The organism is Patescibacteria group bacterium (assembly GCA_041645165.1).
Lineage (GTDB): Bacteria > Patescibacteriota > Patescibacteriia > 2-02-FULL-49-11 > 2-02-FULL-49-11 > 2-02-FULL-49-11.
On the sequence record JBAZQN010000015.1, the window covers coordinates 1 to 40,621 of the forward strand.

Below are 40,621 nucleotides of genomic sequence, written 5' to 3' on the forward strand. Positions count from 1 at the left end.
CGAGGAGATGAAAAAAGCAAAGGCCGCCTTATTTGAGAAATTGAGAAAAAACTTTTAACGCGCTATTGAAAATCACAGTCCCTGGTGACTATTGATTTGGGGCTCATTCCTTGACTGGAAAATACTGTTATTTCCCCCACAGCGCTTCCCCACCTTGTCCCCACCTATAAATAATTGTTATATGGCTAAATTGCTAAACTGTTATCAGCGTGCCACGAACAATAAGTAATGAACAATTTACCCTTTTCACTTCGGACACATTACACACTATAAGGGCCTCCACCCCAGCTTTTCTAATTCCTCCCGCGCTACCTCCCGGTCATCCCATGGCTTATCAACCCCATGGTCCATGGCCATCATGCGTTCATGCCCCTTGCCTGCAAGAAGCACAATATCATCCGAGGTGGCGCGCTCAAGGGCAGTTTGAATCGCAATGCGCCGATCAGGGATCAGCCAATAGCGCTCATTTTGCTTCCACCCCTTCATTGCCATCCCCTGCGCAATCATTTGTGATATCGCCTCCACAGATTCAGAACGGGGATCCTCTTCGGTAAGGTAGACGCGATCAGCGAATTGAGCCACCACCTCGCCCATAAGGGAGCGTTTCGATTTATCGCGTTCGCCCGCCGCGCCGAACACCACGGTGATCTTAGCCTTAGCGTGGCGCCTTAAAAGGGTCAATACCTCACGAAGCGCATTGGGCGTATGGGCGAAGTCGACAAAAACGGAAAACGGCTGGCCCTGCTCAATCCGCTCGAGCCTTCCTGAGAGCGGCTGGAATGTTTCTATGCCCTCATGAATTTTTTCCCATGGCACTTCGCACACATGGGCGAGCGCGGCGGCGCTGAGGATATTCCTGAGGTTATAGTCGCCAATAAGCCTCGTGCGCAACGTGTGGTGCCCGTACGCGGTGACCAAAGTAAAAGTGAGGTATTCAAGCGTTTCTTCTATGCGCTCTCCATGCACGTCGCCGCTCCCCAAGCCGTACGTAAATACTTTGAGCCCGTGAAACGCGCGCGCGAGGTGCGAGAGCGAAGAAAACGTCGCGTCTTCGCAGTTAAGCACCACGATACCGCTCCCCTTGTGCGCGCGTTTGCCGCGGGCAATGAGGGCAAACAACTTTGCCTTTGCGCTCATATACGCCATAAGGCTCTGATGATAATCAAGGTGCTCGTGGGTAATGTTCGTGATAATGCCAGCGGCAAGCGGCAGCTTGCCCACACGCTCCTGGTCCAGCGCGTGTGAGGTAAGCTCTACCACGACCAGTTCGCAATGCTCTTTGACCATGCGCCCAAGGAGCACATAAAAGGTGAAGGGGTCCACGGTCGTCGTATGGGCGCCGGTTTCTATAAAGGTATCGCCGATTTGCGCGCCCAGCGTGGAAATCCATCCGACCTTCTTGCCCGTGGTGCGCACTATATGGCCCACGAGATTAACCACCGTCGTCTTTCCGTCAGTGCCGGTGACTCCCACGATGATCAGTTTCTTCTGAGGAAACCCGTTCATTGCCTGCGCCATCCACGCCCGTCCGCGGCGATACCAGCGCACCACGCGCTTGGGTAATAATTTATGAAATAGTCGCATCATATTATTCAGAATTAATTTTATCCCATAACAAATCAAACATTCCTTGATAGAGTTCGCTAATCAACGGACTTTCAATATAAAGCCCGATGCCTTCTCTGCTTCCTGAAAAAATAAGCGTAGCGTTTCTCCAAAGAAGCATCGTCGCCTTCGGCTGATATTGTACTGGAAAAAATTTTGTCATGCGCTTCTCCTCACCATCGCGCTTTTTGAATTCAAGAGCAGTCGGCGTCCGCACCAGCAATGCTCGGGCGGAGATATTTTTTTTGATCCGCTCTGGAATATAACGCCGATAATCATACTCACGGCTAATGACCGCGTGCAAATCGTCAATGTTTCCAATATAGGCTATCTCGCTGTGGGGGATCTCTATTGTCCTTTCAAGAATCTCTATAAACCCCTCTTCTCCTTGCACTGTCCGAATAACAGGAAGAATAGTATGAGCACCACACAACTTCTTTAATGTCTCCAAGTGACCCTCAATCTGCCACTCGGCCTTTTTTGCTTTTCTCGTCTGCTCCCGCGCGTATTCAAGAATACGTTCAGGAGACGGGGGGACGAGTTTTTGTTTGTACTTCCCTCTCCCTGCTCCCCATTGCAGTAACCCTTTCTCAAGAAGGTCCTGCGTGATCTTATATGCCGTGGGCCGCTTGATTTCGCTGTGGTGAATCACTTCTGAAATGGTTGGCTCATTGAGCGTCAGAACTACGCTTAAAAATTGCTGCTCTCGTTCAGTCAAGCCAAGCTTCGACAATACGGTTGAGAGTGTTTTCTCCATAAGTTTTCTTATCATTCGTAGAAGAAAATATATGCGATAATCTTATGATATCTTATCGATATTTTCTTTCGAAAGTAAACACAGTCTATCGCTCTATTTTGATAACTTCTATTTTCAATAGACAAATTATACTCTTTTTTAGACAAAAATCAAATATCCACTAACCTTAAAACGTAAACACGCATCCACAATGTTTATGTGGAAAGTTGATTTAAATCCACCAATCACCATCGCAACCCTCTGGGATGTCTGTATTTATTACCTGTGGGACGACACTTTTGTGAAAGGAGTCGAAAAGGTATTCAATACACACGGAGTAAAAACAATTCTTGATACCGCTGGCGGAACCGGTTTCCCATCAATCGCTTTGCGAAAGAGAGGGTGGGATGTGAACTATGCCGACGGCAGTAGAACCATGTTTGAAAATTACAAAAAGCACCTTGCTGATGAAAAAGTCGACATGCTCTTTCAACTCGTAGAGTGGAAAAATCTTACCCACAAAATCCAAAAACAGTATGACGCGGTGATGTGTCGAGGCAACTCGCTCTCTTACGTTGATGCATGGAATGAGGATCTGATTGAACTTCATCCCGAACACATGAAACTCGCTCTTGAGAATTTTTACAAACTCATCAAACCAGGTGGCATTTTGTACATTGACACGGTTGAACGGAGCGAATTTGAAAAAACAAAATTTCCCATTGTGTGGAATTTTGGAGAAAGACACATCAATGGACACAAAGTAAAACTCGTTCGGTTTGTCTCTCATGATTATACCCGCGGCGTACGAATTTGGTCGCACAAACTCATTATTGATAATCGCTCGTATGAATTCAGCTGTACATCGTATCTCCTGACCCCCGAACAGCTTCGGAGTCTTCTCGGTGAGACTGGTTTTACAAATGTGAAAGAAACTTCAGTTTCTGGAGAAGAATGGTACACAGTTTTCGTTTGCAGAAAACCAAAATGAAAATTATAAATTCTTTACAAGGAGGAAATCATGAAAATCGCTCTTTTACAACCAAACGCCGATGAACGTTACGGCCATCGACAAGGGTATGGTTCGGAAAAACGCCCACCCGAAACAGGGTTGGCTATACTCAGTTCCTATCTGCGCGTTTCCGCGCCAAACCACGAGATGTTTTGCCTTAATCCGGACAGAAGCGACGAGGAAATTGCGCGCCAAGCGGCAGGGCTTGACCTTATCGGTCTTACCGATTGGTTCTCAAATCATCAGCGTGTAATTAACATTGCGAGACTGGTAAAAATTAACAACGAAAAAGCACGGGTGGTGATTGGCGGACCGAACACGCCGGGGATTGGCAAGTTGGTGCTGGAGAAATATCCGTTCATTGATTACGTGGTCATCAGGGACGGAGAGGATGCACTTCTTGGACTTGCAAATGAGGTGCCAACAATATTGATTCCAAATCTTTGGTACCGTCATAGCGACAAAATCCACTTCACCCAGTCAGCTTATGTCAATCTTGGTCGCCTGCCGCTTTGGGATTTTTTGAACTTTGAAAATCTCGATGAACGACTGGTTGAATATCGCGAGGAAATTGCGAAAAGCGGAGAGAAGGATTTCGATCCGTGGCTCGTCCCGCCGCTAACGATGTTCAGCTTCCGCGGTTGCATGAAAGCGATCAAGGAGGGAGTATGCAGTTATTGCACCTCCGCCGAGACAACCGGCAGAGCGTTGCCGCCCGATAAATTCTGGTCGCAATTAGAGCTTCTCAAAGAAAAGTACAACGCCGAATTTTTCTACATGGCGGACGACATTTTCCCCGTAACTTTGAGAAGAATGGAGCAGCTCGCCGAGGCAAAACCCGCGTATCTCGCAACGCCGATGATTAGGGCGTACGCATATATGCTTGATTTCATTAAATTCAACGAGAAGCAAATGGAGCGGATGACAACTGCTCTTCGCGCCATTGGAGTTTTCAATCTCTTTTTCGGCGTTGAGAGTTTCAGCCTTGAGCAAATCACGAGGGCAAATAAGAGGGTAGTAAGCATTGCCGAAAGTGAACGGGTCATCAAAGCTCTAGGAGCGAGTGACATAAAAACAACCATGGCTTACTTGCTCGGTCTGCCGGGAGAAACCAAAGAGAGCCTTGAACTAAACCTTCGTTCACTTGATACGCTGCTTGCTACTGGACATGTGGAGCGAATCTATTTGTCCGTAGTCATGGCTCTGCGTGGCACGTCGATGTTCGAGGAGCTTTGCCAAACTCAAGCCGTTGTTAAAGTATACGAGCAAGAAACCGGCAATGTTCTTGCCGAGGATGATTACCCGGATTACTCGTTGCTTCAGCGACTTGGAGTCGAGCACCTCTCGTGCTTGAAGCCCTCGCTTGTAAACGAGTGGCTGGAGAAAATGATTACTGCGTCCGAGCGGTATCTGCCGTCGCATCGCGTTGGCGGGTTCTTGCTCGAACCGATCTAGACCCTACCGTAGCACGTATTCGGATTCCACACTTGGAATACTGACTACGTGCTTTTTTCTTATTATTTCATAGGGAACTGCCCTCGAGAGGAATCGAACCTCTATTACAAGATCCGGAATCTTGTGTCCTATCCGTTGAACGACGAAGGCGTGCGTATCACATCTTAAGAATTGATTTCGCAGTCTGCGCGAGGGTGAGAAGTTTGTAAAGGAACTGCTTAACTACGACATCATACGTCCCCGCGCCTTCTTTCTCCTCTCCTCCAAATCCCATCTTAAATCTCGTAATCCCCGCCCAGGAATCAGGCTTTGTATCTTGTGTCTTGTATCTTGTGTCTTGCGGGGATATGCCCCACATATCATACCATTTCATCCCTTGAGCCTTTGCGAATTGTATCATCTTCCACTGTAATAGATGAGGGGCCATGAGATTACGATCCATGCTTGATGATCCACCATGAAGATAAGTTGCGGTATCGCCGCACGTTATCAGTATAGCCGCCGCGAGAGGCTTCCCTTGGTGCTTGGCAATAAATAAATGAGCCTGCGCTTCCCCGGGCGCATTGAGTTCTTGAAGCATCATCTCATAATATTTCCTTGGATGAATTCCAATTTTATCACGCTGTGCGGTATCCTGCATGAGCGCCCAAAAAATGCTGAAACCGTCTTTTGGGTTCACTTCATCTGCCGCGACTCCTTTCCGTACCGAGAGGTGAATATTATAACGCGTCTTCTCATGCATGTCATTGAGAAGTTCTTTCTCGCTTTTCGTTAAATCAATAAGCAAGGTAGCGCGCGGCGGCACTTGGCGTGTCAATATACAAGGTTCAATAATATTTAAACCACTCCGGTTTGGAAATTGTCCCGCTCCTCGAATGTTTTTTTCAAAGGTAAGCGGGATCGCGCCTGAGCGGGAGATATTGGAAATTGGAAATTCTCGTGTGGGTGTCCATCGCACAAATACCGCGCCTGTCCTCTTGCCTATATCCCGTAAAACCTGCTCATGCCTTGATACCGTACTGTCCTGCGGCAAGGCCCAGCCATTTATTTCGAGAAACTTGAGCGGTCCCGCAATTCTCTTCTCGACTGCAATCCCCTCGCTATCTCTCCTCTCCAATGCAGCCGTAAATGGCGTCACGCGCAAGGGAGAAACCACATATACGTTTTTCCCCGCAGCCTGTTGGAACCGCGCCCATCCGTTTGATTGTTCAAAATGCATGTATTATTAATGCTATCCTAATTTTATCCTAAACGAGGACTGAGTTGCTATCGTTGTTTCCCCAATCGCTTAAGCGCTTCTCTCACCCTTGCCTCACTCCCTTCGATCGTCCGCGGAAGCGCGCGTATTATCTCCACCACTTCGTTTTCCCGGTAACCAAGCCTTACCAAAGCCTCTATCGCATCCCCATCGCCCTCTGAAAATACACCGCGCGCTCCGCCAATAAATTCTCCAACTTTTTCACGCAACTCAACGATAATCCGTTCCGCGGTTTTCTTCCCGATCCCCGCCACCTTCTGCAACAATTTTGGATCTCCTTGCGCAATAGTGCGTTTCAGATCGTCAAGTTTTGCCACGGACAAACACCCCAAGGCAGAGCGCGGCCCAACGCCTGAGATGGTGAGCAACTGTTCAAAAAACAAAAGCTCTGCCAATTGTGGAAACCCGTAAAGCTCTATCGTGTCATTCCTCGTGTCGAGCTTCGTGTAACAATAGAGCTCAAGGAGTGCGCCAATTTTTAATCCTTCCAGCACAAATACCGGCACTGCGATACGGTACCCTACCTCCCCCGCGACGAGGAGCACTGACCGCGCATCATGCCATTTAACCGCGCCATTGATGTACGAAATCATGCTTATATTCTACAATACATCCAGGACTTTTGCTATCAATATTACATTTTTTGAGATGAGCATTTCTCAATGATATGTCATTCGCGATCAAATCATCATTTACGCCCACCGGAGACCAGCCTCAAGCGATTGAAAAACTCGTGGCAGGCATTCGTGCCGGGGTGCCCCATCAAACGCTCTTGGGAGTGACCGGCAGCGGCAAAACGTTTACGATGGCAAACGTCATCGCGGAGGTGAAACATCCGACGCTCGTCATTTCCCACAATAAAACGCTCGCCGCGCAACTGGCGGGCGAATTTGAAGAGTTCTTCCCCGACGCAGCCGTGCATTATTTCGTTTCCTACTATGACTACTATCAGCCCGAGGCATATGTGCCCACCACTGACACCTACATTGAAAAAGAAACAGACATTAATGAAGAGATAGACCGCCTCCGCCATGCCGCGACCCAGGCGCTCCTTTCCCGCAAAGACGTCATCATTGTCGCCTCTGTCTCCTGCATCTACGGATTGGGGTCGCCCGAGGAATACCAATTTATGAGTTTAGAACTCAAAACTTCCCGCCCTAGCGGGATCCCGCATACCTTAAATACTAATATTCAAGGTGCGGGACAAAACTCAAAACTGAATCGAATAGAAATATTACGGAAACTGGTAGATATGCGCTATGAGCGCAATGATATGGATCTGCAGCGCGGGCGCTTCCGCGTGCGCGGCAATATGATTGACATTTATCCGGTGTATTCGCTTGAAGATATTTGGCGCATAGAATTCAGCGGCAATGCGGTGCAGCGCATCAGCGCACTGGACCAGCTCACTGGCAAAACCGTGAATCGCGCGGACGCATTTACCTTGTTTCCTGCAACCCACTATATCGCGCCGCAGGAGAGGATCAATGAAATCCTCAAAACGATTGAGCAGGATCTTGACCGGGAAGTGCGCGCATTTCTAAAAGCCAACAAACCCTTAGAGGCCGAACGCCTCTCGCAGAGAGTGCACTTCGACCTCGAGATGATAAGGGCGACCGGCTATTGCAACGGCATTGAGAACTACTCGCGCTACTTTGATCAGCGAAAACCCGGCGAACCGCCCTCTACGCTCATTGATTTTTTCAGGTTTGCAGACAAGGACTTTCTTACCTTTATTGACGAGTCGCACATGACTTTGCCGCAATTGAGAGGTATGTACCATGGCGACAGGGCGCGAAAAGACACTCTCATAGAATATGGATTCCGCCTTACGGGGGCGCGCGATAACCGCCCCCTTACCTTTGATGAATTCAACACCCGCATCGGCCAAGTCATCTATGTGTCTGCCACACCGAATGAATATGAGTTATCGAGGTCCCGACACCCCCACCATAACCTCCCCCTTTCTAGGGGGAGGAGCGCCTCCTTAATGTCTTCCCCCCTAGTAAGGGGGGAATCGGAAGGGGGGCGTGTCGTCGAGCAATTAATCCGTCCCACAGGGTTGCTCGATCCTACGATTACCGTGAAACCGACGAAAAACCAAATTGATGATTTGCTCAATGAAATACATCACTGTATCGCAAAAAAACAGCGCGTGCTGGTGACCACACTCACCAAACGCATGGCGGAAGACCTCGCGGAATATCTTGAGGAATTGAAGGTGAAGGCCGCATACCTGCACTCTGATATAGAAACCTTTGAGAGGTTGGAGCTCCTCCGCGACCTGCGCCTCGGCGTCTACGACGTCCTGGTAGGCATAAATCTCCTACGGGAAGGATTAGATCTGCCGGAAGTCGCGCTCGTCGCTATCCTCGATGCGGACAAGGAGGGTTTCTTAAGGAGTGCAACCTCGCTCGTGCAAGTAATGGGCCGCGCAGCTCGCCACCTCGAAGGCCGCGTCATCATGTACGCCGACACCATCACCGGATCCATGAAACAGGCAATGGAAGAAACTAAGCGCCGGCGCGCGGTCCAAGAAGCGTATAATAAAAAACACGGCATTACGCCGGCGACCATCAAAAAAGCAATTAAGGAAGGAATACTCGCGCATCGCCAGTCAGAATCCTTCCAGCCGAAACTCCCCAACATTGCGGAAATCCCTTATGAAGAATTGCCCCACCTTATCAGGGATTTGGAGCGCCAGATGGATTTAGCGGCTAAAAATCTGGAATTCGAAAAAGCAGCGGCATTGAGAGACCAAATAAAAATAATGAAAGAAAAGATGAGGAAAAAAACAAGCCGCAGGGATCCTTTCAAAGCGATCCGCGCGGCTAAAGAAGAAGGGAATTAGGTTATGCATTAAACTGGCCCCTGGTACTCGCTGCAAACGTTTGATACTTATGCCCACGAGTACATTCGTGAATAATGTGAAACCCCCTCATAATGCACCCACAGCCACACCCTGGTTCTGGACATTCCTCACAATACTCACTCTCTTCCTTCTTCTTTTTTTCTTCTTCCTTGTCATCCACGCTAGCCAATTTTATCTCCTTTCGTTTAGTCTCATTTTTTCTCATATTACTCTCTCTCTCTCTGTATTTATCAACTCTCTACTCAACTATTATCAGCATGTCATGCTGAACTTGATTCAGCATCCAGAAAACAATGGATCATGATGTTGCTTCAAGAAAATGATGTAATATGACACCTACCGGCTTTTTATTGATCAACAAACCCCCCGGTCCCACTTCGCACGATGTGGTGGATATGGTGCGGCGCGTGGTGAAACCTCCCCAAACCCCTCCTTCTCAAGGAGGGGACACTGGTGTCTCCCCCATACGAAGGGGGAGTAAGAGGGGGTCTCAATTGCGGATCGGCCACGCAGGCACTCTTGATCCGTTCGCATCAGGATTGTTAATCGTGGGAGTGGGACGCGATGCAACGAGAAGACTTGACTCTTTTAAGGCGCTCCCTAAAACGTACCTTACCACCTTGCGATTGGGAGCCGCGTCTGATACCGATGACAGAACGGGGCATATTGAAGAAACTAGAATTAAGAATTTAGAATTAAGCTTGGAAAAAATTGAAAAAATATTAAATTCGTTTATAGGTGAAATTGACCAAGTGCCTCCCATGTACAGCGCAAAAAAGATTAATGGACAAAAACTCTATGAACTCGCGCGCCAAGGGCACACCGTTGAACGCAAGCCTGTCAAAGTGACTATCTACTCAATCGAGCTCAAAAACGCACAAACTGATGAACTGACAAACCGACAAACTGTTAAACTAAATATTACGTGCTCCACCGGCACCTACATACGCGCCCTTGCGCGCGACATCGGAGAGAAGCTCCAATGCGGAGCCTACTGCGATGCGCTCACACGGACGGCAATTGGACCGTTCGCGCTGCAAGATGCCCTGCCGCTCGATAAGCTCAATACCGATAATTGGCAATCTCTTTTACAGTCTTTCACGTATCTGGTATCACGTATTACGCATTACGAATCGCAACCGAAATACCTAATACCTACTACGAAATACGAGACAAGAGTGCTCGTCTTCGGCACCTTCGACCTCCTCCATCCCGGCCACCTCGACTTCTTCCGCCAGGCAAAAGAATTGGGCGACCATCTCATCGCCGGCATCGGACGAGATCAAGTGGTCGCCGCGCTCAAAGGAAAACTGCCCCGCCAGAATGAGCACGCGCGCCTTGCCGCGGTGCAGGAGTGCGGACTCGTGGACGAGGCGCACCTGTTGCCTGACAATCCCGAAGAGAGGTTTCAGTGGATTAAAAAAACAAACCCCACGGTCATTGCTTTGGGGTACGATCAAACCGCGTTCACGGATCACCTCGCGCAAGACCTCGCGCACCACGGCATTAATTGCCGTATTGCCCGCTTAAAGCCATTTCATCCCGAGCGCTATAAAAGCTCCAAAATGTAATATAATCATCCGCACCGTGTTCCTGGGTATCTCGATAATCAATCTTGCTTATTTTTATTCCTTCTGTTACCCTATACCATAGATTTGAATTTTGACATTTACTTTATGCACACTAAATCAGCAGCAAAACGATTACGGCAAACAAAAAAGCGGACCGCAAGGAACCGCATGTGGAAGCAGAAAGTGAAGACAATGCTGAAGTCCTCCCGCGCCCAGATAACCTCGAAGGACGCCCATACGAAAGAGACCATCACCCGCACCATTTCCACGATTGACCGCGCCATTCAGAAAGGGATACTGCATCGCAATACGGGCGCGCGGATGAAATCGCGGCTTCTCAAACTCCTGCGTGCCCCTGCGAAGAAAGAGGCTTGAGATCGGTCAATAACAGCTCCAAGGGCAATGTGGCGTCGCCGCTCTCTGTTTTTAATTTCACATCTACCGCAAGCAATGAGCGGTAGATTTTTTGTAATTCTTCCCAGGTATAGTAGCGCGTGCGGGGGACTGTCTTTTGCGCGACAAAAGGGTGAATGCCTAACGCCTGAGCGATGTCTGCGCCGCGCGACTCCTTCGCACTGTCCAAATAACTTTTCACCAGTGCAATGGTATGGAAGAGGCGCACCAGCATGCCGTGAACGGCAAGCGGCTCAACCCCGGAGACGATGAGCGAATAAAAAAGCGGGAGCGCGCGGTCAATGCTTCGCTCACCCACCGCATCCGTGAATGCAAACCCTGAAAGGTCTTCCTCAATATCTACCAATGCATACAAATCATTTTTAGTAATGGCACTGCCGCAGCGCAGCGCGGCAAGCTTCCCTATCTCCCGGTCAGCACGCCACAGGTCGCTCCCTACTGCCGCCGCGAGCGCCTCCGCAACAGACGCGTCACAGGCAGCGCCAGAAGTGTGCGCGCGGTTTCTGATCCACGCACTCACTTCCCGCTGCTCCATACGGGGAAAGGGGAATACATACTCTTGCGATGCAAGGGATTCAAAAAGAGCAGTGTTTGAATTTTGTTTCCGGGGCTCCTTTTTCTTCCCTCGCCCTGCGCTTCTGCGCACAAGACCTGCGTTCCCTACCATGCCAACATCTCCCTCCCAAAAAACAATGATGTTCGCGTCTTTCGCGCGGAGGCTTTCTTCTTCTTCAAGGAATGATTTCACGCTATCAGCCACACCTCCCAATCCGCTCCCTATAAGTTCCTCGACCACCACCATGCGCCGGGGGCTTAAAAACCCGCTTGAGCGCGCTTCACTCCTGAATCGCTCAAGCGTGAGCCCCTTGCCCTCAAGCCGCACCACATTATACCCTTGAGGATCGCGCTTTTTCTTAAATTCAGCGATAACCTCAGAGAGTTTCTCCCTGCTGCGAAAGGTGTCAGACCCATAAATAAAGATAATCATAGGAATTTTCGCTCTTCCAATATTCATTTGTAAATAACTCGGGGTGCTGGGAATTGTCTCCCTACGGGAGATCTCCCGAAGGGAGAAACCCAATCTATCCCGCACTTTTTCGGGCTGCCGAGATTCGAACTCGGACTAAATGCTCCCAAAGCACTCGTGCTACCATTACACTACAGCCCGATGAAAAAGTGCGGGACGTACCCACCTCTTCGGTGGGTCGCCGAAGAAGCGATTATCGGTATACTATTCCCCCGTTAAAGATCTCTTTCTATAAGCATAAACGTAAAAACGGATGTTGTCATCCGTACCGCAATCAATTATTGCTCATTCACATTTTGCCGAGGGTCAGAATCGCCCCGTCATTCGACGGGGCGCCCGACCGGATGGTCGGGCGAACTCTTATATATTATCTTCCGGATAACGCTCTTCCTGGGTAGCACCACATACTCGCATCTCACAAAGTGCTGGGAGCCAGAATCGAACTGACTACGCCTGCCTCTTCAGGGCAGCGCTCTACCAATGAGCTATCCCAGCACTTTGTGAACATATGTGTAGCTACCCGCCGAAAGCTTCTGACTCGCTTTCAGCCCACTGAGCTACCTCGGCAAGTTGTGAACGAATTGGTGGGCGCAGATGGACTCGAACCATCGACCTCGTCATTACCCCAGTAGTACCCCGCATTAGCAGGGACTACGGGGCAGGTCAGTGCCGTTACGGTACAGCGGTGGGCGCAGATGGACTCGAACCATCGACCTCGTCATTATCAGTGACGCGCTCTAACCGCCTGAGCTATGCGCCCCACCGCTGTACCTTATTCTCCAGCGCTCCCTGCCCGGTAGCGAACGAGTGAAACGAGTTCTGCTACTCGGGTAACCGCCTCAAGCTTGCGCCCTCTAGGCTATAAACCCCTCCCTAAGATACTTGAATTATTTCTTCATGACAAGTGGGAGGCATAGCGGAACGCTTGACGTGGAGAAAATAAATCAGTACTATTGCTGATGAGTCTCGTTTCGTTTATTTATTGTTTACCGTATTTATGGCTACACAAGCAACCACCTATAAACCTATCACGCCGGAACAGATTAAGCCCGGCATGACCATCCGCGTCCATCAGAAAATCCGCGACGTCACCTCTAAGGGCGAAGAGAAAGAACGGCTCCAGGTGTTCGAGGGAATCGTGCTTGCGTGCCGCGGGAACCGCGGCAATGACGGCACGTATACCGTGAGAAAGATTTCTGAAGGAGTGGGCGTAGAAAAAATATTTCCCTACCGCGCTCCGGCAGTCGCAAAAATAGAATTTGTCCGGCAAGCGGCGGTGCGCCGTGCGAAGCTTTATTATCTCCGCAACTACAACAAACGGCTCAAGGAAAATACCGCACTCGCCTAAAACAGCGAAGGGCTACAGACGATAATATTTTACGCGCGGACGTGGCGGAATTTGGTATACGCGCCAGCTTGAGGTGCTGGTGGGGGCAACCCCGTGGAGGTTCAAGTCCTCTCGTCCGCAAATGAATTAAGAATTCAAGGAGGACTTGAACGGGCGAGCACTTCTGCCGGTGGCAGGAGAGCGCAAGCCCCATGCCCGAAAGGGCAAGTCCACTTGGGCGCAAATTTATTATGGGGCGCTTAGCGCGACTGGTTTATTCACCCCGCACCTTTTGGACGCATAGCTCAGTTGGTTAGAGCGCTTCGTTTACACCGAAGAGGTCCAAGGTTCGAGTCCTTGTGCGTCCAAGAAAAGGTACGGGGCACGTCCAGCAGGTCGCCAGGTTCGCCCGATCATCCGATCTGGCGTCCGGTCGAATGACCGGACGATCCCCTCAGTGCCCATGATTTATTTTAAACACTCTTACAAATCAAGAGAAGAACTAAAAATCTTCATATAATAATGTCTTTATGAGAATCTTTATCGGCCTTCTTATGGTCGCGGGGGGAGCGGTCCTCACGCTTAAAGCGAACTGGATAGTATCCAACTTCGGCTATAGCGAATTCGCAGAATCCAACATCAAAATGTACGGCGGGTCGCGCCTCCTCTGGAAGCTCATAGGCATTATCGCTATTTTCATCGGATTTCTGGTCATCACCAACCTTTATGGAGACCTCATCCTGATGTTCTTTGGCTCCACCTTGGGAGGATTGAAGCAAACGCCGGGATATTAAACAATCCGGGGGCCGTTCGCATAGTGATAGTGCACCCGGTTTGTTCACCCCGCACCAAATTGAGGACGGGCTCGTAGTTCAAAGGTAGTCCTGCGCCTTCTGGTGGGGATATAGCTCAGTTGGTTAGAGCGTCGCATTTGCAATGCGAAGGTCGCCGGTTCGAATCCGGCTATCTCCAAGAGAAGGTGAGGGATGCACCCGAAAGGTGAGAGGTTCAATTAGTCCAAATTTAAAAGCGGGGCAGGACCGGGAGGCGCGGGTCCGTGGGGTCATTCGACCCCACGCCGTGTCGAATGAATACGGCGATGCTCGCACGGTCCACTATCCAGGCAACCCATCATGGGTTTATTTTTTTGAAAAATTTTTCTTTGTCACGCGCTCATGCGTGGCGAGAGTGTTTACATTTCACCCGCATCATTGTATAATTCATTTCAGAATGATGTGTGGATAACTTTTATTAAAAATTTTTGAGCGCAGAATTTTTTCTTTAAACACTTCCACACATTAATAGACGCGCTCTTTCCATTTTGAAAGTCGGAAGCCTTCTAAAAAAAATCCTCTACACAAAATTGTTGTCGCCACTTGAATAAAAGCCAAAACGTTTTTCTCACACCTCACTAAAAGCGAAGGCTTCATCATAACGCATCACCGCTGTTCCGCGCTTCCTTATTGATTCTCTTGCAGTCCATACTCCTTTCCACCGCTTATCAGGTACCAAGCGGCCTCACGAAAGGACTAGAGCGCAGACACAGCATAAAGAAAGGAGGTGATAAACATGGGAAAGAAGAAGACAAAGCCAACAAAGAAAAGGAAGAAGTAAGCTTGTGTTGCATACTTCAACGTAAGAAACCCCTATTTTGAGGGGTTTCTTCGCTTTTTTGAACGTTTAGAACAACGATCCCTGCTGTACCCTTTTCCTGTCACGCTCGGTAAACACCTCTACCGACCCGTACACGCCGTCATATCCTGGCGTTTTTTTCACCTCCCCCTCCCGCATGCGCTCAATGCCAGTCACGACCGTAGGATCAAGGAAGGCCTTGAGTTCATCAAGCGGTTTTTTCACCAAGATGTCAAACTCGCTTGCATGCGCGCCCACGAGCGTCTCATAAATCGCGGTCACGCCCTTGGAATGTTTTCCTCTCTCTAGTCCGTCGCCTATGATCTCCGGTAAAGGCACGAGACTGCGGAATCCCGGGCGATTGCGGGGTTTATATTCCTCTTCGCGGTCTGCGAGTTCCTCCACGCGGCTCATCACGCCCACGGTGACCGGACGGCCGCACTTGGGACAAATTCCTTTTTTCCTCCGAGTTTCCTGCGGGCTCCACCGTACCTCGCACACGCGGTGGCCGTCATAATGATACATACCCTCTTCAGGAAAAAATTCATACGTCTCTATGATGCGATTTTCCCCCGCCTCCGACCGCAATGCGTGCGCAATGTTATGGAAGGATCGCGCCGCCACCTCCACCACCGTTGCCTCCCGCCCAAGGTTCGGCGGTGAATGAGCGTCCGAAAAAGAAATAATTGTCTTGCCGTCCAACTCTGGCAGCCGCCAATTCATTGGCGGATCAGATGACAATCCTGTCTCCACCGCAGGGATCCATGATGCCATATCTCCCCAGGCCTCTTCAAATGAATCAAACCCCGACTTTGACCCATACATGCCAAACCACGGCGTCCATACATGCGCGGGCACCACCAAAAAATCAGGATCTGCGTCCCGCGCAAATTCCGCCATGCGTATCATATCCAATCCCAAAATGGGGCGCCCATCAGACGCGAGTTTCCCTACCTTCCCCAGCAGCGCATTCAAACGTTCCGCGGCCTCCCGGGAAGGCGCAAAGAGCAGTACATGAACTCTCCGCACTTTTCCCCCGCGGGAAAAAATACACGCCACTTCCGACGTGTACATAAAGAGCGGATCATGGGATGCAGCAGTATGCTGTGGCACACGATGAACCTGTTTAAGCCGATACAACCCTTCTCCCGCATCTTCCAACTGCTCCCCGCACTCGCGAAACCATACCGGATGGGTAAAATCTCCGGTTCCCACCACGTCAATCCCTTTCTTCCGCGCCCATAAGTGATGGTGCGGCAAATCGCTCTCCTTCGAACACGCCCGCGCGTATTTTGTATGAATTTCCAAATCGCAAATAAGCTGCATAATTCATTTTGTCATACTGAGTTTGTCGAAGTATCTCCTGCGTATGCAGGGTTCTTTAACTTCCTCTCCACCTCCCTATCATACTCTTTCGCGGCCTGCCACGCGAGTTCATAAAGGTATTTTTCTGACTGTGCAATGTCTTTACTCTCAATAATCACCCCAAACCGATCGCGGAATGAGATAAAAGCAACTTTATCATTGTAGACATACTTCTCAAGGGTGAAATCAAACTTATCTGCGGGCACAAGATACCCTTCCCGTAAAAACTGAGAGCCAACTCGCTTTAAATGTATTGCATAATCACTCAACTTCATAATCGTGCGGATATAAATCCGTTTTTTTGTCCTCCTCTTAAAGTAACGTTCCGCATAATCTTGCATTAAATCCTTCAACTCACTCACGTCTGAATAAGATCGAATCATGTCTTTAGCCATAAGGCTGTCTTCATACACCGCTTTAATGCCCTCGACTCCTTCATAGTACTTCACTACTGGTCGGCTACCACTGCCTTTATATCGCTTGCTTAACTCTACGACGATATGACGTGCGGACTCGGCGCGCTCCCGCCACTTTTTGCTCTGCGCCTCCGCATACTGCGCAAGGTAGTCCGGCGGGGCTGCGACAAAATATTTCCTGCCGCGTTTTGCAGCCTCTGTGGCAAACCCTTTCCGCAAAAGACTATTCAATATCACATAGCAAGTCGCGCGGTTGACCCCCGCCCGCTGCGCAATCTCTGACACCGCCGCCTGCCCAAGCTCAAGCAGTGCTAAATAGAGCGCTTCTTCTTTTTTATTAAATCCCAATTCCTGTAAATTCGAATCCATAAATAACTCCTTCTTTGTCATGCTGCACTTGTCGAAGTATCTTAACTTAAAATCATTATAACTAAAAAGATAAATTGTGTCAATTATCTTCAACAATTATATTATATTTTATATTTTTCTCAATATTTTAGAGAAAATTGTCATTAATCTGTTTATATTTACTAACAATTATGTCATTCTATTATGTTTAAATCCAAAAAAACAAATTAAAATTAGAAAGAGGTGATAAAATCATGAAAATAGTTCTTGTTGGAGTCCCGCTAAAACATCGCTCCTTCAATGGAGCGAATAAAGCACTGCCAGTTCTTGCACATGCGCTTTATATGGGGGGATTTGAGAACGCAATCCAGCTCGACCTCGAACGCCCCGATCTTACAATCTGGGAAGTTCTCCGTGAAGTCGCGGACACCAATCTCGTCGCTTTCTGTGGCTGCTTGAGCCCGCAGTGGCCGGAAATCGACGCGATTGGCCAGATGGTTTATTACTATTTGGTCAAATTGGGACGTGCTCATGTCCCAATAATCGTCGGCGGCTATGCCGCCAAGAGCGCACAGGATATCCTGGAGGAAACTCCATGGATCACTGCGCTCTTCGATGGCGAGGGAGAGGAGGGGATCGTTGAGATCACTCGCGCTGTTGAGCGCGGTACGTTCCACGAGGCTAAAAGGAACATCCATGGTCTTTGTTTCATTGATGAGACCGGAAAGTATCGTCGCTCGATCGCTCCTCGCGTCCGAAATCTGAATCCGTATAACCAGAATTTTGGACTTGTCTATGTCCCTTCTGTACATGACATGGACATCTTCCTCACGCCGGATGGTCGTCAACTCCGCACAGGTCAGGTGTTCGACCAGAGGGGATGCCCGTGGGCCTGCGGCTTCTGTAACAAATCGCAGGAGAGCCCAAACGTTGTATGGCTCTCCGACGAGGCATTCCGACAGCAACTTCGCTGGCTCAAGGAGCGGGTTGGCGCGGAGGCGGTGTACCTGGATGTGGATACTGCCACGGTAAATCGTGAGAAGTTCCTTCGGCATGCTCAAGTTATACATGAGGAAAGATTGGTATGGGGAACCAACACGAGGATAGATGCAATCGATCTGGAATTAATGCAATTTGCTGCCAAATCCGGTTGTGTCTATATATTCTTCGGGGTTGAGCATCTTAATCCTGGAGTCCTCGTTGCGATTAACAAGTTCAATGGTTCCCTCCCTGTCCAACTCCAACGCGCCACCGAGTACCCCAACTTGGCTAAACGCGTTTTCCAAGGCATGAAACGAGCTGGGCTTCCTTCCAGCTACTTCATGCTTTTAGGATTGCCGAAGGTTATCCTCAATGAGAGCTGCTCAATCGTAAAGTACGAGCCTGCCTCATTCGAAGACGATATCGCCACTGCGTTTTTCGGGCTAGACGAATGTGAAACGGATTTTTTCAACTTCAATATCCTTCGCTTCATGCCCGGAAGTACGGCCGGTGACGTACTCAACCACCCTGCTTTTTCTGTTGTCCGTCCCTCGGGCAACAACCCGATCACTGGCGGTTGGTTTCTCCCGCGCGTAGCCCGAAAGCGTGGATATAACGTTCCGAAAAATCACGGCGTGTATCGACTCTGTGAATCGGTCGGGCACAATCAGCCAGCTTCGATTGGCCTTGATGCGCAACAGATCTACGACACCGTGCTCCGCACGGTGGATCACATCAATGCCAGAATAGACCGTGGGATGAAGCCAACCAAGCTTTTCATTGACCGTGAACTTTTGAGGCTTGGATTGGTGAAACACCTTGAGAATGGCGGGTACTGGCTCGCCCCTTTCAAAGAATTTGAGGCACTCTAAAACCGCTTCTGATCTTTAAGGATTAGAGGCGGTTGATTTTTTTTTAACATTGACTTCTTAAACAAAAGATGATACTATGTTCATAGTAAGTTAACATTATTGTTAACCTTCCATGAAGTATGATTGATACCAATTTACTCGCATCCGAATCAAAGCGCATCGACATCAGCCCCGATCGGTTAGTGCGCGAAGCGTGGGAAATCCTCATCCTTGACCAACTCTCGCAAACGCCATGGAGCAAACACCTCATCTTCAAAGGCGGCACAGCCCTGCGCCTTGCCTGGGGTTCGCCTCGTTTTTCGGAAGACTTGGATTTTTCCCTCGCTGCGACAATTAGCTTTACAGATTTCCGTACCTTCTGCAACGATCTGCCGAAAAAATTAGGAAACTCCTTAACCACGCAAGATGTGACCAAAAAACGCTTCACGTTCTTCGCCTTATTCCGTATCAACGATCCGTCTTTGTTCAAGGCCTTTTCCGTAAAACTTGAAATTTCCACAAGGCTGCCTTACTTAAAAAAAGAAGGCTACGCATTGAAAATTTTGAATACCAATTTGCTCCCTCAGCAAGTGCTCTTGCCAGTCGAAACGCTTGCAGCGCTTTGGGATGATAAGCTAGCGACCCTGCGCGACCGCAAGGAACCGCGAGACCTTTTTGATCTCTGGTATCTGTCCCAAATATTGCAGCGACCTCTACCGGCGATCATGATTAACCGAGCTCCCCAAGACGTGAAGCAGGAACTCAATAAGCTCGTTCCCTTACGCTATCGAACTGTCGTCACCGAGCTTCTTTCCTTATGCAAACCTTCATCTCACAATTAAAACAGCTTAATAAGCCTTTCTATACTTTCGCAGACATCGCCAAAGTTACTAATAATCTTCCTCTGCCTTCGCTTAAGGTTGCCTTAACGCGCGCGGTCAAGTCAGGTACGCTCCAGCGACTCCGGCGAGGGCTATATATCATCTCTAGCCGCACTATCAACCCAAAAGGGCTTACAGCCTACCTGTATCTCCCGGCATACGTCTCATTTGAAACTGCGTTAGCCGAATACGGAATCATGAGCCAGATTCCCTATACCATAACCTGCGCTACGACCAAACGGAGCAAACGACTGACTATTGCGGATACAGAGATCGAATACCGACAACTTAAGCCTGATCTCTTTTTCGGATATGAGAAGAGTGGAGATTATTTCATGGCATCACCGGAGAAAGCGCTGCTTGATTCCATTTATCTTGTGAGTATGGGCAAATTATCACTAAATCTCGAGGGTCTGGATCTCACGGGGATAAAAAGACAGAGACTTTCTAGCATGGTAAAGTCATTCTCCCCGCGCGTTAAAAAATTAGTCATGAAGATACTCCCCGCCGCTCCATAAACTAGTACCGTAACAATTTAATTATGCCATATCACTGGCGCGTTTTGAGCAGTATTTACAGGGAGATTTGGCACTATGCATGTTGCGAAACTTAATTGTTACGGTACTAGCGGGTTCAATCCTTCGAATTGAAATTTTTCGAAATTTTCTTTACCATAATCTCATGACTACACAACACTCGATCGGCATCATTGGCGCGGGAACGGTGGCGAAAGCCATGACGGCGGTGTTTCCCGACGCCGTGCTCTGGAGCCCGCATATGTATGCGGAGAATCGCGAGAAAATCGCGGAATGCGACCTGGTCTTCCTCTGCCCGCCCACGCCGCATGTGCCGGGCAAAGGATGCGATACTTCAGCGGTTGAAGAGGCGTTTGCCCTGCTCACAAAACCGACTATCGTTATTATCCGCTCGACGGTTCCTCCGGGTACGACGGAAAAATTACAGAAAAAACATCCCGCACACAAGCTCCTTTTCAACCCGGAATTTCTTTCAGAAGCGACCGCCATTGCCGACACAATAGCTCCTTTTCGCCAAATTATCGGGTACACCAAGGAGAGCTTCCCTATCGCCGGAGAAATCCGCGACCTACTCCCGCTTGCCGCCTTCACGCGCCTTATGCCCGCGACTGAAGCTGAATTGGTAAAATATTGGTCCAATACGTTTTACGCCGCCAAGGTAGTATTCGCGAATCAAATGTATGACCTCTGCCAGAAGCTGAACATTGATTATGAAACGGTCAAAGAATGCGTCAGGGCGGATGCGCGTATCGGCCGTTGGCACCTGGAAATTTTTAATAACCTTTTCTCCGCCGCCCGCAAAGATCACCGAGGTTACGGCGGCAAGTGTCTGCCAAAGGATATAAAAAATCTCATTCACTTTGCGAATAAGAAAGGCGTCCCCCTCAAACTCTTCCAAAAAGTGGATGCGCTCAACGAAAAACTTAAGAACGAAACGCCTCGGTCTTCGCTCCCGCGTCCCGAGAGGCTATAATCTGCGCCGCGAGCGCAAGCGCTTCCTGGGTATTGACCCCTAACCCCTCCCACGGATCATCAATAGGCACGACCGCTACCGCTTCTCCCGCGCGGCGCGCTATCCCCACAAGATCAGTGAGATAAAATTCCTTTTGCGCATTTTCCGCCCTGACCTGCGGGAGATGCGCTTGAAGCCACGACAGCGAGAAACAGTAATATCCGGGATTCACTTCCTTGATTTTTTTTATCGCTTCATCTGCATCCCTATATTCCACAATACGGTCAAGCGTACCGTCCGATTGGCGGATGATGCGGCCGAAGGCCTCAAATGCTTCATACGCCTCCTCAAAGTGGGGAACCATGACAGTCATCATTGTAAGGGGCGCGTGCGCAGCTGCATGGGCTTGTATTAAACGTCTGATAGTAGGAGTAGAAATGAGCGGATGGTCGCCATAAAGCACCACGAGGTGAGATGACCCTTCAACAAGCGCCGGAGGAATTGCGCGAACCGCGTCTGCGGTGCCTTGAGGTTCCAATTGCACGGCATACTCCACTTCATCATGCAGTACGTGCGCAATCGCATCACGGTGCGCCGCGTTCACGACGAGAATAGGCTTGGTACCATTCGCCTCTCGCGCCGATTGCACTACATACCACAGCATGGGCTTGCCATACAGTTGATGGAGGACCTTAGGAATTCCTGAATTCATCCGCTCGCCCTTCCCTGCGGCAAGAATGGCAATACGATCTGAAGGAATCATAAAAATTTGGGTATTAAATGATATTACAGCGTCAAGGGGGCACCACGCAGGACTCCATACGCACCCCTTAGGGGCGCCGTGCGTTCAAATGCGGCGGTATAGGAATCTCGTATATGCGGGGTGAAGGCGACACCGCGCCGTGCCATGGCGCGCTCCCATGCGCGCAGCGCAACCTCTAATGGCACCTCAATAAGACCTTGAGCGGTCGCCGAAGTAAACGAGGGGACAAGCCCGCGCGCTGTCCCGAATACAAACGCACTAACCCCCAACACCGTACCTGTCATGAGCGTCGTATTCACTGACGTTCGAGCGCCCTCACCGATAAAACTGCCGCAAAACTGCATTCCCGTTTCCTCTTTGCCTGCGCCGCGGTCAACCCGCACGCTCCCGTAGGTATGTTTAAGGTCAGACGTCGTGGTTCCCGCTCCCAAATTCACCCAAGGAGCGACCACACTATGCCCTACATAGCCATAATGCTGTTTATTCGTATAGTCACCCATCACTGACCATTCAACCTCGCCGCCAATCCGACAGACATTGCCTATTGCTGACTTTTTAATGCACGCGTGATCGCGGATGATGCAATGTTCACCGATAACCGCCGGCCCTTCGAGGACAATGAAAGATTCAAAGGTCGTGCCTGAGCCGATGACGATCGGGCCGTCATCCGTTCTCGTTACCACGGTGGGCGGCAATTCCACATCCTTGCCGGCAAAGACATGGGGTCTGACCTCTGCCAGATATTGGGCATGATGGGGTGCTGCCAGTAAAAGCGTCTGCGGAAGATATTTAATAATTTCCCACGGCCCGTGCAACAATGTGACCTCAGCCGGCATCGCCATTTTCTCTGATGCGCGAGCCTCAGTAACATAGCCATACGCAAGCTCTTCTCCCGCCATAGAGAGCCGCGCGTCGTCCGCCTGTATGATGCTCCGCAATTCTTCCTCTAATTTCTCCGACGGCAACAGCCGGCCATTCAAAACCAAATAAGGTAATGTGCCCGCACTTTCCTGCCACTGCCCCGATTGCTCTATAAACTCAACATCTGGTAATATTGCCTGCACCCACTTCCTCAAAGTCAATCCACCCATATCGATCTCCCACGGAGATTTGAGGTGGGTAAAAGGAAATAGCGCCGCCGGATTATCATTAAATAACACAATGCGCATATTTTACTCAACAGTTACACTTTTGGCCAAATTGCGCGGCTTATCGACGTCCAAACCCCGTGCCACCGCGAACCCATACGCGAACAGCTGCAGCGGCACTACCGTGAGCAAGGGTGCAAGCGCTTCCAAGGTGCGAGGAACTATTATTGCGTGGTCCACTAACGAGCGGCGCACCGTTTCATCATCGTTGGCGATGGCAATAATTGCGCCGCCGCGTGCGCGCACTTCCTCAATATTTGATATTGTCTTTTCATACACGCTGTCTCTCGGCGCAAGTACGACCGTGGGCGTTGCCGCATCTACCAACGCAATGGGGCCATGCTTCATTTCACCCGCGGCAAACCCTTCCGCATGACAATAGGAAATTTCTTTCAATTTCAGCGCGCCTTCCAAAGCGACGGGATATTGGTACTTGCGCCCCAAATACAGCCAGCGTTCCGCATGCCGGTATTTTTGCGCAAGCGCAATTATTCCTTCTGCCTGCTGCATCACCTTTCCCATCTGTGCAGGCAGCTGCGACAACCCATGCAATAATTCTTCGCTCAAGGCGTGCGAGAGGCGCCGCTGGCGCCCCAGATATACCGCAAGCAGCACCAGTAGCGCAAGCTGTGAAGTAAATGCTTTGGTGGAGGCAACGGCTATCTCCGGTCCCACGTGATTGTACATTCCCGCGTCAGTCTCGCGCGCTATAGAACTGCCTGCCACATTCACCAAACCAAGCGTAAGAAGCCCTCTACGCTTCGCCTCATGGAGCGCCGCGAGCGTATCTGCGGTTTCTCCTGATTGGCTGATGGCAAGCACCGCAGTCTTCCCGCCTGCCGGGAAACGACGATAACGGAATTCCGAAGCAAGCTCCACCTCAACTGGAATGTCGGCATATTCTTCAATAAGATACTCACCCACCATTCCCGCATGCCGCGCTGAACCGCACGCGACTATAATAAGGCGGTCGATATTCCTCACACGGTCTGCAATGGTCTCCAAACCTCCCATCTTCACCAATCCTTCACCGGAAATAATGCGCCCCAACAGCGTGGCATTGAGGGTATCCGGCTGCTCAAGAATCTCTTTGAGCATGAAGTGCGCATGTCCGCCTTTTTCCGCCGAGCCTATATCCCACTCCACCCGCTCCAAGGGGCGCGACACTTCTTGCGCATCAAGCGTCCTGATCGCATATCCTTTGGGGGTAAGTACCACCATCTCGCGGTCTTGGAGATACACCACGTCCCGCGTATGCGCAATGATTGCTGCCACATCCGACGCGACAATCAAAGACCCGTCAGGCACGACCCCGAGCACTAAGGGGCTTCCCAGCCGCGCGGCAATAATTTTTCCCGGTTCCCGAGCGCTTATCAGGGCAAGCCCGTATGCCCCGACCACTTTTTTCAAACCCCGCTCGGTGGCGGTTTCCAAAGGGACACCGGGCTGCAGTTCCTGTTCAATGAGGTGCGCCAGCACTTCCGTGTCAGTATCGGATACGAACGTATGGTCAAGCGCGGTGAGCTCGTCGCGCAGTTCCCTGTAATTCTCGATAATCCCGTTATGCACCAGGTGAAGATCTCCCTGACAGCTATAGTGGGGATGGGCATTGATATCTGTGGGCGCGCCATGAGTCGCCCAACGGATATGCCCTATGCCTATCGTGCCTGCGTGGCTATGGCCCTCCAATGCTCCCTCAAGTGCCGTTAATTTACCCGCGCGTTTTAAGGCAAATATGCCGTCAGGGTCCATGACAGACACACCCGCGGAATCATATCCGCGGTACTCCATGCGCTTTAAGCCTTCCATGATCACGGGAAGCGCGTGCTGTGTGCCGACATAACCGATGATACCGCACATACCTTATGTCGAAAATGTAAAATTTAAAACTCAAAATGCAAAATAATAGTATTACGTCCCGCTTTGCGGGACTCCATAATTTTGACTTTTGACTTTTGGTTTTTGCATTCCCAAATTCTCCCATATCCACTCAAACATAAATCTTTGCGTGGCCGCAATGCTCTCGTTCTCTATAATGACGCCAAAGGGCTCCTGCGCATCGCTCACGGAAATGAGCGCAACTTTTGTGCCGTAGATAATGGTATACGTGGGCGCGCCCGTCGCGTGCGATGACAGCCAACGCCGCTCATCCAAACCTTTCAGCTGCCCGCCCTCGCCGATCGCAATGACGCGGACGCCGATGCCGCGTCGCACCCGCTCTTGAGTAAAGGTAGGGTAGGCGGCATGCAGATAAGGCCGTACCTCCACCGTGGAATAAATAAGGTACTCTTTCTTTTCATACACCGACTCAAGCACATCGGTGAGGATCGTCCTTAAACCCCTGGTTCCTTCGTAATAGCGCACCGTCGGCTTCCCCCCCGCGCGATGATAGAGCGATTTTAATTCAGGCACAATATGGTTCAGCTTTTCCCGCAATGAAGAAATCTCCCGTTCTTTTTCCGCGACCACCTGAGCGAACTTCTCCGGGTCTTCTGCAATAAAATACTGATGTTTTTCACGGTGCTGGTAAGAGACGAGCCCTTGAGCAATAAGGCCCTTGAGGATGTCGTAGGTAGTACCCCTGTTTATTTTGGTCGCAGCGGCAAGGCGCCTGACTGACTGCACTCCGCCCTTGAGCAAGGTAAGATATATTTCAATCTCTTTTTCCGAAAGCCCAAACTCTTTCAAATATACCCTTATATCCATATAAAACACTATATTACAATTGAATAATAAATGTCAAATCTTTTTCTACGTAAAATTACTATATAAACAAAAAAATGGCTAATGAGAGCCATTTTCTTAAATTATATTTGTCAATAATCCTCCAACACTATTTACCCCGTTAGAAAATTCCATCGTGCATAACAAAAATAGTTAAAAAATACTATCCTACAGAAAAATGGGACGGAAACCCTATTTTTTCTAACGGGGTTTACTCATCAAACAGATATATACCTTCGGGATAAAAACGCACTTTCCCCTGCTCATAAAGGTCCTGGATGAGCCGATCTGCTCTTGCCTGTTTCTGCCGGATCGTCATGCGGCGTGATTTGAGCACAGAGAGGGGAAGGTATATACGCAGCGCGCGCTTCAAGATAAGATGCCGGCTGATGCCGCTTGGGAGAAATTGTCCGCGCGCAATCGCATTGAGCACTCCCAGCTTTGTCAGAGAGGGAAACACGATAAGCGTGCGCATATGCCTGTCCAATCCATGAAACGCTTTATGCGTCGCTTCTTCTGTGCGATGAATCATCGATTTGCCTTCATAACAGTGCACGAGGATATTCAGCATTTCGAGCGCCGCCTTCGACGATTTTTGCAGCGGCAAGGCGAATGTCTTTCCCTTCCGATCGCAAAAATACGCTAATATTTTCCGCTGCTTGAGCATGCGTCTTGCTTTTTTGTCACTCATGGGGTCTAAAGAGACCGCACTTCCATTACGCAAAGACTGCAGGAGACGCTCGACGGGAAGACGCACCACATGATTCCATGATTTGAGTTGTATCGAGGGATCAAAATAATCAACAACCTGCACCAGCATATGAGGGATCCCCAGCGCTTTCATGGATGTGGTGCGGTTGGCGCCGTCAAGCACCATGAATCGCCCGTCAATCAGCTGCGTGACGATGGGAGGGTCTTTCCATTTTCCCGAGGTGATAATTTTTTTCTTTAATGCGGTCGTGCGATTCGTATCAAAATATTCATGAAGGATGACTTGTTTCGTCGGCACCACTTTCAAGTGCGGCATTTGGATGATACGGAATTTTTGTAATCTGGTCATAGTAAAATCACTATATCGTTTACGTTTTTCAAATCACGAAATTTCGAAAGGTAATTTTATTTCGTGTTATTATTTTGCTGACGACCATTCTATAAGCTGCTCGGCAATCATGATCCCCGCCCTCTCCTGCGCTTCGTGCGTCAGCGCCGCGATATGCGGCGTCGCCACGACTCGAGAGTGCGCGATAAGCGCTTGGCTCGGCGCCGGTTCATTCTCAAACACGTCCAATCCTGCGCCTCTGACCTTACCCGATTGAAGCGCATGGAGCAATGCTTCCTCGTCCACGATGCCACCGCGCGCAGTATTGATGATGAATACTCCTTCCTTCATGTGTTCAAGCTCCCTTGTGCTTATCAGATGCGCGGTTTCTTCGCTCTTCGGCAAATGGATCGTGATAATATCCGCGCGCCGTAATACCTCTTCAAGAGCCACGGTAAACTGAATCTGCGGATCCGTGCGTGACGTGCGCGTCCACGCCAACACTTCCATCCCCAATGCGTGCGCGATTTGAGCCACGCTTTTCCCCACACGGCCATATCCCAATACCCCCAACGTTTTCCCTTCCAATTCAGTGCCTTTGAATAATTTCTTCTCCCATTTGCCCGCCTTCATGCTACTATCCGCCTGCGGGATCGTGCGCGCCACGGCAAACATGAGGCCAATGGCGTGCTCTGCCACTGAACGGCTATTGGAACCAGGCGCATTGATGACCTTTATCCCTCTCTGTTCAGCCGCTACGGTGTCAATCGTATCTACCCCCACGCCTGCGCGCGCGATAACCTTTAACTTTTTACCCGCGTCTATCATTTCCTTCGTCACCTTCGTCCTGCTCCGCACTACTAATACTTCCACATCGGGAATCAACTTCACAATCTCCTCCGGTGTCGGCTCCCCCGGCGCAGACACTTCAAATCCGGCAGCCTCAAGCATCTGCTGAGCCTCTTTATCAATCGGGTCGGCGATCAGGATAGAATGATGCATAATTTTCAATTCTCAATTTTGCAATTTTCAATCAATGCTGCAATACATCAATTTTCAAACACTGAGAAATTGGGAATTATTTGAAAATTGAACATTGGAAATTGAAAATTCGTTACTATTATTTCTTTGAGCTCGAATTTATTACTTTATCCATAACCCGCAATAACTCCCCTACATCTTCCACCTTCCAATCTCCCATATGTCCAATTCTGAATCCTTTTCCTTTGAGTTTTCCGTAACCGTCAGCAAGGGCGTAGCCTTTTTCTTTTACCTTTTTCCTGAATTCGTCGCTGTTGAACCCTTCCGGCACGGAAATGGAAGTCACGGTGGGGCTGCGAAAACCCTCTTCTGCGGTAAAAGGCAAATGATGGCGCGCCACCCACTCCTGTGCCAGCATCGCCATGTCCTGATGCCGTACCGCCCGCCCTTCCATCCCTTCCGCAAGCATCCTGTCTAACTGCGCATCAACGCCGAAGAGTAAAGAAATAGCGGGCGTCGCGGGGGTCATATTTTTATCCGCGTACTTTTTCATTTCTATAAAATCAAAATAATATCCCTTATCCGTCATTTCTTGAGAACGTACCATAGCACGCGGACTTACTACCGCAAAGGCGAGGCCGGGGGGCAGGGCAAGACACTTCTGCGTACCAAATATAAGCACATCAATACCCCACTCATCAGGTTTAATTATGGAGCCGCCAAATGAGCTCACTGCATCCACAAAAATTAATGCATCAGGCTGGACGCGTCTCACCGTCTCACACAAATCATTGAGCGGATTCATCACGCCGGATGAGGTCTCATTATGGGTAATCGCTACCGCATCAAACCTATAACCATCATCCCGCGGCAATTGTAGCGTGGCAGCTTGTCTGCCACCTATCGAGTCGGAGGCAAGCTCCGACGCTACCAACTCTGGCCGTACCGCCTTCCCGAAAGGCACATCAACCGTCTCCACTACCTTGCCGCACGCGCGGCTGATATCCACCCAGCGTTCAGAAAACGCGCCGCATACCGTGTGCAGGATTTTCCCCCTCACACAATTCCTCACTGCCGCCTCCATGACGCCAGTCGCAGAAGAGGTGAATATGAAAATCTCATGCGTCGTCCCGATGAACCGGCGCAATTTTTTTACCACGGATTCATGGAGCGCCTGGTAATCTTTGCTCCGGTGCCCGATCATTGGATGGCTCATTGCCTGAAACATCTCATCACTCACTTCCGTGGGGCCGGCTAAGAATAGCTTGGTGTGTATCATATAAGCGAACCAACACGAATTTTTAGGAAAACCTACACGATATCGTCTCTCTCTCTTAGTGAGGGTTGATCGTTTAAGAAAACCCTCCGCAGCTCGCTCGAGCATGGTCCCCGCGAAGCGGGGTTGAGCGAGCGAGGCGGAGCGCGTCCCGCCGCTGGGCGGGACGACGCGTGTTTTCGTAATGAGCAACCCAAATAACTACTCTTCCATCTCCTTAAAATACTTCCCCAATGTCGCCAAACTGTTCATTCGCGCGCGATGCAGGAATTTTTGCTGTGCCGCGGCGACGTTTTCTTCCTTGCCGCCCCAGCATTTAAGCACGCTGTCCTGGAGCGCGCGGCCATAGGAGAACGAAAGCTTCCATAGGAACGGCCCCATTTTGTTAATTGCATTCAGGTTTTCCGTCGCTTCCACTTCGCTCTGGCCGCCGGAAAGAAACGCCTGTCCCGGAAGATCATCAGGTAAAGTTTGTTTAAACAAACGAACGGTCGCGGTGGCAACTTCATCAAATGACGCTTTCTGCCCTGACGCTTTGCCGGGAACGATCATATTGGTCTTGAGAATCATGCCTGATATAGCAACTCCTGCGGTATTCAATTCTTCAAATACTGCTCTCAACGCCTTTTCTGACACTTCCTCGCAACGCTCCTGTGAATGTGCGCCATCCATGAGCACCTCTGGCTCAACCATCGGCACGAGCCCTGCGCGCTGACACTCAATCGCATAAGCGGCCAAATCTTTTGCGTTCTGCCTTATATTGGCATCAGTGGGCAACTCATCACCAATGGTAATCACCGCGCGCCATTTCGCAAACTTTGCCCCCAGACGCACATACTCTTGCAGACGGTCAGCAAGACCCTCAAGACCCGCGGTAGTAACTTTTTCATTCGGTGACCCTTCCATTTCTTTAGTTCCCATATCAACTTTAATGCCAGGAATCACGCCTGCCTGCTGCAAAACTTTCACAAACGGCACGCCGCCGCGAGTTTTTTGCCTGATCGTTTCGTCAAATAAAATCACGCCAGAAATGTACTCTCCAATTCCCGGGGAGGTAAACAGCATTTCACGGTACGCGCGGCGGTTCTCTTCGGTCGACGGCACATTAATTTTTATTAACCTTTTCTCAATAGTGCCAAGGCTCTCGTCGGCTGCCAAAATTCCTTTCCCCGGCGCGACCATTGCTTTCGCTACTATATTGAATTCTTGATCCATAAAATATTATCTAAACCTGATAACATTAAGCGCCTAGACTAAACAATTATTGTTTATTGTTCTCTAGTGCCGTAACAATTTAATTATGCCATATCACTGGCGCGTTTTGAGCAATATTTACTTGGAGATTTCGCACTATGCATGTTGCGAAACTTAATTGTTACGGTACTAGTCTTTGTTGCAGTGCATTAATCAATCCGATGATGGGTCTCCAGATATCTTATGGTGCGCGACATGACCCGCATAACCACTGAATGAGTAGTGATATATTCGCTCCCAAACCGCACGCCTTTGAGAAGCGGCCCATCAATGACGCCGGTCGCGGTAAAAGTGAGGTCTTCACCCTTTGCCATATCTTCGATGCCAAGAACCTTTGTATGATCGGTAATGCCGCACGAACGTATAAGCGCAATATCACGCTCGCTCTTCAGCACAAATTGGCAGAGTATGTCGCCGCCCAGGCACTTCAGCGCCACCGCCGCGAGCACGCTCTCCGCGCTCCCCCCAATGCCCATCAGCATATCAATCGGCGAATCAGGTAAACAGGTGGCAATCGCGCCAGCCACATCCCCGTCCGTAATGAGCGTCACGCGCGCACCAGTATTTCTAATCTCTTTGATCATTTCAATATGCCGCGGCCGATCAAGGATTACCACTGTCACTTCTTCTACTGTTTTGTGGAGACACTCGGCAACCGCGCGTATATTCTCACTGATCGGCACATTGAGTTTTACCGCGCCCTTTGCCTGCGGCCCTACCGCAATTTTCTCCATATACACATCCGGCGCCTTAAGGAGCGATCCCTTAGGGCCGGTGGCTATCACCGAAATCGCATTCGTGCGGCCATGTGCCACGCTGTCGGTTGCTTCCAAGGGATCAACTGCCAAGTCCATTGCCGGCCCGGTGCCGTTTCCCAAACGTTCGCCCACATAGAGCTCGGGCGCTTCGTCCTTGGCCCCCTCGCCGATCACCACTTCGGCGTTAAACTCAATCGAACGGAAACGCTCGCGCATTGCGTCAACCGCCGCCTTATCGGCAGCCTTTGGGTCGCCTTTCCCCACCCAATGCGCTGCCTCAATGGCTGCCGCTTCGGTGACACGCACGAATTCTAACGCTAAATTTCTATCCATAGGCATAAAATATCACTATTTAAAATAATTATTTACAATTAAATCTCCATGCGAGGGAATGGCTGCAATAAAAGTGTCTCGGAGACTGCACGGGCACGGTTCCCGCGAAGCGGGAGAGCAAAGCCGAGAAACGAGCGGTCATCCCGCCGCTGGGCGGGATGAACCGCGCCTTTTTCTCCGGCTATTCCGAACACCCAACATCCCTCCACTCACCCTCAAACGGATATCCATAAAGACGGCCTTCCTGTGCCAGACGCGGGAACAGCGCATACTCCAACTGTCCTGACCCTGAAGGAATCAATTGTGCGGCCTCCGGCTCCAATACGTAAATTCCCGCGTTCACCAAGTGTGAGAGGCTCCCGTGGTGCGGTTTAGGCTTCTCGGTAAAATCAATGATGCGCGAGCCCTGCATGGTCGCGACGCCCCACATCGCAGGCTGTTCCACGCTGGTTAAGGCAACCGTTGCCCATGCACGATGCGCGCGGTGGAATGACAGAAGCTCATTGTAATCAATCTCCGCAAATACGTCACCATATTGCACGATGCAGGTTTGCGTACCCACGACGGCGGCTGCGGCGCGTACCGCTGGCGCGGTGCCCGCAGAGGAAGGAGGCTGATCAATATAGCGCAGGCTTACTGCAAACTGCGCACCGTCGCCAAATTGTTTTTTTATAATCCCGCCGCCTTTGCTTGTCACGATAATCACTTCATTCAAGCCCTGACGCTGCAGCTGCCGCAAGGTATGGATAAACACCGATTCTCCTCTCACTTCAAGGAGCGCCTTCGGCATGCCTCCGTTGCCATTCTGCACACCTTTACCCCCCGCAAGAATAACAAAAGGCACGTGTAACGCGCCTAAAGCTTTCTCCAGAAGCAGTTCAATGGCGTGCGAACGATTCCTTACCCGCGCGCCATCAATCGTACGGTCTATTTGCTGCTGTAAATGAGGTTTCAGCGTGATCGTGAGTCGTGTTCTGTCCATGGTATATAAAAGCGTAGTAACTGCGTCTGAATGCGATAAAAGTATACACTTTCATACAATTTCATACAATATCATACCCGCCTAAGTTTTGCAGAGACCAACTATATACAGGGAATCACTACAAAAAGGTGGTTTTTTGAGTGATGAGAACGGAATGTGCAAAATTTAGGCGGGCATACTTATCCACATAATCATTCCCTTCACATTCATAAAGGAAACCGCCCCCATCCCCTCCTTACGAAGGAGGGGACGTGAGGGGAGGTCTCGTATGGATATAAAGATACGTAATTTTTTAGCCATGGCTAAAATTTAAGTATGCATTATTTATTTAATGAACCTTCCTTCGCTCCTTTCACTAATTCTCTCGCTCCTATCCATGATAAATGATACGCTTGGCGCATACAATCAGCAATTGCCTTGCTCTCAATGATTACTGATAGGTGATCAGTATAGGATAGGAATGCAACTTTATTCTTATAAATATTTACTTCTACTCCCGGCCAAAATACGTCACGAGGCACAATCAAAGTTTCCGACAATTCTGACTGGTCATAATTTTTATGTTTGATGTCCCACCGCGAACCGCTTCCCGCGATGCGTTTCGCTTTGATATTCAACTTCATTCGTTTCGCAATATAGGTAGGATCCACATTCTTTGCATCAAAATATGCATCGGTATTCCATTCTAATATCTCCTCAGGTTTTTCACGAAGCGTATCGTCATATACGTTCTGTATTGCCTGCTTGCCTTCATAAAATGTGATTTTCGGTTTCACTTCACTCGCATTGAACGTAGCTTCCAGTTCGGGAAGCCTTTTTTGTATCTCCCCCCGCAACTCTTCCACCATGCCAAGAAGCTTCTGTGGTGGCTCTGCCTTTATGCGCGTTTTCTTGCCAACTTTCACTTTCCCGACCACGCCTTGATCGACTAAAGACTTCAACACTGAATACGTGGTAGTCCGCTGCAACCCTGCCTTCATAGCAATACCCTGCGGCGCTGCCACGCCCATTTCCAATGCAGCTAAATACACTTTCGCCTCGTTTTGAGAGAAACCTACTTTTTGGAGCAATTGTTCATGAGTCATACTACACAAATGTCATTCTGACGAAAGTCAGAATCCAGAAAAATCTAAGGATAAATCTCTCCAACTAGGATTGTCTTTCTCAATAAGTGCCAATTTCCAACTCCTTTTCCAATTCTTCAATTGCTTCTCACGAGCAATGGCGCTTGTTGGATCGGGAAATTCCTCAAAATATACCAACGCATGTACCTTATACTTTTTTGTAAAACCATCGATGAGACCTAACTTATGTTCATCAATCCTTCTCACAAGGTCATTGGTGACACCGATATAGAGCGTACCGTTTTTACTGCTCGCGAGTAGGTAAACATAAGAACACATATCAGGCCCTATCCGTCATCCTGAACTAGATTCAGGATCCAGAATACAACGATTTATCAATTTTTCTGGATTCCGTGTCAAGCACGGAATGACTTTAAACTCTCACGAAACGGTCATTCTGACAAAAGTCAGAATCCAGAAATCCAATAATGACGAAAGCTCTTTAGTCATTTTAGCATACTTTCTTGGCTTATTCAAGAATAAAATCATATATATTATCAACATCTTCGTCAAAATGACGAATTTCTTATACATTTTACTACTTTCATGGCATACTTCCCTGTTCTAAAAAACCGTTCGTTGAAAAATTAAAGGAAGGAGCTAACAATGAAGATACAAACAATCCGGGAAGGCGTAGTGTTCCAAAACGACAAAAAAAGGATCACGATTCTTCTTCTCGTACCGTTTTATAGTTTTTACCCACGCTATGAGACCCGCAGAGCGGGTTGTCCGATTGGGCTCGAGCTTATAGCAAGCGAGCTCGTTGCTAAAGGCCTCAATGTGATTTTCGTAGACGCATGCATGGCGGCGTACGATCAATACACACCGCAAATCGACGAAACAATCCGCTACGGGTTAACCGACGAGCAGTTAGAAGAAATTCTTGCTCGCTACAACCCAGCGGTTATTGGTATCACCAGCCTTTTCTCTAATCAGGCTCCGAGCGTTGAAGCAGTTGCAAGACTTGTGAGGAGAATCTACCCGAATGCGATCATCGTTGAAGGTGGTTCTCATGCTTCCGGCGATGTCAACGAAGTTTTAAGAAGTTCTGACGTTGATATGGTAGTAAATAAAGAAGGGCTCATCACATTCCCCGAGCTCTGCCAGTCAATCGAAGAAGGCGTTTCTTCACGCCATTCTACTTCCGTCCTTGGAGTGAGCTATAAAAACGAGGCCGATCTAATTATCCATAATCCAGATCGACCATTTATTCCACTCTTTGATGTGTTGGCTCCACGCCGTCTTGAAATTCCACTTCATCCGATGTATGACACGCCCGAGCATACAGGCGGATCTCGTCGCTTGAAGACTGGCCGTCATGCATACATCATCTCAAGCGAAGGATGTTCTCTGAAATGTGAATTCTGCTTCATTTGGAAGCAGGCAGGAACCATTCGCTACTACACTCTCGCTCGATTAGAGCAGGAAGTCGCGCAGTTGAAAGCCGCTGGAGTCAACGAGGTTGTCGTCGAAGACGATATGTTCTTTGCTGATATTCCGCGAGCTATGGCTGTTGGCGACATCCTGAAGAAGTATGACATGGCCTGGTTTGAAGAAGGCGGGCTTTCGATGTTCAAGTTCATGAAACCTGGTCGCAATCTTACGCATGAATAAATGTTGGACAAGCTCGCCGAATCGGGTTGTTACCGTTTTTATCTCGCAATTGAATCCGCAAACCCCACGTCGCTCGTCATGAGTCACAAACCTCACATAAACACAGAAGTGAATTTGGCCGAAGAGATTGTCCGCTATACCGCTCAAAAAAGTATCGAAGGTGTCGGAGGATTTATGCTCGGATTCAAGGGTAACAATGGCGGTCATGAGGAAACCTTTGAAGACATGCGACGAACGGTTGACTATGCAAAGCGGCTGAAGCAAGCCGGATTAGCATACGTCATGATGTTCATCTATACAGCCATTCCCGGTACCAATGCGTATCGGTACCTGAAGTCTGTATTCCCACACCTCGACCTCCGAACGAGCCATGAACGTGCCGCTTTCCCAGTTGGCGGATTGACACCGCAGGAATTAACCGACCTCCGAGTTCAATGGATGGATGAGGTTAACGGCAATGCCAGCATGAAAATTGCCAATAATACGAAAAATTGGGGACTTTGAAAGGGGAAGTGGTGCAAACTACTTCCCCTTGATATTATACTGACAACAAGACTCATAAACTGCCTCTTGTCATTCCCATGAAAATGGGAATCCAGACAGAACAAACATAAAATCGAATTTATTATTTTTTGTCTGGATCCCAGATCTCGGTCTGGGATGACACGAAATACGCAACTTCTGTAACAACATAAATTTTTTTATATGGCTACCGCTACTATTGAAGATTTTCAAAAACTCGATATCCGTGTAGGAAAAATTGTGAAAGCGGAAGATTTTCCGGAAGCGCGAAAGCCGGCGTATAAACTCGCCATCGATTTTGGTCCGGAAATTGGGATCAAAAAATCAAGCGTACAAATAGTCGTGAATTACAAAAAAGAAGAGCTTGTAGGGAAGCTCATCTTAAGCGTCGTAAATTTTCCTCCCCGCCAAATCGGCCCCTTTGTTTCAGAAGTGCTCACCCTCGGCGTGCCTGATACGCGGGGTGAGGTGATTCTCATCGAGCCTGATAATGATGTCCCCTTAGGCGGCAGACTGTACTGATGTAACCTCAACCTTACCAACTCGCGGTTGGATTATTGATATCGAGTATAAAAGTTTTTGTGTCGCCGCCGCAGTGGCGTTGAAGGCAATTCTTTAATTCATCTACGGCTCCTTCAATTTCGCTTCTTAAAACCGGCAGTAACCCTTCAATGGCCAGCACTGCATTTTTAGTTTCTTCGGTAAGTTTAGTGCGGTCGGCCTCGCGCCAGTTAAAACGGCGGCAAATGGCACCCACATCGTCACGATATATAATTTCCCCCTCATGCGGCGCACGCGGCTCATTATCCCCGAGTAATAATACCGGCGGTTCATGCGACTCCGCCCGCGTGAGCCTGATATCGCCCTGTACGGCATCCACATCCTCACCGCCCACGGGGAGCATGTATTTGAGGGATAAATAGTTATAACAATCCACGAGCGTATTGATGTGGCGGAGCTCTTTCCCTGTCAATGCCCGACGATAAAGATTCTCGACAGACGATACATGATCCTTAGGTTTGGCGCCAAATGCGCGGTATGCATTCTGCCATGCCACGATCTTAGGATGTACAGCGAGAGTCGCGAGGCTTATCTGGTGCACTATTCCCTGTTCTGCTTCTTTTATGAGTTGCATCACCTCAACTTTTTCACCAGTATTATCAACACCACATACAATCACCACGCCTATGGCAAGATCAGGGAATAATTCAAAAACCCTTTGATCAATAATAAATTTCATAGTCCATAAAAAACATAAATGTTCTTTTTACTCACGGATTAAGTCTTGCACTTCTTGTTGTAAGCGATCGTCTGCTTCACTAAGTGTATACTCATGCCGTGACATATCCTCTTGCATGCGGCTGGTCTTCTCCCGAATATCACCAATCATCCGCTCCACTTCCTGCGGCGCAGGGCCGCCTTCGCTAACATGATTCGACACAGATGCGCGCGCGGTGGCAACAGCCATAATATCTTCTGTAGTCACTTCAATTGGTTTACCGATGAGTTCTTGCGCGACGATGCGCACCATTGACGGCGTCAATTCATGGAATCCTTCCTTCAGTATGCCTTTCTTAATGATTGCCTTTACCACCTGATACGCCTCGCGAAAGTTTACTCCTCCTTTTATTGCGAGCTGCACTGATAAGTCGGGCGCGGTGGCAAAATTAATATTGGCGACCTCCTCCATTCTCTGCGGGTTATAACGGAGCGTCGCCATAATGCCGCGATATACGGGAAGTGCTTCATCAATCAATCGAAAACCTTCGAAGATCAGCGGTTTTGTCTGCTGGGAATCGCGATTGAATCCGGAAGGAAGCGAATCCATAATGTGGATCAGCGCCTGCTCGAGCGCATACACCCGCGCGCAATTCGCGCGCAATACCTCTGCCGCGTCAGGATTCTTTAAATTCGGCTGTGCGGTGCCGCCGGTGGTATATGCATCGTCAATCGTGAACAGCCCGAACTCGTGGGTGGAAAACAGAATTACTTCAGTCATGCTGCGCCGCATATGCATTGCGAGCTGAGAGAGGCGCGCAAGAGAGCGCGCTTCCAGCTCACCCCTGACGTTCGCGGTATAGAGGCTATGCCCTGTCGTGCCTTCAAATCCAAGCAGCCGCGCGGTAAGGGAGCGGTCAATGGGCAGATGCGTGCCTGCCATTTCAAAAATGCCCAAAGGGCAGCGGTTCACGAACGGATAGAGCGCGCACAGATCATCGGCATCGTCTAATAAATGATACGCTTTTGAGGTGAGCCAGTGCCCTACGGTAATGGGCTGGGAAATCCTCAAATGCGTGTAGCCGGGCATAATGGTGCGACTGTGCTCCGCCGCGACTTCCGAAAGGGCGCTTATGGTCTCGACAATCTGCCGCAGGATCATGAGGATCTGGCGCCGCATATAACGGCGCATGTCCGTATACACCTGATCATTGCGCGCAATGCCAAGCCGCAGATACCCTCCCACGCTCATCCCTAGCTGTACGATGAGATATTGTTCGACATTCGAGTGCACGTCTTCCAACGCCGGATCAAGGATAAATTCATTTTTCTCCGCGCGTGCTCTTAGTCCCTCCAGGCTCACAAGCAAGGCGCGGGCGATCTCGCGGGTGATTAATGATGTCTTTACCAGCATCACGAGGTGCGCTTCATTGGTCGCAATCTCGTCCATAATAAGGTGCTGGTCGTAGAGAATGTCTTCTCCGGCCGCATAGCCCACTGCCTTAGACCCGGTCTGCGTGTCGCCTTGTTCCCGCCAGAGCGGGTGAGTGGAAGGTGATGAGTGTATATCCATAGAGTTATTCATTTCTCATATTCACGCCCGCGTGTTGCCGCATTTCGCCGTGAGCCCGCCTGCCAACGCCTGTTGAGGTGAACGGTAAATACTTCGTTGTAAGAATATTCTCTAACCTACAGATCGTTCCTAAAGCTAAGGCTATGGCGGGCAGGGACTGTTTGAGTCCCGCGGAGCGGGACGAGTTCCGCAACAAGAAATGCGGCAACCGCGGCGGGAAGTGTTATATGCTTAAATACACCTTTCATTATTCTTTATATGCGTGCAGGCCGGCAAACGCGTATTCCTCAAACCCATAGGGGAGCGTATCCATCTTGTCGCGCGGCACGATATCTTTCGGGTCGTACCCCACCAGTGAATAAGGGGATTCCCTGGTAACGACCGTTGCCACGCCGGGCACCAAGCGGAGGGTGACTGACCCCGTCACGTAATTATTCATTTCCTCAATGAATTTTTCAAGCGCCTTCGCCAAAGGGCTATGGAACGAACAGTTATACGCGAGTGTCGCCCACTTCGGGTCAACCAGGTGATGTTTGAACATGAGGCTTTCTTTGGGGAGTGTCACGCGCTCCAGGTCCTTATGTGCCATCAGGAGCAATTCCGCCCCAGGGCACTCATAGACCCAGCGGAATTTATTGCCGTATAACCCGTTCTCAATCATGTCCACGCGGCCAATGCCGTAATTTCCTCCCAGCTCGTTTAAATGACGCATAATGTCCACGAGTTTCATCGGCGCGCCGTTCACGGCCACGGGAATGCCCCGCTCGAAATGGATGGATACCAGCGCGGGAGTGCGCGGTGCGCGCTCCAGAGGCACGGTCCACCGGAACGCGTGTTCCGGCACTGACGACTCAATCTTATCAATGCTCCCGTAATTAATGGCATTCGAGAGCAGATTATCGTCATAGCTGAATGGTTCGCGCTGGCTCACGGGAACCGGGATGCCGTGCGCATACGCAAAATCCACCTCCTCCTGCCGCGTCGGCCACCAGTCATTGATGGGCATCACGAGTTTTATGGATTTGGGGAGTTTGAAATAAAACGTCATATTGAGGCGAAAGGCGTCCGCGCCTCTTCCTTTGCAGCCGTGCGCGACCGCATCCACCTGCTCTTTGAGTGCCGCTTCCACGGCCTTCTCCGCCATTAACGGCCGCGCCACCGACGTGCCAAGGGGGTAAAAATCATCATAGAGCGCATTTGCCTTGATCACGGGTACCACGCAGCGCGCGGCATACTCTTCCTTCGCATCCACGGTCAGGTGCCGCGCGGCGCCAAGCTGCATCGCTTTTTCCCCCATTGCCTGCACATCAAGCACCCGCTGTCCCACATCCACCGTACAAGTGATGACACGGTAGCCATAATAGTGCTGCAGAATATAGACGCAGCACGAAGTGTCCACGCCGCCGGAATACATCAGCAGGCAGGATTTATTGTGCTGTTTATTCTGTTCGTAATCAGGCGAAAGCTGCGGTTCTCGCATACGATATTCCTTTCTGACCATCTCCCCCCTGCCGATGATCAATATAATAAAAAACCACTCGTTATTCCCAAGCATTCACAAAGAATCCTTGAGAAGGACGAGAGGTCTCGTGGTACCACCTTCATTTATCTGCCGCTGCGAAGCAGCGGCACGCTGATATACGCACATAATTACGCGGATTTGCGCGGAAAGTGTCTGCGTTGCATGCGAACCGCTGTCAAACGGCTGATCTCATTTTGACCCATCTTACGCGGGGTGTACGTCACGACTACTTTCCGCCTCATCGGCGGATTTCTTCGTCGGGAGTCTGGCGGGCGCGTTTCAAGAGAGCGATCTTCACCGGCTTTCAGCTGTCCGGCTTGCTTACAAAAGATCTGCTATTCTTACTCTTCCCGCTTCAACGACATTATTTTGTAAAAAAACTCTCACTATCCATGATACTATGCAGGCGCACGATGTCAACATTTAGTCTTGTACAATACATAATGAGCCCCAAATGAAAACCGATTCCACCGCATAACGAGCCCCAAACCCTGTGGATAGCTCTGGCGGCAGGCAAGGTCTTCAAACCAAAAGTGCGAGTCACCATACTG

Annotated in this window: 37 protein-coding genes and 7 tRNA genes; 17 read left to right on the forward strand and 27 right to left on the reverse strand. The window is 49.6% G+C overall.

Going from position 1 to position 40,621, the window contains the following annotated elements; translation table 11 throughout:
• Window positions 1–267: 267 nt before the first annotated feature.
• Both WC659_05690 and WC659_05695 read right to left on the reverse strand, forming a co-directional pair.
• Window positions 268–1,587, reverse strand: coding sequence for a UDP-N-acetylmuramoyl-L-alanyl-D-glutamate--2,6-diaminopimelate ligase (locus WC659_05690; GenBank protein ID MFA4873397.1), 1,320 nt, complete (start codon window positions 1,585–1,587; stop codon window positions 268–270).
• 1 nt (window position 1,588) lies between these two features.
• On the reverse strand, window positions 1,589–2,362 hold the full coding sequence (locus WC659_05695; protein ID MFA4873398.1) for a helix-turn-helix domain-containing protein: 774 nt from the start codon (window positions 2,360–2,362) through the stop codon (window positions 1,589–1,591).
• 196 nt (window positions 2,363–2,558) lie between these two features.
• Between WC659_05695 and WC659_05700 the strand changes: the two genes are divergently transcribed.
• Both WC659_05700 and WC659_05705 read left to right on the forward strand, forming a co-directional pair.
• Window positions 2,559–3,332 (forward strand): class I SAM-dependent methyltransferase, encoded by a 774-nt coding sequence (locus WC659_05700; protein ID MFA4873399.1) that lies wholly within the window; start codon window positions 2,559–2,561, stop codon window positions 3,330–3,332.
• 30 nt (window positions 3,333–3,362) lie between these two features.
• Entirely contained in the window at window positions 3,363–4,808 is a 1,446-nt protein-coding gene (locus WC659_05705; protein MFA4873400.1) for a cobalamin-dependent protein, read from the forward strand.
• Window positions 4,809–4,886: 78 nt separating this feature from the next.
• Here WC659_05705 and WC659_05710 read toward each other — a convergent pair.
• The 3 genes from WC659_05710 to ruvA form a co-directional block, all read right to left on the reverse strand.
• Window positions 4,887–4,958 (reverse strand) — tRNA-Arg (locus WC659_05710).
• A gap of 7 nt (window positions 4,959–4,965) precedes the next feature.
• Window positions 4,966–6,027 (reverse strand): peptidoglycan bridge formation glycyltransferase FemA/FemB family protein, encoded by a 1,062-nt coding sequence (locus WC659_05715; protein ID MFA4873401.1) that lies wholly within the window; start codon window positions 6,025–6,027, stop codon window positions 4,966–4,968.
• Window positions 6,028–6,074: 47 nt separating this feature from the next.
• Window positions 6,075–6,659, reverse strand: a complete 585-nt coding sequence (gene ruvA, locus WC659_05720) for a Holliday junction branch migration protein RuvA (GenBank protein ID MFA4873402.1) — start codon at window positions 6,657–6,659, stop codon at window positions 6,075–6,077.
• Between the two features lie 74 nt (window positions 6,660–6,733).
• Between ruvA and uvrB the strand changes: the two genes are divergently transcribed.
• From uvrB to rpsT, 3 genes are all read left to right on the forward strand, one after another.
• A complete protein-coding gene (gene uvrB / locus WC659_05725; protein ID MFA4873403.1) occupies window positions 6,734–8,917 on the forward strand; it encodes an excinuclease ABC subunit UvrB in 2,184 nt (727 codons plus the stop codon).
• Window positions 8,918–9,267: 350 nt separating this feature from the next.
• Entirely contained in the window at window positions 9,268–10,509 is a 1,242-nt protein-coding gene (gene truB, locus WC659_05730; GenBank protein ID MFA4873404.1) for a tRNA pseudouridine(55) synthase TruB, read from the forward strand.
• Between the two features lie 105 nt (window positions 10,510–10,614).
• Window positions 10,615–10,884 (forward strand): 30S ribosomal protein S20, encoded by a 270-nt coding sequence (rpsT, locus tag WC659_05735; GenBank protein ID MFA4873405.1) that lies wholly within the window; start codon window positions 10,615–10,617, stop codon window positions 10,882–10,884.
• On the opposite strand, the gene holA is transcribed toward rpsT, so the two are convergent.
• The 4 genes from holA to WC659_05755 all read right to left on the reverse strand — a co-directional run bounded on the left by holA (window position 10,847) and on the right by WC659_05755 (window position 12,710).
• Window positions 10,847–11,911 carry a DNA polymerase III subunit delta gene (gene holA, locus WC659_05740; GenBank protein MFA4873406.1) on the reverse strand — a complete coding sequence of 355 codons (1,065 nt, stop codon included), beginning with the start codon at window positions 11,909–11,911 and terminating at the stop codon, window positions 10,847–10,849. The genes rpsT and holA overlap by 38 nt on opposite strands.
• 109 nt (window positions 11,912–12,020) lie before the next feature.
• Window positions 12,021–12,091: transfer RNA gene (locus tag WC659_05745), tRNA-Pro, on the reverse strand.
• A gap of 282 nt (window positions 12,092–12,373) precedes the next feature.
• Window positions 12,374–12,445: transfer RNA gene (locus WC659_05750), tRNA-Phe, on the reverse strand.
• A gap of 191 nt (window positions 12,446–12,636) precedes the next feature.
• A tRNA-Ile gene (locus WC659_05755) sits at window positions 12,637–12,710 on the reverse strand.
• 237 nt (window positions 12,711–12,947) lie between these two features.
• Here WC659_05755 and rplS point away from each other — a divergent pair.
• The 5 genes from rplS to WC659_05780 all read left to right on the forward strand — a co-directional run bounded on the left by rplS (window position 12,948) and on the right by WC659_05780 (window position 14,249).
• Window positions 12,948–13,298: a 50S ribosomal protein L19 gene (gene rplS, locus WC659_05760; protein ID MFA4873407.1), complete on the forward strand. Its 351-nt coding sequence runs from the start codon at window positions 12,948–12,950 to the stop codon at window positions 13,296–13,298.
• A 35-nt stretch (window positions 13,299–13,333) separates the two neighbouring features.
• Window positions 13,334–13,418, forward strand: a tRNA-Leu gene (locus WC659_05765).
• A 153-nt stretch (window positions 13,419–13,571) separates the two neighbouring features.
• A tRNA-Val gene (locus WC659_05770) sits at window positions 13,572–13,645 on the forward strand.
• 162 nt (window positions 13,646–13,807) lie between these two features.
• The gene (locus WC659_05775; protein MFA4873408.1) at window positions 13,808–14,071 is read left to right on the forward strand and encodes a hypothetical protein; all 264 of its coding nucleotides are present in this window, start codon (window positions 13,808–13,810) and stop codon (window positions 14,069–14,071) included.
• Between the two features lie 104 nt (window positions 14,072–14,175).
• Window positions 14,176–14,249: transfer RNA gene (locus WC659_05780), tRNA-Ala, on the forward strand.
• 708 nt (window positions 14,250–14,957) lie between these two features.
• On the opposite strand, the gene WC659_05785 is transcribed toward WC659_05780, so the two are convergent.
• Window positions 14,958–16,235 (reverse strand): endonuclease Q family protein, encoded by a 1,278-nt coding sequence (locus tag WC659_05785; GenBank protein ID MFA4873409.1) that lies wholly within the window; start codon window positions 16,233–16,235, stop codon window positions 14,958–14,960.
• An 11-nt stretch (window positions 16,236–16,246) separates the two neighbouring features.
• Complete coding sequence (locus WC659_05790) at window positions 16,247–17,059, reverse strand: helix-turn-helix domain-containing protein (protein MFA4873410.1); 813 nt, start codon at window positions 17,057–17,059, stop codon at window positions 16,247–16,249.
• 233 nt (window positions 17,060–17,292) lie between these two features.
• Here WC659_05790 and WC659_05795 point away from each other — a divergent pair, with 233 nt between their 5' ends.
• From WC659_05795 to WC659_05810, 4 genes are all read left to right on the forward strand, one after another.
• Window positions 17,293–18,891: a radical SAM protein gene (locus WC659_05795; GenBank protein ID MFA4873411.1), complete on the forward strand. Its 1,599-nt coding sequence runs from the start codon at window positions 17,293–17,295 to the stop codon at window positions 18,889–18,891.
• A 119-nt stretch (window positions 18,892–19,010) separates the two neighbouring features.
• Complete coding sequence (locus WC659_05800; GenBank protein ID MFA4873412.1) at window positions 19,011–19,712, forward strand: nucleotidyl transferase AbiEii/AbiGii toxin family protein; 702 nt, start codon at window positions 19,011–19,013, stop codon at window positions 19,710–19,712.
• Entirely contained in the window at window positions 19,688–20,269 is a 582-nt protein-coding gene (locus tag WC659_05805) for a hypothetical protein (GenBank protein ID MFA4873413.1), read from the forward strand. Before WC659_05800 ends, WC659_05805 begins: the two co-directional genes overlap by 25 nt.
• A gap of 163 nt (window positions 20,270–20,432) precedes the next feature.
• Complete coding sequence (locus WC659_05810; GenBank protein ID MFA4873414.1) at window positions 20,433–21,260, forward strand: hypothetical protein; 828 nt, start codon at window positions 20,433–20,435, stop codon at window positions 21,258–21,260.
• Here the strand turns inward: WC659_05810 and WC659_05815 are convergent.
• The 12 genes from WC659_05815 to WC659_05870 form a co-directional block, all read right to left on the reverse strand.
• Window positions 21,211–22,002 carry an NTP transferase domain-containing protein gene (locus WC659_05815; protein MFA4873415.1) on the reverse strand — a complete coding sequence of 264 codons (792 nt, stop codon included), beginning with the start codon at window positions 22,000–22,002 and terminating at the stop codon, window positions 21,211–21,213. The two genes, WC659_05810 and WC659_05815, sit on opposite strands and share 50 nt — an antisense overlap.
• A 23-nt stretch (window positions 22,003–22,025) precedes the next feature.
• On the reverse strand, window positions 22,026–23,171 hold the full coding sequence (locus tag WC659_05820) for a putative sugar nucleotidyl transferase (GenBank protein MFA4873416.1): 1,146 nt from the start codon (window positions 23,169–23,171) through the stop codon (window positions 22,026–22,028).
• Window positions 23,172–23,174: 3 nt separating this feature from the next.
• Window positions 23,175–25,010: a glutamine--fructose-6-phosphate transaminase (isomerizing) gene (gene glmS, locus WC659_05825; GenBank protein MFA4873417.1), complete on the reverse strand. Its 1,836-nt coding sequence runs from the start codon at window positions 25,008–25,010 to the stop codon at window positions 23,175–23,177.
• 51 nt (window positions 25,011–25,061) lie between these two features.
• On the reverse strand, window positions 25,062–25,856 hold the full coding sequence (locus WC659_05830) for a helix-turn-helix domain-containing protein (GenBank protein ID MFA4873418.1): 795 nt from the start codon (window positions 25,854–25,856) through the stop codon (window positions 25,062–25,064).
• A 229-nt stretch (window positions 25,857–26,085) separates the two neighbouring features.
• Entirely contained in the window at window positions 26,086–26,934 is an 849-nt protein-coding gene (locus WC659_05835) for a hypothetical protein (protein MFA4873419.1), read from the reverse strand.
• 69 nt (window positions 26,935–27,003) lie between these two features.
• Window positions 27,004–27,915 carry a hydroxyacid dehydrogenase gene (locus WC659_05840; GenBank protein ID MFA4873420.1) on the reverse strand — a complete coding sequence of 304 codons (912 nt, stop codon included), beginning with the start codon at window positions 27,913–27,915 and terminating at the stop codon, window positions 27,004–27,006.
• Window positions 27,916–28,033: 118 nt separating this feature from the next.
• The gene (locus WC659_05845; GenBank protein MFA4873421.1) at window positions 28,034–29,173 is read right to left on the reverse strand and encodes an alanine--glyoxylate aminotransferase family protein; all 1,140 of its coding nucleotides are present in this window, start codon (window positions 29,171–29,173) and stop codon (window positions 28,034–28,036) included.
• A 198-nt stretch (window positions 29,174–29,371) separates the two neighbouring features.
• On the reverse strand, window positions 29,372–30,385 hold the full coding sequence (locus tag WC659_05850) for a class I fructose-bisphosphate aldolase (protein ID MFA4873422.1): 1,014 nt from the start codon (window positions 30,383–30,385) through the stop codon (window positions 29,372–29,374).
• Between the two features lie 188 nt (window positions 30,386–30,573).
• Window positions 30,574–31,515, reverse strand: a complete 942-nt coding sequence (gene glpX / locus WC659_05855) for a class II fructose-bisphosphatase (protein MFA4873423.1) — start codon at window positions 31,513–31,515, stop codon at window positions 30,574–30,576.
• 181 nt (window positions 31,516–31,696) lie between these two features.
• Window positions 31,697–32,497, reverse strand: coding sequence for a nucleotidyltransferase family protein (locus tag WC659_05860; GenBank protein ID MFA4873424.1), 801 nt, complete (start codon window positions 32,495–32,497; stop codon window positions 31,697–31,699).
• A gap of 320 nt (window positions 32,498–32,817) precedes the next feature.
• Window positions 32,818–33,582 carry a helix-turn-helix domain-containing protein gene (locus WC659_05865; GenBank protein MFA4873425.1) on the reverse strand — a complete coding sequence of 255 codons (765 nt, stop codon included), beginning with the start codon at window positions 33,580–33,582 and terminating at the stop codon, window positions 32,818–32,820.
• Window positions 33,583–33,609: 27 nt separating this feature from the next.
• Window positions 33,610–33,900, reverse strand: coding sequence for a GIY-YIG nuclease family protein (locus WC659_05870; protein ID MFA4873426.1), 291 nt, complete (start codon window positions 33,898–33,900; stop codon window positions 33,610–33,612).
• 327 nt (window positions 33,901–34,227) lie between these two features.
• On the opposite strand from WC659_05870, the gene WC659_05875 reads away from it, so the two are divergent.
• From WC659_05875 to WC659_05885, 3 genes are all read left to right on the forward strand, one after another.
• Window positions 34,228–35,235, forward strand: coding sequence for a cobalamin-dependent protein (locus tag WC659_05875; GenBank protein MFA4873427.1), 1,008 nt, complete (start codon window positions 34,228–34,230; stop codon window positions 35,233–35,235).
• Window positions 35,236–35,739: a hypothetical protein gene (locus WC659_05880; protein ID MFA4873428.1), complete on the forward strand. Its 504-nt coding sequence runs from the start codon at window positions 35,236–35,238 to the stop codon at window positions 35,737–35,739.
• A gap of 201 nt (window positions 35,740–35,940) precedes the next feature.
• A complete protein-coding gene (locus WC659_05885) occupies window positions 35,941–36,279 on the forward strand; it encodes a tRNA-binding protein (protein ID MFA4873429.1) in 339 nt (112 codons plus the stop codon).
• Between the two features lie 13 nt (window positions 36,280–36,292).
• Here WC659_05885 and WC659_05890 read toward each other — a convergent pair whose 3' ends face one another.
• The 4 genes from WC659_05890 to WC659_05905 form a co-directional block, all read right to left on the reverse strand.
• A complete protein-coding gene (locus WC659_05890; GenBank protein ID MFA4873430.1) occupies window positions 36,293–36,997 on the reverse strand; it encodes a phenylalanine--tRNA ligase beta subunit-related protein in 705 nt (234 codons plus the stop codon).
• A 27-nt stretch (window positions 36,998–37,024) separates the two neighbouring features.
• Window positions 37,025–38,548: an argininosuccinate lyase gene (argH, locus tag WC659_05895; GenBank protein ID MFA4873431.1), complete on the reverse strand. Its 1,524-nt coding sequence runs from the start codon at window positions 38,546–38,548 to the stop codon at window positions 37,025–37,027.
• Between the two features lie 247 nt (window positions 38,549–38,795).
• Window positions 38,796–40,028, reverse strand: coding sequence for an argininosuccinate synthase (locus WC659_05900; GenBank protein ID MFA4873432.1), 1,233 nt, complete (start codon window positions 40,026–40,028; stop codon window positions 38,796–38,798).
• Between the two features lie 406 nt (window positions 40,029–40,434).
• Window positions 40,435–40,621 (reverse strand): hypothetical protein (locus WC659_05905; GenBank protein ID MFA4873433.1); only part of this gene is annotated, 187 nt, incomplete at its 5' end.

Bases quoted from the DNA above. Each gene is read 5' to 3' on its own strand.
- WC659_05690 (MFA4873397.1), bottom strand. From the start codon at position 1,587: ATGATGCGACTATTTCATAAATTATTACCCAAGCGCGTGGTGCGCTGG.
- WC659_05695 (MFA4873398.1), bottom strand. From the start codon at position 2,362: ATGGAGAAAACACTCTCAACCGTATTGTCGAAGCTTGGCTTGACTGAA.
- WC659_05700 (MFA4873399.1), top strand. From the start codon at position 2,559: ATGTGGAAAGTTGATTTAAATCCACCAATCACCATCGCAACCCTCTGG.
- WC659_05705 (MFA4873400.1), top strand. From the start codon at position 3,363: ATGAAAATCGCTCTTTTACAACCAAACGCCGATGAACGTTACGGCCAT.
- WC659_05715 (MFA4873401.1), bottom strand. From the start codon at position 6,027: ATGCATTTTGAACAATCAAACGGATGGGCGCGGTTCCAACAGGCTGCG.
- ruvA (MFA4873402.1), bottom strand. From the start codon at position 6,659: ATGATTTCGTACATCAATGGCGCGGTTAAATGGCATGATGCGCGGTCA.
- uvrB (MFA4873403.1), top strand. From the start codon at position 6,734: ATGTCATTCGCGATCAAATCATCATTTACGCCCACCGGAGACCAGCCT.
- truB (MFA4873404.1), top strand. From the start codon at position 9,268: ATGACACCTACCGGCTTTTTATTGATCAACAAACCCCCCGGTCCCACT.
- rpsT (MFA4873405.1), top strand. From the start codon at position 10,615: ATGCACACTAAATCAGCAGCAAAACGATTACGGCAAACAAAAAAGCGG.
- holA (MFA4873406.1), bottom strand. From the start codon at position 11,911: ATGATTATCTTTATTTATGGGTCTGACACCTTTCGCAGCAGGGAGAAA.
- rplS (MFA4873407.1), top strand. From the start codon at position 12,948: ATGGCTACACAAGCAACCACCTATAAACCTATCACGCCGGAACAGATT.
- WC659_05775 (MFA4873408.1), top strand. From the start codon at position 13,808: ATGAGAATCTTTATCGGCCTTCTTATGGTCGCGGGGGGAGCGGTCCTC.
- WC659_05785 (MFA4873409.1), bottom strand. From the start codon at position 16,235: ATGCAGCTTATTTGCGATTTGGAAATTCATACAAAATACGCGCGGGCG.
- WC659_05790 (MFA4873410.1), bottom strand. From the start codon at position 17,059: ATGGATTCGAATTTACAGGAATTGGGATTTAATAAAAAAGAAGAAGCG.
- WC659_05795 (MFA4873411.1), top strand. From the start codon at position 17,293: ATGAAAATAGTTCTTGTTGGAGTCCCGCTAAAACATCGCTCCTTCAAT.
- WC659_05800 (MFA4873412.1), top strand. From the start codon at position 19,011: ATGATTGATACCAATTTACTCGCATCCGAATCAAAGCGCATCGACATC.
- WC659_05805 (MFA4873413.1), top strand. From the start codon at position 19,688: ATGCAAACCTTCATCTCACAATTAAAACAGCTTAATAAGCCTTTCTAT.
- WC659_05810 (MFA4873414.1), top strand. From the start codon at position 20,433: ATGACTACACAACACTCGATCGGCATCATTGGCGCGGGAACGGTGGCG.
- WC659_05815 (MFA4873415.1), bottom strand. From the start codon at position 22,002: ATGATTCCTTCAGATCGTATTGCCATTCTTGCCGCAGGGAAGGGCGAG.
- WC659_05820 (MFA4873416.1), bottom strand. From the start codon at position 23,171: ATGCGCATTGTGTTATTTAATGATAATCCGGCGGCGCTATTTCCTTTT.
- glmS (MFA4873417.1), bottom strand. From the start codon at position 25,010: ATGTGCGGTATCATCGGTTATGTCGGCACACAGCACGCGCTTCCCGTG.
- WC659_05830 (MFA4873418.1), bottom strand. From the start codon at position 25,856: ATGGATATAAGGGTATATTTGAAAGAGTTTGGGCTTTCGGAAAAAGAG.
- WC659_05835 (MFA4873419.1), bottom strand. From the start codon at position 26,934: ATGACCAGATTACAAAAATTCCGTATCATCCAAATGCCGCACTTGAAA.
- WC659_05840 (MFA4873420.1), bottom strand. From the start codon at position 27,915: ATGCATCATTCTATCCTGATCGCCGACCCGATTGATAAAGAGGCTCAG.
- WC659_05845 (MFA4873421.1), bottom strand. From the start codon at position 29,173: ATGATACACACCAAGCTATTCTTAGCCGGCCCCACGGAAGTGAGTGAT.
- WC659_05850 (MFA4873422.1), bottom strand. From the start codon at position 30,385: ATGGATCAAGAATTCAATATAGTAGCGAAAGCAATGGTCGCGCCGGGG.
- glpX (MFA4873423.1), bottom strand. From the start codon at position 31,515: ATGGATAGAAATTTAGCGTTAGAATTCGTGCGTGTCACCGAAGCGGCA.
- WC659_05860 (MFA4873424.1), bottom strand. From the start codon at position 32,497: ATGGACAGAACACGACTCACGATCACGCTGAAACCTCATTTACAGCAG.
- WC659_05865 (MFA4873425.1), bottom strand. From the start codon at position 33,582: ATGACTCATGAACAATTGCTCCAAAAAGTAGGTTTCTCTCAAAACGAG.
- WC659_05870 (MFA4873426.1), bottom strand. From the start codon at position 33,900: ATGTGTTCTTATGTTTACCTACTCGCGAGCAGTAAAAACGGTACGCTC.
- WC659_05875 (MFA4873427.1), top strand. From the start codon at position 34,228: ATGAAGATACAAACAATCCGGGAAGGCGTAGTGTTCCAAAACGACAAA.
- WC659_05880 (MFA4873428.1), top strand. From the start codon at position 35,236: ATGTTGGACAAGCTCGCCGAATCGGGTTGTTACCGTTTTTATCTCGCA.
- WC659_05885 (MFA4873429.1), top strand. From the start codon at position 35,941: ATGGCTACCGCTACTATTGAAGATTTTCAAAAACTCGATATCCGTGTA.
- WC659_05890 (MFA4873430.1), bottom strand. From the start codon at position 36,997: ATGAAATTTATTATTGATCAAAGGGTTTTTGAATTATTCCCTGATCTT.
- argH (MFA4873431.1), bottom strand. From the start codon at position 38,548: ATGGATATACACTCATCACCTTCCACTCACCCGCTCTGGCGGGAACAA.
- WC659_05900 (MFA4873432.1), bottom strand. From the start codon at position 40,028: ATGCGAGAACCGCAGCTTTCGCCTGATTACGAACAGAATAAACAGCAC.